This is a genomic window from Rubritalea spongiae (assembly GCF_042652385.1).
Classification (GTDB): Bacteria; Verrucomicrobiota; Verrucomicrobiia; order Verrucomicrobiales; family Akkermansiaceae; genus Rubritalea; species Rubritalea spongiae.
Genome location: NZ_JBHSJM010000001.1, coordinates 975,606 through 1,031,727, shown reverse-complemented (window position 1 = coordinate 1,031,727; position 56,122 = coordinate 975,606). Strand labels below are relative to the sequence as shown.

Genomic DNA, 56,122 nt, shown 5'->3' with positions numbered 1-56,122 from the left:
GAGAATAGACGGGCGGAAACGCTGTCAGTTTGCTGGTAGCCTTGGTCAGGATTGTAGCCAGGTTCTACGGCTTGGACGATGAGTGGTGAGTCATCAGGGACGAGCTTGTGAGGAATGACTGAGAGTTTGAGTTTTTTGCCATTTTTGAGTGATACTTCCATCGGGTATGCTTCACTGGCAGGAGCGGGGGTGTAACGCCAGCCACTCGGAGCTTTTTGTTTCGGTTTAGGAGCCCATGGAGACTTGAGGGTGACATTGCCGGATGCACTGGGTGCTAGCTCGATTGGGCGTGGGATTTCCGTTTTTATGAAGACTGGTGTTTTGGGAGTGAATTCTTCTTTGATGACTTTTTCTGGGATTTCAGGCAAGGGTTCGACGTCTTGAGAGATGGAGCTGTCATCCAATTCTTGAGTAAATTCACTTTCTGAGTCATCCGTATTCTCAGCCAGTTCTGCTTCTTCCTGCATGATTGCTGCAGCAGCCTCTTCGAAGCTGATATCATCTTCTTCGACAATGATTACTGCAGGTGACTCTTGAGCAGAGGCAAGTAAGGGGAAGGAAATGAGTGTTGCGATGAGTGTGCGCGTTTTCATTATTTAGAAACTTTGATGGTTTGAGCACTGTTTTCGTTGAGTAGCGCGGGGTTGTTGGCGCTCGTTTGCGGGAGCGATGGGCTATCAGCACGGAGAGCTTCGATGGGTTGGGCGGATAGCAGGAGGGAATTCCAAGCTGCTTGAATATTCTTTCCGTCTTGGTGGAGTTTCTCGATTTGTTGTTGGTAAATTTTCAGAGCGCGGAGCACGCGTTGCGCCTCGCTGGCTTGATCGGGGCCGAGTCGCAGTCCGCGAGTTTGGTAGATGACTGGGACTTCGATGAGGACTCGCTGGCTTTCAGAGCCGAATTCGGCAGTGACGACGTGTTGGACGCGATCGTTGGTTTCTTCCCAACCGAGTTTATCGGCGGTGCTGGGAGTTTCTGGTAGTGGGATGCCGTCTAGTGAGTCGGTAGAAGATGTCTGGGTAGCTGGAGCTGATTCTCCGGGTAAGGAGTTCGAGGCTAGCGCTTCGAAGCTGTTGACTAATTCAGTTGGGGCTTCTGTTACTTCATCAACTGATTCTTCATCGATAGCGGTGTCTCCTGAAACGATGATTGTTTCAGATGGTTTGGTGACGTAGAGATAGCAGAAAAAGACGGCACTGAGGGTGCTGAGGATGAGCAGAAATTTATAAGTGAGCGTGATTTCGCTCTGCGGAGTCTGAGACATGGAAAGGAATTACTGTGTTACGAGTTTGGTTTTATAGGAAGGGACGAGAAGTTACGAGTATTCAGTTCGCGCATTTTGAGCGGAGGAGGGTGAGTAGATCTCATCGGGCTCGTTTAGCATAGGTGATGACGACCGTGTCGGAGAGCGGCGGGAACTGAGTGATGGTGAGCTTTTGCTGAGTGACGGCGATTTGTTTGACGAGGTCTTCGGTGATAAGGCGAGCTTGGAGGCCTGGTTTGATGGCTATGTTGCCTTTATCGTCCTGCTCAGAAATGCCGTCGGCACGATAGATTTCATAGCTGTGGAAGACTGAACCTAGTCCCTCTTGGTAGAGTCTAAGTTCTTGGCCGTTGGAGTAGACTCGATAGATGGTGTTACGCAGGGGGATGGAGCGCGATTTGGCGGAACGCACGCGAATAATCGAGTGCACTTGGTAGGTGCCGTAGAGTTCAAAGCTCTGGGGTACTTTGTTAAAGTCTTCGACTACTAAGGCTGCTGGAGGGGCCGCTTGTAGAGGTAGAATTAGGACAAGAAGGAGAGCGCAGAGGTAGCGCATCGCAGACAGTATCATCTCGGAGGGTTATTTGCCTGCGTCCCAAACCCCATTATTGTTAGGCGGGGAAGGGTCGTAGCCATTTGCAAAGACAGGTGGGACTTCTGTGATGGTGATCACCAGTGGAGTTCCGTCTAAGTCGTTAATGACTGGCATCGCTCCATTGTAGCTATCTGGCAGGTAGGGGATGATCTTTGCAGTAGTAAGGTTACCTTTGGATTCAGTTGGATGGTCAGCGAGGTAGAGCCGCTGTGCTTGGTAAATCGCTTTGAGGTCTTCACCTGCCTCGAGCCCAACTTTCCAATTTTTATAGGCTGATACTGAGAAGGTGGTTGTGGAAACGAGGATGATGAGAATGCTCATCACCACTGAGAGCTCCACTAGGGTGACCCCTGATGGATGAAGCTTTTGTTTATTGGGGGATTGAGCTGAATATTTCATGATTTATTTTCCGAGAAGTTCTATGAGATCTTGTTTCGCTTTAAAGAAGAATTCGCTTTCGAGGAATATCGAAATTTGTATGTAGAGGATGTAGGCAATGACAAGAGCCACAGCCCACCAAAAAATGCGAAAGGTGAAGCTTTTTTTCTTATTATTTATGAGCGGATTATACCAATGACTACCTTCAGCAATTTTGGTAGAAAAGACGGAGCCAGCATGGGTGAGTTGGGCGATTAAGCGTTCTGCGACTTGTTTTTTCTTTGCTATGAGCAGGTATTGATAGTTTGGCGAAGTAATTTCAGAGACTTTGACACCCCGAGGAAGTTTTTCGGGGAGGCTGACCACTTTAATGTGGTGTTCGTAGACGAGGTTTTCCCTTAGCCAACGATCAAGTTTTGTCTGAAACATAATGCTCTTCAGTTTATGGTTACATAGCTTGTTGCATCATCTCTGGTCCCATCAAGAAGACGGGCATGAAGACGGATAAGAATACGAAGGCGACAAGACTGACGGCCCCGCCCATCACGAAGAAGTTGAGAATATTAGTGAAGTCCTCCATATGCTGGTCACAGTCATCTTCATACATTTGTGTAAGCATTGAGAGTTGGACGCCCATGGATGCAGATTTTTCACCGATGGCAAGCATATGGACGACTTGATCATCGACCGAAGTATATTTGGTAAAGGCTATGGCAAGTGGGACACCGGCTTTTTCATATTGGTCGGCAGCTTGCAGTAATTCATCGTGGAATGGAGTGCCTTTGACAGCGGTTGCAGAGGTGCGAATGGCTTTGGCCATATTAATACCATTAGAATGAAGGAGTTTGATCACACCAAGGAAGGTTGCTTGTCTGACACCTTGGATGAGTTTGCGTAAGATTCGGATCTTAGACATAGCTAGAACAGTGACTGTCTGGCGGAGTTTGTCGGAGAGAACGAAAGCTAATACGATTGCAATCAAGATACAGACGCCTAGTGGCCACCATTTTATGACAAAGTCACTCAAGGTGAAGAAAAAGCGTACCGGGCCTTGAGGTTCGTAGTCACCAGTGACCACCATGTCTTTAATTTGTGGGACAATTTTTGTCTGTGAGTAGATAAAGGCGATGATGAGACCGGGGAAGACGAATGAAGGAATGAGAACGATCTTGCGGATTTGTTTCTTAAACTTCAAGTCAGTTTCGGCGCGCTCGGCGAGATCTTTGAATGCTGAGTCGAGTTTACCGGAGTCCATGCCAGCTTTGATGAGACCGAGGGTCATATCGTCAAAACGTTTGCTGCGCCTAAAGGCGTCATAGACCGAGATACCTGAAGCAATATCATCTTTAATTTTTATAAGGGCGTCGGCCATAACCTTATCTGGGAGGCCGTCGGCATAGTACTTGAGAGCATCCGCTGTGTTGATTTGTGCACGGAGCATCGAGGCAACGCCTTTATAGAACTGAATCAGCGCCTTGGTTTTGAACGTTTTCGGCTTATTTGAGTCAAGGAAGGGGATCTTGATTTCTTTTTGGGCGAGACTTGTTTTTTTAGGTTTCGCCGTAGCATCTGCTGCTACTGATTGAGATTGTAGATTACTCATCGTATGTCATATCAATTACTTTACTGACGGCATTGAGGTCAGTTTTTCCGGCCTCAAGGAGTTTGAGACCACTACGGCGGAGGTTGGGGAGAACACCCTCTTCAGCGATTTTCACTTCGAGGTCATATGGGGAAATTTCTCCTTTTGAGAGTTGGTCTGAGGTTTTGGGAGTGATGGGGATGATTTCTAGAATAGCGGTACGTCCGGCATAGCCAGAGTTTCGGCACTCTTGGCAGCCGTCAGGGTTCGCCTCGTAGACTTTTTTATGAGCCCAGCTATCGTCTAATTTAAAGGTTCTGCGGTCAAGATCTGAAAGGCCATCAAGTTCGATTTTACAGTATGGGCATAATATTTTCAGGAGACGTTGGGCGCAAGCAGCTTTGAGAGTTTGGGCGATCTTCCAGCGTTCGATCCCGAGCTGCTCGAAACGTTCAATAATTTGTGAAGCGCGAGCGGTGTGGACAGTGGTAAGAACCTTGTGACCGGTGACAGCTGCTTCGATGGCGAGTTCTGCCGATTCCGTATCACGCACCTCACCCATAAGTATAATATCGGGATCAGAACGCATGAATGAAGAGATCATCGGCTTAAATTCATCTGCCGATTTCAAGTCACAGTGAGTGATTCCAGGGACTTCATCCTCCACAGGGTTTTCAAGTGTGAGAATATTGACTTCAGGCCGGTTGAGCTCGCGCAACATCGCGTTTAGAGTTGTCGATTTACCCGAACCTGTCGGTCCACTCATGACAATAATTCCAGCGGGAACTTTCATTACCTGACGAACAGCGAAGAGGGTCTCGTCATCGAAAGCGAGAGAGCCTTTTCCGAGCGTCACATTTAAGTGACCCTTATCTAACAGACGCATTGTTACATGGTAACCGCGGTAGGTGCGATGGCGTTCGTAACGGATATCGATGGGGCGATGGAAGTAGGAAATAGTGAAACGACCAGAAATACCACAGGCTGTGGCACGGATTTCTGTAGGTAGATTCATTAGGTTGAGCAGGAAGGCGTCGATCCTGTCTTTCAACTTCATAGGGAGTTCTCGCTTGGCCGAGAGGTCACCGTCGACGCGGAAAGAATAATAGAAGGTCTCTTTTTCGACCTTAAAGTGAACGTCAGAGGCGCGTTGTTTGACGGCATCCGCCATAATGTTGGCGGTGAGTGCTGCCATTGGTTCTTCCCACTCGGTGGAGGTGACATCGAAGTCTTTTTTGTGCTCTTCGAAGTCTTCGACGTCAATTTGCTCGAGTTCCGACTGACTTGGACCGCCTCCAGAGGAGGAGGCTTCGATGGTACGTGAGATCTCAGACTTGAGAGTGACGATCTTAGCGATTTCGAACTCAGGGAAGCGCTGCATGATGTACTCATCGGCAGAGGTGTTCCAAGGGTTAACAATCGCAATCAGGAGAATGTTGTTGTGGAGGCAGAGTGGGGTGAAATCGCCACGGGTGAGAGTGGATGGGTCACATTTTTCGAGCAAGGAGCTATCGCAAAACTCAGCGACCTTGGGGAAGAAAGCTAGGCCGTTGAGCTGGGCCACAGCCGCCATGAAGGTGGTTTTAGTGACGCGGTTTTGAACTTGATCGTGAGTGATTTCCGCAAATTCTGGATCGTGCGCGCCGAGACTTTGCATGAGCTGCTTAGAGATCAGCTCGTTGAATTGAAGACCATCAAATTCGATCATCGGAGAAAGTGTTTTGCATTGAGAGCTTCCCAGGATTCGTAGTTGAGACGAACGCAGGTGATGTAGGGGAGGAGTCCGAGAGTATCACTGACGTAGGCGTGGACGGCTTGGGCAAATATGGTACAGGTCACAGGGTTGATAGAACCCACGCCGATGACGTCGGCATCTTCATTGTAAAGGATAGGGCACTGGAGTGAACGTGCGAGTTCGAAGAGTGGTTCATGTTTTTCGTAGAACGCAGATGGAGTCATCATTTTTGACGCGAAAGGCGCCGGAGGCATGACGGGGGTGACGAGTGAGGCAAGCACGGCGCTCCAGCGCTCGATACTTGCCTCGTATTGGGAGTGGTCGTCATCCTCTAGAGCCGCGAGCCTGAAGAGAGGCTCGGCGGCGAGGCCTTGTTTCCATGCGCGCATGCATTGGTCTGAGATAGCGAAGACTTCTTCTTTTGAGGCGATTTGAGACTTCATGAAGATATCAGAGCTCTGCTGAAGGGCATAGCTATGCCATTCAGTGACCGCGTTACTTTCTGCAGAGTTCATGCTAATTGCGTAGAAACGGATCTTAGGAATTAACGTCTGTGGCTACGGCGTTTGTTGGTAGTTGGCGCAGAGCTATTTTGGTTGTTGTAGAGACCACTTTCTTTTTTGATATTATTCCAAGTACGATTGAGATTTGGTTTTTCGAGGTCGTAGTTGGCTGGATCATCCCAAGTTGTTTCTTTGTCGCGCACTTGAAGTGTCGACTCGAGACGATTGTGGGTGCGGTGGTGGGACGCGTGATTCTCTGGTGAGTAGCTGCTTGGAGTGACTACGAAGAGCAGGCTGGATTGAACCTTAGAGGTTTCCTTGCTCTTGAAGAAGAAGTTGATCACTGGGATGTCACCGAGAAGAGGGACTTTGTTTTCTTCTTCGGTCTCAGATTCTTGGAAGAAGCCACCTACGATGAGTGAGTGGCCGTCTGGAATACGAGCAATGGTAGTGAGAGTGGACTCACGCACTTCTGGGTAGAGGTTACCAGTTTGAAGGCTTTCGACCTGGCGAGTGACGCTAGCAGCGCGTGGGCGCATACTGAGGCGGATAGTGCCGTCTGGAAGAAGTGTTGGAGTGACGAAAATGGTGGTACCAATTTCGCGTGTGTTTTCAGGATCGGTAGAGTCCTCTTCATCGATCTTGTAACGTACTTCTTCAGTCACGGTTGGGTTGCCACCAGAGGTGTTCTGAGTGGACTCTGTGGTAATGATAGGAATACGATCAATCACAGTGATAGATGCAGCTTCGTTATCCTCGGTAATAATCACTGGATTATTCTGCAATTTAATAATTCCGCCTTCATTGAGTGCTGTGAGTGTGGCGCTGATCGCATCTGGAGAGAGTACGAGGTCTCCAGCTGAGAGCGGAGCGACACCACTGGATGGGAGACCTAATAAGTCATTAATTCCCAAGGAAATATTTAGTGGTACTGTTGAGTCAGGTCCGAGGGTGTTGGACCAGTTGACGCCGAGAGACTGGCCTGCTGAGGTGTTGACTCGGTAGATTTTGACTTCTACGACGATTTGACCTTTAGCGCGATCGATACGTTCTAGCAGGCTTTTGACGCGTTCGACTTTGTAAGGGGTGTCAATGACGATAAGAGTGTTGGTTTTCTCTTCGTAGTTGACGATGCCTGTGTTGGGGCTGAGGAGTGGTGAGACGAGTTCGCGGATATGCTCCTTCATATTGGATGAACGGAGGTAGCGAAGGTTGTAGTGCCACTCTGTAGCAGGAAGCTGGCTTAGCTGGTCCTTGGTAAGCGCATAGATGGTGTTTCCACGGCGATGGAGTGAGAGGGCATTATTAAATGCGAGGTCTTCCATCTGGGTGATAGCGTCGCCGTCACGGAGGTAGCCATTGACTTTAAATTCTTCACCGGCAATGCGGTTGTTATGGAAATAGGAAAGTCCAGCATCGCGTGCGAGCACTTCGAATACGGTGTTGAGGTCTGCATTATTGAGGCGCATGCCGTCTTCGAATTCTTCCTGTTCTGGGGCAGCTTCAGCGTTATCTATGGCGACTTCTTCTTCACCTGGCAGAACTGGTGCTGCAGGAGCAGGTGGTGCTGTGGGTGTTTCTGCTACAGCATCAGTGGTATCGGTAGTTTCTGTGGTCGCATGTTCTTCAATGGTGGCGACGGGTGATTTTTCCGCGATATCAGCTGGCGTGGCGCGATCTGAATCTACCGCAGGAGGTGCCGCTGGTGGAGTTGGAGTAGTTTCCTCTTGGGCGTATGCTGTCGCGGAGTACAGCGCGAAGGCAGCAAGAGTACTGGGTAGTAACTTGGATGTGTAGCTTCTCATGGTTTTGTGTATTATTAATATGTATAGGAGATTAGTTTGTATTAGATAGAATAGCTTGTTAGGCGGCAAGTTTATTCTATGAAGTACATTCGACTCAACTGAAAGCGAGTGCTATACTTGTATGTTATGTTGTCGCGGTTCAGGTGTGGAGTAGTTTTTTGTTTCTTGGAGGGAGATTGAAATAAGGTGAGTATATTTATTGATTGAGGTCGTGAGTTTTTGTGTTACCTTCTAGGTCGATTTCTTGATCGGAACCGAGAGGTAGGTCAGGGAGGTTATCCATATCGAGAGAGATGAGATTCTTATCATCGGCATCGTAGAATGTAACGCGAGAACGAGTGATCGATGTGACCTTGAGGGGGAAGGTTTTTCCTTTGACGCTGACTTTGATGGTGTCGCCACGGAAGTAGGGTTGGCCTTCGATGATCATGCTGCGGCCGACGATGTTTGCTTTTTTAGCGAGTCGTGCGATTTCGTTTTCGATAAGGATGCGCTGAGTTTTTGGTTGGATGGTGATCGTACGCTCTGGTGTTTTCTCTTCCACCTTTTTGTTGGGATCGAGTGGGGTGCCGAAGGGGTCGAATGTGCGCTCGTTGAGTAATAGTGAAGCTTTGCGAGCCTCGATGAAATCATCGATATTGGCTAATTCGAAGCGTGCGCTCTGATCTTCAGCAAGTAAGCTGACAGGTAAAGCGAGGATCGAAGTGAGGGTGATTACTTGGCGAGTTCCCATGAGATGAAATTGAGGTTGAAGTCGTAGAGATTATTGCTTCTGGAGGGTTTGATGGAAAGTTTGGTGAGCATGGTCTGAGGGAGGTGCGACTCTAGGTGTAGGAGGCATTGTTGAACCTCGCCGTAGGTGCCGCGCAGGCCGTAACTATAGGCTGAGTACTGTGATTTGACCCCGAGGTTGGGACGGCTGTCGCGTTTTTGGCTGGTGAGGGTGAGAGTGTCGGATTGGTTGGCCGATTTGATGGATGAGTCGAGTTGTTTATTGAGTTTAGCGAAGCTGTCACCGAGCATGAGGTCTCGCCATTGCTCTTGGTGCGCTGCATAGCCTTTTTGTTTCCTAAGCACCGTGAGTTGCTGGTCGAGCATTTGGTCTTCTTGGTAGGATCGCTTATTTTTCTCGAAGTTGTTGAGAGCTGTGGATTTGACAATGCTTATGATAATCCCGAGGACGAGCACTATGGCTAGGGGGATAACTAGCGAGAAAATGCTGATCGACTGTATGTAAAGTTTCTTCATTGGGACAAGTTAGGCAAGTAGGGGGTTATTTTGCGGGAAGGGTGAGGGGGTCCTGGTTGTTGAAACTCTGTCTGAGTGTCATGTTGAATTTATAGGGAGAGGAATTTCCGTCGCGGCCTGATGCGGAGTAAGTGATTCCGATGTTGGCGATGGGCGTGCGGTTGAATAATTCCGGATTAAAGGAGCTGTCGCCGGTGTTTTGCTTGATTTGTTTAAATACCTCTTCGATACCTTGTCGGGTATTGAGTTTGTCTAAGAGGTCTTTTCCTTTATTGTTCGCGGTGCCAGTGATTTTCCAAAGGCGAGAGACGGGGATCTTTTTGTTCGAGGCATCAGCGGGTGTAATTTTTGCATCGTATTCGAAATTGCTGACAGTGACGCCGGAATTTTCAGGAAAGAGAGCGGGGAGAACCTCCATGGCAGTCCAGCCACGGGATCGGTCGCTCAGTAGGGTATTGAGATGAGAAGAATCACCGGCTTTTTTCTTGAGCATCATGATCTCGTATTGCGGGTTGTACGAGACGTATCCCCAAGCAGGGTCTTTAGTCGCGGAAAGAATGTCCCAGCCGGATTTGAAAGCGACGAGGGCTAGAGCTGCTACGGCAGCGATTTTGAGGAATTTGCTCCATTTGAGGAGCTTCATTTCTACCTGGGCTGGGTAGAGGGTGGTTTCTTGTTCAGAGGGAGGGAGGAAGTCTTGGATTGGCCACATTTCTTCGACGAGGGTTTTGAATGTGTGGTTTTCTGCGAGGACGGAATTACTGGCGGAAGGAGGGTTGGTGGTGGAAACGACCTCGAGCCGGACTTGAGAAAGCATGGCGACGGCGGCCATGTCTTGGATTTTCCAGGGGCGAGTGACTCCGGGGATGGCAGTATCGCTGTCAGCATCTTCTGCGGGAGTTGGTTCGCTCTCGAGTGCAGTTTGCGCAGTGAGGTCGGACCATTTCCAAGGACGGGTCATGCCGAGGCTCTCATTTTTTCCTTTTGCGGCGGAGGGGGCGGTATGGATGTGGAGCGCTGAGCTGGTGGGGCTTAGGGTGATGACTTCAGAGTTCGGCAGCATGCTGGCAAGGGAGTCAGTCATGCCCATTGGGGCGGCGCCAGCCATGGGGATAACGAAAACGTGTGGGTTCTCAAGTTCTAAGGAAGTAGCGCTGGTCATAATGGCGCTGGCCGTTTGGGGGGAGAAGGGGACATTGCCGTGATGCTGGAGGGTGCGGATGAGGACGAGGTCTCCGTGAATGTTAAAGTAGCTGAGGACGGAGAAGCGCGGGTAGTGGTGGATGGCGACGAAGCCATTTTCGGGCTTTTGTTCAAGGAGCCAGGGGAGGGCTGCAATCGCGCAGAGTGGGGCACTGATCGCACGAGTTTTTATCGGGATGTTGTTGCGGTTGCCGTAGCCGCGGAATTCTTGGAGCAGAGCTTCGTGGCGGCGGGTGAAGGAGATGGCGGTGGCGAAGGCTTGGCCGCTGGCGGCGCCGGGGTAGGGGAAGAGGCGCCAAGAATGGGTGGTGTTTGATACTGAAGCGTCTTCGAGGACTGCACGGGGATCTTGCTGGATCTTGAGGCGGAGTGTATCGATTTCCGCAGGGTTTTGGTGTTCTGGTCCGGGTTCGGCAGTGGCGAATTCGTCTGCGACATAGAGGATGACGCCTAAGGCGGGGTGTTTGGTGTCAGAAAGGTGTTCTTTTACAATGCCATCGAGGACAGGCTGGAGGAGAGTGGGGTCTTCTTCCATCTCTACGGAGATGTTGGGCCCCTTCGCCCACTCGCCTGTGGAAGTGGTGCGGATGTAGGAGATGGCGCCTGAATCTGAACCGACAAAGATGTGCAGCTGGAGGTCGATGGAAAACGCATCTGCGTACCAATTCGGGTTGTCGACGCGGCTGGTTTCTTTGGCTAGTTTTTTGGCTTGTTTAAAGCGTCTTCCTAGGGAAAGGGATTCAGGTTGGCTGATGGTCATGCTTTTATTACAGAAGTGTGAATAAAATAGGGTGGAGGGCAATAAAAATCCCCACCTCTGGAAGGGGGTGGGGATGATGTGAGTCTGTGTCAGACGTTTTAGTTATTTAACGTGAGTAGCATCACCATCACATGACACTGTTGCATCACCTGAAGTGCCCCATGCAATAGTATATGCACCACCTGTGCTTGGACATGTCGGAAGTCCTTGTCCAGCCATTGGTCCAGAAGTGTCTAGATCCGCATATAGTAGGTTTGCCTGTGAGATGTTGGCGTATGATTCAACAGCTTTCTCAATGTTAGACTGAGAGACGATACAGGCTGCTCTACTTGCAGAAGTGCGGTAATATGAGGCTCCGACGAATAGCACAGAGATAAGAACGAGGATGACCGCGATAACGACGGAAAGCTCGATGAGAGTCACACCCTTAGGTGCCTTGTGGATATTAGTATTCATTTTCATGGTATGTATTTCTTTTATGGTTTTGTTTATATATTGGGGGGATTTGAGGATGTTTAGTCGTCGCCAGATTTGGCGAGTTTGGCATTCTCAAAAGCTTCGCGGGAGATGAGTCCCTGCTGGAAGAGTCTATAAAGGTTGTTGTCCCACTGGACGTTACCGGAGCGGCGGATAGCATCTTCGAGGGCGGAGGCTCCTCGGTCGTAGGCGGCGATGGCGGCGCCGACGGAGTCGTCATTGTTATTGAGGAACTCGTAAGTGAGGACGCGGCCGTGGACACCGGTGAGGAGTCCTTGGGAGTGGATGAAGATCATGATTTCACCGAGCCGGTTGAGGATAGAGGCGTGCTTATCCTTCGGGTACATCTCGAGGATACGGCCCATGGTTTTTACAGCGCCGGTGGTGTGGAGGGTAGAGAGGACGAGGTGACCAGTCTGGGCTGCTTCTAGGCAGGTGTCCATGGCTTCGCGGTCACGAATCTCCCCGAGGAGGATGATGTGCGGGGCTTTACGGAGGACATCTTTGAGGCCCTGGCGGTATGAGGTGACATCGCGGCCGACTTCTTGCTGGGTGACGATGGATGGTGCAAGGGTTTTCATGCCAGGCACATCTGGGTCATCCATGTCGTGTGGGTACTGGTACTCGACGGGGTCCTCGATGGTGACGATATGTTTGGAGTGGTGGCGTCGAACCCAATCGATAAGGGAGGCGAGGGTGGTAGATTTGCCTGAGCCAGTGGGGCCGGTGACGAGACAGAGGCCAGCGCGCTTGAGGACAGAGCGGCGGAGGGACTGAATGGTGTCTGGAAGGATGCCGAGAGATTCGAGTTCGGGGATGTTGTCGTTGAGGATACGGCAGGTGATGCCGAGGCCAGGAGCTGAAAGGTGGGTCTGAATACGGAGTCGGCCAGAGATTTCGCCGTTGTCGCCGTATTCGATGCCATTGCAGGAAAAGTCGTCGACGAGGCGTTCTTGGAAATTTTCTACAGCCTCTTTGATGTAATCGCGCTCGTGATCTGGGTCGCCGAAGCCGTGGGAGTCGTCTTCTTTGTTATCGAGAAGGGTTTGGTAGACGCTGAGCATGGCGTCTGGGGTGAGGATGCCGAGGTGTGGGAGGGCTTCCATGCCGTGATGGGTCTCGATGTAGGGGGGACGGTTTGCGCGTAGCTGGATGTCTGAAACGCCTCTTTGCTGGCAGGTCTTGAAGATGATGCGGAGAATTTCTTCACCAGTCATGTTCTCCTTGAACGATTGTGTCCCTTTTTCGGTTGGGAGAGGTGGAGGGCTGGGTATGTTTACTGCTGCTTCCATGGACTGAGGAAATGCTCTGAGGCTGTGTTTCACATAAAGCACGAGAATGGCTGTTTTGTGAAGGTAAAAGTGTGTTTGGTGTGTTTCTGAAGCCAAGGAGTGCTCCAAGTGATAATGAATCTACTATAGGGTTGTTTATGGCTTGGCAATCTAAAATTGAACATTCTTGCTATTTTTGATGGCGGATAGCGGATGGTTTTAGGTTGTGGTGTTTTTTTGGGTGAGCGGGGTGTCAAATGTTTGCAGGTCAAATGTTATGGAGTGCATCGCGTGGTCGCGATGGGGGGTGTTTTTGCTTGCTAGATGGAGAGGTGGGGTATTTATGGTGCGTTTAATGAATTCTTTGAATCGCGAGTGTGAAGTCTCCTCTGATCATGATTTTAACGAGGGTGCTGGGTGTTTGAGCTGGGGGAGATGGGTTGTTGGGGTGATTTGTGTAGGGATCGTGATGTTGAGTTTTTCAGCTGGTGGGCATTTACAGATGTTGATTAGTCCTATGGTGGCTTGGGTTTTGATGGGGGTTTTGCTTTTATTTGTGCTTGGGAGGGTATTGCGTGAAAGGGAGATGATGGGGTCTTCACTGAGCTTAGTGTTCTTGCCGTGGTTGATTTATGTGGTGGTGAACTATTGTTGCTTGTCGTTGACGCCGTGGTATGGACGTGTGGAGTTGTTGGGGTTTGGTTGTGCTGGGGTGGTATTTGGTTGTGTGATTTTGATGAGAGGTCGGGATGTCGAATGGTTAGGGAAAGGGGTTATGGGGTTTGGGGTGTTGGTGATTTTCGTGACGATGTTTCAGGAAGTGATGGGGGCGTCATGGCATCCAGTAGGGGGAGTAAATTCGATTCGGGCGCAGTATGGGGAGAGATTGTCGAGTGTTTTTTCGATGCCGAATTCTTTGGGGTGTTGTATGTTGTTGGTGCTGCCTTATTTTTTGTTATATGCGTTTTGCAAGAGGAAGTGGCAACTGAGTTATGGTCTGGGGGCGGTAGCTTGTATGTGGGCGCTACATGCTAGTGTGAGTCGGGCATCGGTTTTGATTGCAGTGCCTGTAATTTTGTTGTGTTGTTATGTATCTGGGGTTTCGTGGAAGTGGCGAGTGTTGCGGGCGGTGTTGGTGTTGCTGGTGCATGGTGGAATGTATCTGGTGGTGGCTAGTGGAGGAGAGGGGCAGGAGCGGTTTGAGAGGTTGGCAAAATCGGGTGGGGAGGTGACGCGAGAGGTTTATTTTGCAGCTGCACATGCTTTGTTTGAGAGTGCGCCGATATTTGGAGTGGGTTTGGGGAATTTTCAGGTACTATGGGATCAGCAATTTCCGGTGAACCGAAATCATGGTGAGTATTTCACTCATTCGGATTATTTGCAGACCTTATGTGAGACGGGGCTTGTGGGGGCGGGGCTCTTGTTTGGTGCGGTGGCTTTGGTAGTTTTGAGGGGCGCGCGCAAGATGTGGGGGGAGCGTAAATGTTTTTCAACAGATAAGGATTTATTGGTGAGGGTGGCTTTGTGTGGCTTACTTGGGTTTGGGCTGTATCAACTGGTTAATTTTGAGAGCAAGGTGTGGGCGAATTTTTTTGTGTCTGTGATCTATTTTGCGGTATTAGTGCGTTATGGTTCTCGTTGTGTACAGTGGCGGTGTGGCAGAGGTGCAAAGTTAGGAGCGCTAGGTGTGTGGATCGTATTGAGTGTGTTTTGGGGCGGAGCTTATAGGGACACTCAAAGTAGTTATTCATTTTCTAAGGGGAGTTTGGCATTGAGTCGGGTGCAGGGGGTTCATGGGATGGGGCTTCGGGGCCCAAAGAAAAATTAGCTGAGGCTGAGGAGGGGTTTCGTAAAGCAATAGAGTGGAGAGAGGATTTCATGCCAGCGCATTGGTTTTGGGGGAGAGCAAGGATGTCGCATCGGTTCTATGGTGAAGAGTGTATTGAGGCTGTGGTGGAGTCTTCAGTGAAGCATTATGATAAAGCGATAGAGTTGTGTCCGCTGCAGTGGAGGTTGTGGGCTGAACGTGGGATGAGTCTGGCGCAAGATCCGACGCGGGTAGAGGAGGCGCGTGAGAGTTTCTTGAGGGCTATTGATATCGTTCCTGCGCATACGAATGCTCTGATCTATTATGCGCGTTTTCTGGAAGCGCAGGGAGAGGAAGAAGCATTAAGAAATGTGTTGGAAAAAGTGTTAGTGATTGATGTTAGTATGCAGATGAATGGTATTGTGGCGCAGGAAATGTTGGATAATCTAAATGCAACAAGTGTGCGAAAATAGAAATATGAGCTTGTGGTGGTGGTAGATCTGGATAGTTTTCGAAGTCGATGGCTAGAACAAGTAGGATTACCATCCCCCCAGAGTTTGAAATAGGCTATAAGAAATCAGCTATTGCGGTGAGCAATGAGGCGATTTCTTTAGAGACGGGCACGCATTATTTACTGGCTCGTAATGGTAGAGGGAAGACGACTTTGTTAAGGACATTGGCGGGAAGTTTGCAGGCAGTTTCGGGTAATGCTGAGGTGGAGGGGTTTGTGCAGTACATTCCTGAAGATATTGAATATGATGCTCACTTATCTGCGGAGGTGATTTTAAAGACATTGGTACCTAAGGGGCGGCGGGAGGCTTGTTTGGCCTTTGCGGACAAGGTGGAGCTGGATGTGAAGAAGAATTATCGGGATTTATCGACGGGGAACAAGCGGAAGATAAGCTGGTTGATGGCGGAGTTTTGCTGTGATGTAGCTCGCGGCAATGTGCTTTTGCTGGATGAACCGTTTACGGGCTTAGATTCGTATGTTCGCGAGGCATTTATGGAATACTGGGAGGAAAATGAGGAGGGGGTTTGTCGATTAGTGAGCTGCCATCCGGATTTTGATAGTATGGCGATTAATAGTGCGGTGATTATCTCGGAAGGAAAGATTGTGGCATCGACGAGTGCAGATGGGCAGAGCTGGGGTGAACTGAAGGAGGGACTGAAATAATGAAGACGCTTTTTCAATTATCGCTGGTGACGGCAGTGAGGCAGAAGTCGGTATTTATCGTGTTGCTGCTGTTGATCGTGGGGCCATTTGTGTTTCAGCAGATGACGAACTATGTGGCGGATCCGAGTGTGCTGGCGCCAGCGCGAGTGCAGGCGACGTGGCAGTTGGCATGGCTGGCAGGAAGTTTGTGGCTGGCGTATCAGGCGGCTAATCTGGGTGGTGAGCATGTGCGCAATAAGTTGGGTGAGTATTTTCTGAGTCGCGGGGAGGGGAGGTCGAGCCAGATGCTAGCGCTGACGCTGAGTGTGGGTGTGTTTGGTGTATTGATCGCTCTGATCTCTGTACTGATGAGTGCGTTTGTGGTCACAGCGGGTGTTGGTGAGGGTGAGGCGTATAGTCACTGGGTGGTGCTGAGCGTGCAGCATGCAGTCTTGATGTTATTGGTAGTGCTGCCGGTGGCGCAATTGGCGATCGCTTTAGCGAGTCGATTTGGTGCATTGGTGGGGTATACTGGGAGTGTGTTTTTGTATATTCTAGGGTTTTATATGGTGCTGGCGGTGGAGAAGCTGGTGATCGCGAAGGATACGTTTTATTTTGATTTGCTGTATGTGGTATTGCCGCATTTTTATTTGGCGGATCTGACGCATCGTTTCATCCACCAGCAGGGAGCAATGACCAATGGCGAGTTTTTTGCGGTGTTTGAGTATCTGGCGGGTTGGGGCATTTTAATCAGTGCGGTGAGTTACTTTATTTTTACGCCTAAGAAGAAATGAACTCTGTTATAGTTATTGTTATAGCGGTGCTGGGTGTGTTCTTGATTTCCGATGGTCGACGGCGGGTGGAGCATTTGATGGCCGAACGCGAGCTGAATCCACTGGAATTGAAGGAGAGTCCGTACGGGGAAATTATCGGTGCGGCGCTGCAAGAACCGGTGCATTTGCTGGCGCATGGCGGAACGGGGCATGACCACCATCATGGAGAAGGGCATGAGGGCTGTGCTGGTTGTTCTGGCTGTGCGGTGACTTCTCATGAGCACGATCATGCAGAGATGGTCGAAGTGGAGGGGGGAAGTCCATGGCTGGCGCAGCGTAAGTCTGCTTTAGCGAGTTTAGGGAGTATGATTCGCCGGAATCACAACCCGAGTGGACGGAGTAGGGGGGTGCGGGAGTACGAGCAAAAGCGTATTCAAGAACTCGTAGAGTTGGCGTATGAAATGGATCCGACGAACCATGGGAATTATGCGATGTATGTGACTTTTGAAGGGAATCGTGGTGGCTTTGAGAAGATTTTAGAAGTTTCTCAGAAGAGTTTAGCGATGACTGAGGGGAGGCTCAATGACCCAAATGATGCTTTAACTTCGGCAGGGGCGGCGGAAATGATTTTGATTTATCGGAATATCAAAGCTACACGTGATGAAGTGGAGAATTCTGAGTTAGAGACAGATTATGTCTTTTTTGTGGAGAAGACGAAGGAATATGCTGAGGCTTTTGATAAGGCGCTGGCGGAGGGGAGGCTACAGCAATTTTCTCAGGAGAAGGTGGATGAGATGATTGAGATTTATAGTCGGTTTTCTTATACGATCCGAGTGTATGGTGAGCGTGTTGAGGAAGTGAGAAGGAAGTGAGAGGGAAGTGAGAGGGAAGTGAGAGGGAAGTGAGAGGGAAGAAGGAAGATTTTAGATTTTTTTGTGGGGAGTGGAGTGTCTAAGGTTTGAGGGGTGAAGGTGAGAATTTGCACCGCTTGGTTGCGATAGAAAATAAAAAACGCGCGGTCGTTTAGGACTCGCGCGTTTGGGTGAGTGAAAATTATTTTTGCTTAGAAATTGAAGATTTCGCCTTCGTTGAAGAAGCGTTTGAGTTCTGCTTCTGCGGTTTCTTGGCTATCTGAGGCGTGACAGACGTTGACCATCATGTCTTCACCGAGGTCGCCGCGGAGTGTGCCGGCTGGAGCTTCAGCGGAGTTCGTTGGTCCGAGGAGGTCGCGGACACGGCTGATGGCATTATCGCCTTCGAGAGCGAGAGCGATAACTGGAGTCTTCTGCATGAATGCGACGATTTCTGGGAAGAATGGTTTGTCTGCGACGTGCGCGTAGTGTTCTGCGAGGAGTTCGTCGCTGAGAGTCATCATTTTGATGCCACGGATCACAAGGCCTTCCGCGAGGAAGCGCTCGAGGACTTTGCCGGAAAGGTTCTTTTCAACGGTGTCAGGTTTGAAAAGGATCAGGGTAGTTTCTGTTGCCATGTGGATTGACTAATTGAGGCTTGTCCTTCTGACAAGCTCAATTCGATGGCAGAAGTGAGAAGGATTTTAGATTTTAGATTGTACCGGCTACAGGAAATGAAAGTTCTTGCTATTTCATGGTTTGCGCGTTACTTACCGCCGTCCCGAGTAGGGAGGTCTGGTTCATGAAGGACTGGTCCTGAACACATTAATTCAAAATGAGCGATATTACTATCAACCCGAAAGACTTCCAACTTCACGAAGGTGACACAGGAAGTGCCGATTATCAGATTGCTATTCTTACAGTTCGTATTCTTCAGCTCACCGAGCACATGAATGCAAACAAGAAGGATGTATCAAGCCGTCGCGGACTTCTCCGCCTCGTGTCACGTCGTCGTAAGCTTCTCGATTATCTCAAGGCGAACTCAGAAGAGCGTTACCAGAAGGCCCTCAAAGGTCTTGGTCTCCGCCGCTAAGTTACTTTTTGAAAGGTCACGGCTCACCCCGTGGCCTTTCTCATTTAAAGAGGGATTACAAATCAGGAATGAGGAAGTAGCTAGCTAAGTATTCCTAATTACAGATTTCTAATTCCTAACTCAATTCAAAGGGAGAGGCGATGGCACGTCATCTGAGTTTCTTCCTGAGTGTAGCGGAAGGTCCGTTGTTACTCGAAGTAAATGAATACTCTTAGCCAAAGAAGTGCTGGGGGTGAGACGATAAGAAGAATAATGAATATACATAAAGTAACGAGCCAGGTCGGCTCAAACCCTATCAGTTTTGAAACTGGTAAAATGGCAAAGCTCGCAGACGGTGCTGTTGTCGTAACTTCAGGTGAAACTACAGTTCTTGTGACTGCATGTTCCCTTACTAAAATTAAGCCAGGACAGTCCTGGTTCCCGCTCTCCGTTGAGTACAAAGAGAGAGCATTTGCCGCTGGTGTTTTCCCAGGTGGCTATTTCAAGCGTGAAGGTCGTCCGACTGAGAAGGAGATCCTCACTTGCCGTATGACTGACCGTCCACTGCGTCCGCTTTTCCCTAAAGGTTACCTTTACGAGACTCAGATCGTAGCTCTTATGCTTTCTGCTGATGGCATTAACGATGCTGACATCCTTTCTATGAATGGTGCTTCTGCAGCACTGGTTGTTTCCGACATTCCATTCGCTCGCCCGGTAGGTGCGGTGCGTGTTGGTCGTATCGATGGTGAGTTCGTTGTGAACCCAACATTCGAACAGCGTGAAGAGTCTGACCTCGATCTCGTGTACGTGGGTGACAAAGAAAACGTGATTATGATCGAAGGTGGTGCTGATCAGATTCCTGAAGAGGAATTCATTAAGGCGCTTCGTTTTGCTCAAGAAAACGTCCAGAAGCTCGTTGTAGCTCAGGAAGAGCTCAAGGCTCTCGCTGGTAAGCCAACGCGTGAATACGAAGTTTCCGTGGCTGAGCAAGACCTCCTCGACATCGCTTACGAAGTTGCGGGTGACCGTATTGAAAGCGCAATTTACGCTGACTCAAAGGTTGAGCGTGCGAAGAAGGTTGGTGCGCTTCGTGATGAAGTTGAAGCAACTATCCTCGAGCGTTTCCCTGAAACTACTGACTTCCAGATCGAGCAAGCATTTGAATTCCTGCAGAAGAAGGCATTCCGTATCTCTATCCTTGAGAATGGTAAGCGTGCTGATGGTCGTACACCAGCTGATCTCCGTCCACTTTTCGCTGAAGAAGGTCTGCTTCCACGCGTTCATGGTTCTGCTCTTTTCGCTCGTGGTGAAACACAAGCTCTTGCAGTTTCGACACTCGCTCCAGCTGACGAGCGTCAGTACTTCGACAACTATGCAGGTGGCGAAGACAGCAAGCGTTTCATCCTTCACTACAGCTTCCCTCCATTTTCCGTGGGTGAAGCAGGTCGCTTCGGTGGCTTGAACCGTCGTGAAATTGGTCACGGTAACCTCGCTGAGCGTTCTATCGCACCAGTGATTCCTGACGAGGACGTGTTCCCATACGCAGTACGTACTGTTTCTGAAGTTCTTGAGTCTAACGGCTCTTCTTCAATGGCGACTGTTTGTGCGGGTACTATGTCCCTACTCGGTGCTGGTGTTCCTCTTAAAGCTCCAGTTTCTGGTATCTCAGTAGGTCTTGTGACTGAATTTGATGATGACGGCAACATGGTAAAGTATGAGCGTCTTCTTGATATCATCGGTTCTGAAGATTTCTACGGTGATATGGATTTCAAACTTTGTGGTACTCCAGAGGGTGTGACTTCTTACCAACTTGACCTTAAGCTTCCTGGTATCCCACTCAGCATTCTTGAAGAAGCAATCTACCAAGCGAAGGATGGCCGCGCGCTGGTTCTCGACAAGATGCTTTCTGTGATCGCTGAAACTAAGTCAATTTCTGAGCATGCTCCACGTATTGAGTCTGTGAAGATTGATCCGGATAAGATTGGTATGCTCATCGGCCCTGGTGGTAAGAACATCAAAGCAATCCAGGCTGAGTCCGGTGCTGAGCTAAACATCGAAGACGATGGCACAGTACACATTTACGCATCTAAGGGTGAAGCTCTTAACCGCGCGAAGGAAATGGTTGAAATGATGTTTGCTGAAGTTGAGCAAGGTAAGACTTACGTTGGTAAGATCGTTTCTTGCACTAAATTCGGCGCATTCATGGAAGTGCTTCCTGGTAAGGATGGACTTATTCATATATCCGAGCTTGCAGAAGGCCGCGTAGAGAAGACTGAAGATGTAGTGAGCGTAGGTGACGAAGTCACAGCGAAGTGCATCGGTATCGACGACAAAGGTCGCGTGAAAATGTCTCTCCGTGCAGCGCTTCGTGATGCGAAGAAGGGCGAAGAGTCCGCTGAAGAGACTGCAGAAGCGTAATTCAGCTAGTTGATTTAACTTATTTTATTGGCCACTGGGGAAACCTAGTGGCCAATTTTTTTTGGTGGGGCGGGGTGTCGAAGGTCTGGAAGGTCATATAATGCATCGCGTGGTCGCGATGGGGGGTATTATTCTAGGGAGGTTTCTTCTGCTGGTGTAGATTCTTTTACTTTGGTGTCGGCGCTGATGAAGAAAATCGTGCCGAGAGTGATGGCTAGAGCTGCTAGTACAGACATGCCGATGAGTACAAAGAGACAGGATTTCATGAAGCTGAGGCTAATCTGTGAATTGAGGATGAGTCGAGGATCTTTGCTGGGTAAATTTTTAATATGTCGAAGTAATTGTTGTTTCTGAACTTGGGTTAAAAGTGTGAAAAAAGATGTTAAAAAATGCTTGCGCTGATTTGGGGATCGTGTAGAAATCCGCCCGCCGCAGGCAACAAAGCGGGTGTAGCTCAGTGGTAGAGCGCGACCTTGCCAAGGTCGATGTCGAGAGTTCGAATCTCTTCACCCGCTCCATTTTCTCTCCGGAGGAAATAAGCATGCAGCAAAGAAAATAACCGATAAAGCGGGTGTAGCTCAGTGGTAGAGCGCGACCTTGCCAAGGTCGATGTCGAGAGTTCGAATCTCTTCACCCGCTCCATCGGATATCAGAAAAAAGCGAACCAAGTAGGTTCGCTTTTTGTGTGTTTAGGTGAGTGGGGTTTTAGGAAATTGTGTCAGCGAGGGTGTCAGCTGGATCGGTAAACGTTATTAAATGGCGCTGAGCGGTTTTTTGCCATTGCAGTTGAGGGGGAGAACGCTCAAATATGTTTCTAAATTTAAATTACTTATTTTGAGAACACGCACCTCTTTGATGCCTCCGGTGGAGGAAACAGTTCGATCGATCGGTCAGGAGTTTATTATCGATGGAGAATTTATCGGAGGGAGTGAAATAGAAGCGGGGCACATTAACGTGACTTATGTGGCGCGCTATCTTCAGATGGATGGTTCGGAGCGACGTTATATTTTGCAGTGTATTAATGGTTATGTGTTTAAAGATCCGGTTGCTGTTGTGCGTAATGTGGAGCGAGTGACGCAACATATTGCGGCGAAGCTTGAGGGTTCTGGTGAGCAATATTTAAAGATGTATCCAGCGCGTCGTGGCGGGCATTTTTATGAAGATGCTAAGGGCAGAGTGTGGCGTTGTTATAATTTTATTGAAGGTTGCCGGAGCTATGATGTGGTCGAGAGTACTGAGCAAGCTTATGAAGCGGCATCGGCATTTGGGCGATTTCAAGATTTAGTCAGTGATCTGGATGTAGCGAGCTTGGTGGAGACTATTCCTAGTTTTCACCACACACCGATGCGTTTTGCTCGACTGATGGATAGAGCTGCTGACGATCCGATAGAGCGATTGGCTGGAGTTGTCGAGGAAGTGCAATTCCTCAAAGACCGGAAAGAGCTTGGGGCTGAGTTAGTGTCGATGATGAAGGGGGGGCTGTTACCAGTGAGGGTGACTCATAATGATACGAAGCTCAATAATGTGATGATGGATGAGAGGAGCGGGCAGGCAGTATGTGTGATCGATCTTGATACTGTGATGCCTGGGCTGGCGGCGTATGACTTCGGTGATTTAGTACGAACTGCGACGAGTGCGGCGGCTGAGGATGAGCAGGACCTTTCAAAGGTCGAGATGCGCATGCCGATGTTTGAGGCGCTCGCGCGAGGGTATATCAAAGCCTGTCCCAGTTTGACTGCTGCTGAGATTCATTCTTTAGTGACTGGGTGCAAGGTGATCACTCTCGAGGTGGCAATACGTTTTTTGACCGATTATCTGGAGGGTGATCTTTATTTTAAGACTGAGCGAGAAGGGCAAAATTTAGATCGAGTTCGAGTGCAGATTACGCTTCTCAAGCAAATGGAGGAGCGTGAGGCTGAGATGGAGGAGATCGTACGGAGGTTTGCCGATTCTGAAAGCTGCGAACTGACGTCAAATTAATTGCTCAAACGGCTTAGTAGCCATTAGTGTCTTGAGGGAAGTGATTTTGTGGAGCTGCTCCGTAGCTGTCACATCGAGCGAAGGGAATGCCAGGGTTAGGGATACTATCGAGCACTGTGTAGCTTCCGCCGAGAGGGCATTGGGGTAATGGACCGATGGCTTTATCGGTGCCGATGACCTCAGTTTCTACGATGCGGGATCCGTAATCGAGAGCTTCAAGGTTTTGATAACTTCTGATGCTCTTTTGAATTTGAGTTATTTGGGCAATGCAGACGGCCTGGCTAGATGAGTTTCTGTAGTAGGAGGCTCCAAGGAAAAGTCCGGATAGTAAGGTGAGTATCATTGATATAACAACAGTAAGCTCGATTAGAGTCACTCCTTTAGGGTGGGTAGGGGATTTCATAGGTGGGGGGATTGGGGTTCTGTAGACAATAGAGGAATTGAAGAGATGAGGCAATAAGGGAGTGTCTGGAATTAGGGGCTCACTACGATTCTGTCGAATTTTACGAATAGGCAGATGCCTGCGGCGCTTGATAGAATTGAGGACGATACTTGGCGGTGGTTCTGCTATTAGGCTTGGACTTTAGTTAAGTATGGTCTGTGGGAGGGTGATTCCTAGGCTGACGATAGGTGTCGCGTTGGTGAACATTGGAGTGCGTAGACTTGCCTACGCTTTGGGGGAGCCTGGCTTCCTGAGGCAGTTGGCGATTGACCGTTGAAGGATCGTTCTGCATAAGTGTTCGTGATGGATAGCTCAAACGGCGCACAGCAAACGATAGATGATTTCCGTGATTTCGGTCAGGGGGCACATATTGATGTCGTTCGCGCGGCTTTAGATGATAATCGAGAATGGTTGCTTAAAGCTCCTGTGTGTAAGACCTTGTCTCATCATAATATTCTTCATGTTGCGGTGATGAAGGCTGGTGAAGGGCTTTCTGTGTCTCGGGCTGAGCAGTCAGGAACCTTTATGTTTGCCTGTACCAAAGGGCAGGGGATGGTGTTGGCGGATGGTCGTTGGAAGCGTGTGAAGGCAGGTGAAGCGTGCTTGTTGCCTCCGTTCGTTGGGAATGCTTTTAAGGCGATTGAAGGGAAGGAATGGGAGTTTTGTTGGGTGCGTTATATCGAATCGAAGGAAACGAAGCCGATTGTTTCCGAGATTTCGCCAGTTCGAGGAGAGTTTGATGGATGGGCGCTCAAGCATGCGATCTTGGGATTACATGCGGAATGCGAGGGGCCTAATTCTGCGGCAATGAGCCATTTATGGACTGAGTTGATTCACCAATATGTGTTAAGTTTTGCGCAACCACATGAGTCTGATGATAGGATGTGGAAGGTGTGGAACGTGGTGGAGCAACATTTGGACAAGGACTGGACTCTGGCAGATCTAGCTCAACTCGCATGTGTGAGTGAGGAGCATCTCAGAAGGCTGTGTAATAAGCAGCTGGGGCGTAGTCCGATTCAGCATTTAACGTTCTTGAGAATGCAGAGAGCGAGTAATCAGCTTTCGACCACCAATGCAAAGATTGAAAATATTGCGAAGTCAGTGGGCTATAGTTCAGCATTTCATTTTTCGAATGTTTTCAGAAAATGGGTAGGATGTCGCCCGTCTGAACACCGCCGCTAGGGGCTGTGACGCTGATGGATGTTGGTGTTTTAATACACTTGCTTTAGCTTTCTTGCAAAAGAGCTTGCGCGTTCTGAGATCCGAGTGTTTACTTCGCGCAGGTAAACATAATAATACTAAGCAACTTTGTAAGGTATTAACCAATTGATCACGATCATGATTCCATCTCACGCACCATTCGACCAGAATCAGCGGGCCGCACTCGAGGCGCTGGTTAAGACGTTTTCGCTTGAGCAGCGCGCGTGGCTCAGCGGTTTTTTGGCAGCACCCGCCGGTGGTGCGCCAGCTGCAGCACCCGCAGCTTCTAAGCCCTTGACTATTTTGTACGGCACTGAGTCAGGTAATTCTGAAGGCCTTGCAGATAAAACTGTCAAAGAGGCGAAGAAAAAAGGTTTCAAAGCTGTCATGAAGAACCTCGCTGATATTTCAGTGAAGGATATTGCTAAGTTTGAGCATATTGGTCTGATTGTTTCGACATGGGGTGATGGCGAACCGCCAGAAGCTGTTGAGGCATTTCATAAGGAATTTATGAGCGCCAGTGTGGATCTTAAAGGGGTGAAGTTTTCTGTTTGTGCGCTAGGTGACACTTCTTACGATAAGTTCTGCCAGACTGGTAAAGATTTTGATGTCCAGCTTGAAAAGCTTGGAGCTGAGCGTGTGGCAGATCGTGTCGACTGTGATGTCGACTTTGATGATGCCTATGCGACATGGAAAGATGCACTTTTTGGAGCACTCGGGACAGCAGAAGCTGCTGCTGCGCCAGCGATCGATTTGGCCGCATTTGGGGCCGCTCCTGCTGTGGAATACGGTCGTAAAAATCCATTCCCAGCCGAGGTGATTGACAATCTCATTCTTAATGGTGAGGGATCCGCTAAGGAAACAATTCATCTTGAGCTCGACCTAGAAGGTTCGGGGCTCGACTACGAAGCGGGTGACGCTCTCGCAGTAGTTCCTGTGAATGCGGATGATGTGGTAGAAGCATTCCTCGCAGCATCAGGTTTGACTGGCTCTGAACAGGTTGAGCTGAAAGGTGAAGACAAGTGCGACTTGAAAGATGCTCTAAAGTACAAGCTCGATATCACTGGGCTTTCCCGTGCGGTGGCGAAGAAGTATTTTGAGCTCTGTAAGAGCGATGAGCTGGGAGTAATCGTGAGCGATGAGAAGAAAGCTGAATTTAAGGATTGGGCATGGGGACGCGAGATTGTTGATCTTCTGGAACTCTATCCAGTGCTGAGACTCAATGCACAGGCACTTGTGAATATTCTTCGCAAGCTTCCTCCTCGTCTTTACTCAATAGCTTCTAGCCCGAAGGCACATCCTGGCGAAGTACACCTTACAGTGGCAGCAGTGCGCTATGAAGGTCACGGCAAAGCTCGTAAGGGCGTGGCGTCTACCTACATTGCTGATGAAGCGAAAAATGGTGAAAAAGTGCAAGTTTACGTGCACAAGAACAAGAATTTCCGCCTTCCTGAGGACACGAATAAACCAGTCATCATGGTTGGCCCTGGAACCGGTATAGCACCATTCCGTGCATTTATCGAAGAGCGTGGAGAAACTGGAGCAAAGGGTGAAACTTGGTTGTTCTTCGGAGACCAACGCTACACCTATGATTTCCTTTATCAGTTAGAGCTACAGGATCATCTGAAGTCTGGAGCTCTTTCTAGGCTCGATGTGGCATTCTCACGCGACCAGCCAGAAAAGGTTTACGTGCAGGACAAGATGCTCGAGCAAGGTGAGGAAATTTACAAATGGCTCGAAGCTGGCGCGTATTTCTACGTTTGTGGTGATGCTGAACGCATGGCTAAGGACGTGAATCAGGCGCTTATTGACATCGTGGCTAAGTACGGTGGTAAGTCGGCTGATGACGCAACGGCATACATCGAAAGCCTCAAGAAGGAGAAACGTTACCAGCGTGACGTCTACTAATCCGCTTCGAGAGAAGCTAGAATACTGAATTTAGAATATAGAATTTTCTTATGAGCGAAGAACAAAAATTATCAGCAAACGAATACCTCAAGGTGGAGTCTAACTACCTTCGTGGGACGCTCGCTGAAGAACTCGCTGACACTTCAACAGGCGGAATCTCAGAAGGTTCCGCGCAAATGGTGAAATTCCATGGTTGCTACGTGCAGGACGATCGCGACCTGCGTGCCAACCGCCGCAAGCACAAGCTCGAGAAGGCGTATAGTTTTCTTATGCGTGTTCGCCTGCCAGGTGGCGTAGTGTCTCCAAAGCAGTGGCTCCAGATGGACTGGATCTCTGAGAATTTTGCTAACAACACACTCAAGCTTACCACGCGTCAGGCATTCCAACTTCATGGCGTGATTAAGTCTCAGCTCAAGCGTACTGTTCAGGAAATGGACAAAGTGGCGCTCGACTGTATTGCTGCATGTGGTGACGTGAATCGTAACGTCATGTGTAATCCGAACCCGCATCTCAGTAAATCACACGCTGAGATGGTGAAGCAGGCACAGGACATTTCTGAGCACCTTCTTCCACAAGGGGGGGCGTACCATGAGATTTTCCTCGATCAGGAAAAGGTGATTTCTTCTGAAGAAGTGGTCGAGCCGATCTATGGCAAGACTTACCTTCCGCGTAAGTTTAAGATCGCGATCGTGATCCCGCCGTCTAACGACTGTGACATCCACGCGAATGATCTTTCTTTTATTGCGATTCAAGAAGGAGAGGAAATCGTCGGTTACAACATCGCTGTCGGCGGTGGTATGGGGATGACTCATGGTGTGGAAACAACATACCCTCGTCTCGCGGACATTATCGGTTTCTGTACTCCAGAGCAGGTGGTAGATGTGGCTGAAAAAGTGATTTTGGTGCAGCGTGACTTCGGGAATCGTTGTGACCGTAAGCAATCACGTCTCAAGTACACGATCGATAGTCGTAGTGCTGAGTGGTTTACTGAAAAGCTCAATGAGTACCTTGGTTACGAGATCGCTCCCGTGCGCCCTTACGAATTTACAACCAATGGCGATAACTTCGGCTGGCACGAAGACGAAACTGGAAACTGGCACCTCAACCTCTTTATCCAAGGTGGTCGCGTGGTGGATTCTCCTGCATTTCCAGTGAAGACTGGACTTCGTGAAATTGCTAAAGTGCTCAAAGGTGAGTTCCGTCTCACAGCGAACCAGAATTTAGCAATTTCTAACATCCCAGCAGAGCAGAAGCCTGAGATTGAAGCGATCCTCGACAAGTATAACATTCTGAAGAGCCACGAGCGTTCTGCGCTCCGCCTTTATTCGATCGCTTGTGTGTCTCTCCCAACATGTGGATTGGCGCTGGCAGAAGCTGAGCGTTACCTCCCAGAGGTGATCACCGAGCTCGAAGAAGTGGTGGAAGAATGCGGTTTGCGACACGACGCGATCACTATCCGTATGACTGGTTGCCCGAATGGCTGTGGTCGTCCGTTCCTTTCAGAAATTGCTTTTGTAGGCCGCGGTCCTGGTCGTTACAATCTCTATCTCGGTGGAGGTCACGCAGGTCAGCGTCTCAATAAGCTCTACCGTCAGGATATGCTTGGTAAAGATGCGAAAGAAATTCTTAAACCAATCATCGAAGACTATGCGAAGAACCGTCAAGACGGTGAGCGTTTTGGTGACTTTGTGATCCGAGCTGGCTACGTCGAAGCGACAGTCAATGGCTTGGATTTCCATAAAAATATTAAATCGGAAGCAATTCCTAGTTAAGACGCCTAGCGGCGTGGTTTTTAAGTGTTAGGTTTTAAGCCTAGCACGATGAAGCCTAGCTAACATTATGAGTGCAGCAGAAGAGAAACTAACAGATGCAGAAATTATTGCGGCTGAGATCGGCGCGAAGAAAGCGGGCGAGCGTATTCAGTGGCTTTATGAAACCTATGGGGATCGCGTGATGGCGAGTACCAGCTTTGGTTTGCAGGCTGCAGTGATGTTGCATTTGATCAGTGAAAACGCTCCCAAAATGCCGGTGGCATTTGTCGACACAGGCTATCTTTTCCCTGAGACATACAAGTACATGGAAACGCTGATGGAGCGATTCAATGTTGATCTCCGAGTGTACAATCCGAAGTTGACTGCTGCGCGCCAAGAAGCGCTTTACGGCAAGCTTTGGGAGCAAGGTGAAGAAGGCAATACCAAGTATGGCGTGATCAATAAGGTCGAGCCGATGGACCGTGCGATCAAAGAGATTGGTGCGGATATTTGGCTATCAGGACTTCGCCGCACACAATCGAGCACGCGCCAAGACCGCCCTTTTGCCGAGCAGCAAAGTGCGACAATTAAAGCGTACCCGATTCTTGATTGGGCCGATGCACAAGTAAATGTGTATTTCCATATGCATGACCTTCCTCGCCACCCTTTAGAAGAAAAAGGCTATGTGACGATGGGAGATTGGCATTCGACTGTCCCTGCTACAGATGGAATGAGCGCTGAAGAGACTCGCTATGGCGGCCAAAAATTTGAATGTGGTCTCCATTTAGATAATGGAAGCAGTGACTTCCAGATTTAAGCGCTTAGGAAAACCTATTTTACTGTGCCAGTTTGATTGAGAGTTGATCTGCCTGTTTGTTAATAACCTGTCACAAATTTTCGAATTTACCACTGGCCAAAGGGTGGTTCGGATGGGAAAGTTTGGGCGTTAAATTTCTAACATTATAAACACTATGGCACTTCTAGCACAAAACATGGTAGATACAGTAGGCAACACGCCACTGATCAAACTCAACAAACTTACGGAAGGTCTCGATGCAGAGATTTACGTAAAAGGCGAATTTTTCAACCCACTCTTCAGTGTCAAAGATCGTATCGGTAAAGCGATGATCGAGACTGCAGAAAAGGATGGTTCACTCAAGCCAGGTGGTACAATTATTGAACCAACATCTGGTAACACAGGTATCGCGCTTGCATTCGTAGCGCGCGCAAAAGGTTATAAGTGTATCCTCACTATGCCTGAGACAATGTCTCTCGAGCGCCGCGTTCTTCTTCGTTTGCTCGGCGCCGAAATCGTTCTTACACCTGGGCCAAAAGGCATGGGTGGAGCGATTGCGAAAGCGAAGCAACTTCTCGCAGAAGATCCAACAGCATTTGGTCCTTCTCAGTTTGATAACCCAGCAAACCCACAGGTTCACCGCGAAACAACAGCGGAAGAAATTTGGGAAGCTCTCGATGGTGACGTTGACTTCCTCGTCGCAGGTGTTGGTACTGGCGGCACGATCACTGGTGTTTCTGAAGTGATTAAATCACGCAAAGAAGGCTTTAAGACTTATGCTGTAGAGCCAGAAAACTCCCCAGTTATTGGTGGTGGTTCTCCTGGTCCTCACAAAATTCAGGGTATTGGCGCAGGTTTCATTCCTGGAAACCTCAACGTTGATACTGTGGACGGTACGATCACTGTGACCAACGAAGATGCATTTGAAACAGCACAGAAACTTGCTCAGGAAGAAGGCCTTCCAGCTGGTATTTCCACAGGTGCAAACGTTTGGGCAGCGATCGAACTAGCGAAGCGTCCAGAAGCAAAGGGCAAGAAGATTGTAACCATTGGGTGTTCTAGCACGGAGCGTTACCTCTCTACTCCACTTGCTGAGAAAGTGCGTGAGGAAGTCGCAAATCTTCCTGTATCTGAAATCGAGTAATTCGATAGTATTACAACTCAAATTTTAAAAGCTCACAGCGAAATGCCGTGGGCTTTTTCTTTTCCTTTTTGCAAGTGCTGTTAGCTTTGCTGCGACATGGATGGGCTAATCAAATCTGTAGAAGCTGGAGAAGAACTGAACCGAGAGCAGATCACTGCTGCTGCTGACTTTTTGTTGAGTGAAGACGCTGTGGTTGAGAAGAAGGTACGTTTTCTAAAAGGGCTTTCGGCGAAAGGGGAAACTCCTTTTGAGATTGCTGGCTTCGTGGAGAGTTTCCTTGAACGCGCGATAGATCCTGGGACGCTGGAAATGGAGTTTGATGGTCCGACGATCGATGTCTGTGGAACTGGTGGCGATAAGTTGAATTTGTTCAATGTCTCGACAACGAGCATGTTTGTGATCGCGGCGGCTGGAGCGACAGTCGTGAAGCACGGTAATCGTGGCATAACTTCTAAAAGTGGCGGAGCTGATGTGTTAGAAGCGTTAGGAATTCGTTTGGACATTTCTCCAGAGACTTTCCAGCAATGTTTGAAAGAGGCAGGCGTCGGTTTCCTATTTGCGCAGATGTATCATCCGGCGTTTAAAGTCGTAGCCCCTGTGCGAGCTGAACTGGCCAAGGATGGGGTTCGAACCATTTTTAATTTGATTGGGCCTTTATTGAATCCAGCGCGCCCACAGTGCCAATTGATCGGCGTGTGCGATGATAGTTTGGTTCCTGCGTTCGCAGAAATCCTTCAACGGCTCGGTCGTGAATCGGCATGGATTGTCAATGGTCGTACGGCTGATGGTCGCCCTGTGGATGAAATGAGTTTGATGGGTGATAGCAGAATCAACAAGTCTGGTAGCTTTCAGAACCTCGTGGAGGAGACCGTGCAACCTGAAGATTTTGGTCTTAAGCCTTGTTCAGAAGAAGACCTCAAAGGAGGTGATGCGGAAGTGAATGCGCAGATTCTTGTAGATATCCTCTCAGGAAAAGATAGTGGAGCGAAGCGTGACATGGTCTTGCTGAATGCTGGTGCTGGACTCGCCTGTGCGGGGTTGGTTGACGATATTGCAGAAGGCGTTGATATGGCACGCAAGTTGATTGATTCAGGCCAAGCGCTTGAACGTTTACGGAAGTTGCAGACTATAGCTATTTGATCAGGTAGGGCGTTGGTTTTTTATCATGTGTGTGCATTTTCCGGTTAGAGATTAGGAACCTTTATGAAGTCTTGTATTCTCTGGTTTCGAAAAGATTTACGTTTGAGTGATCACCCAGCGCTGGATTATGCCATCGAGGAAGGTTATTCGATTCTACCTCTATACATTTTTGAGGACGCAGAGGCGTGGCCGATGGGGGAGGCGAGTCGTTGGTGGCTGCATCATGCGTTGATGGATTTGGGTGAGCAGTTAGATGGATTTGGGGCGAAATTACACATTGTTGATGGCTCAAAAGAGGCTCATCAGACGCTGTCTGCACTAGTAAAAAAAATCGATGCGGATGCTGTCTTTTGGTCGCGTCGTTATGAGGCGGAAAGCATTCTGCAAGATTCTGAAATAAAGAAAGAATTGATGGCCAGTGGGGTGCTGGTGAAGAGTTTTTCAGCGAGTTTGATTAATGAGCCATTTAATGTGTCGAATCAATCTGGCAAGCCGTATAAGGTTTTCACTCCGTATTGGAAAAAATGTCGTGAAATTCCATTGCGAGAGCTCACTCAGCCTGATCTTTCGAAGGCATCGTGGCAGAAGCTGGAAGATGGATTGACGGTGGAAGAGCTTGAGTTGTTACCGAGTCTTTCGTGGGATGATGGGTTTTATGAAATGTGGGATCCTCATAGATCTGGAGCTGCAAGTCTTTTGAACCAGTTAGGAGATGGACGAGCTGCAGCATATAGCGAAAATCGGGATATGCTGGCTGAAAGTGGAACTTCACGCTTGAGCCCATACTTGGCTTTTGGACAAATCAGTCCGATTGAGATTATTCATGCTCTCAGTGAGGTGAAGGCTGAGGATTACCTTCGTCAGCTTTATTGGAGAGATTTTTCTTATCATCTTCTCTATCATTTTCCAAAGACGGATAAAGAACCTTTGAGGGAGGAATGGAGGCTTTTCCCTTGGGGTGTGGATGAGAAAATCGTTGGTAAGTGGCAGCGAGGTGAAACTGGTTACCCTGTGGTTGACGCAGCTATGCGTGAGTTATGGCATACTGGCTGGATGCACAATCGAGCGCGGATGATAGTAGCGTCCGTATTGGTGAAGCATTTTCAGCAAGACTGGATGGTGGGGGCTCAGTGGTTTTGGGACACGCTAGTCGATGCGGATTTAGCAAACAATACGATGGGATGGCAATGGAGTGCGGGCTGTGGAGCTGATGCTGCACCGTATTTTCGGGTGTTTAATCCTGTGACTCAGGGACAAAAATTTGACCCTGATGGGATTTATATTCGGAAATATGTTCCTGAGCTGAGTGCTCTCCCTAACAAGTATATTTATTGTCCGTGGGAAGCTCCGAGTGCGTTATTAGAAGACTGTGGGATCGTACTCGGGCAGAGTTATCCTCAACCAATATTGCTGCCATCGGAAGGTAGAAAGATGGCCTTAGACGCTTATCAAGCATTTAAAAATAGCCTAGAAGCCAGGCAAGGGTAGCTACGGAGTGAGGAGTTCTTGGGCTGATTGGTATTCTAATTGATGGCTACGAGCGACGGCCTCGCAGGTGAGTCTGTTATCGAAGCAGTTGATGCCTTTCAACAGCTCTGGCCGTTTTTCAGTGGCAGCTTTTAGACCGAGATCAGCTATTAGAGTTATCCAGCTGTGAGTTACATTGTTGAGTGCTTGGGTGGCAGTGCGTGCATAGGCTGCAGGCATGTTAGCTACGCAATAGTGCACGACACCTTCTTCGATGAAGGTGGGTAATTCGTGGGTGGTAGCTCTTGTAGTTTCTGAGCAACCGCCTTGATCCACCGCGATATCGACAAAGACTGACCCTGGCTGCATGAGCTTGAGCATATCGCGAGTGATGAGTTTTGGAGCTGCAGCACCCGGCAATAGAATGGCTCCGATAACGAGATCGGCGCGCACTAGGAGTTCGCTGAGATTTGCTTCGGTGGAATACAGTGTCTGAATGCCTTCCATAGTGATATCGAGGAAACGCATGCGTTTGAAATCGACTTCGAGGATGGTGACGTCAGCGCCAATTCCTTTTGCGACACGCGCGGCATTCACACCAGCAGTGCCGCCACCGATTACTACTACGCGTCCGCGGGCCACTCCTGGAACCCCTCCGAGTAGAATGCCGCGGCCGTTATTGTGCTTTGCCAAGTGGTAGCTACCGACGATAGCTGACATGCGACCCGCGATCTCTGACATCGGTTCTAACAATGGGAGATGACCGTGGACTTCGATCGTTTCGTATGCGATCGCTGTGCAGCCAGAGGCGAGGATTGACTCGGTGAGTGTTTTGTTCGCAGCGAGATGGAGGTAGGTGAATAGAATGTGCTGCTCATTGAGTAAATCGATTTCAGCGGGTTGAGGCTCTTTGACTTTCACAATCAGTTGAGCGTGCTCGAAAACTTCTTTAGCTGTTTCTAATATTTGAGCACCAGCGGCTATGTATTGCTCATCGCTGTAGCTTGAACTCATACCAGCGCCTTGCTGGACGAAGATGTGGTGGCCCTTTTTTGTGAGTTCGCTGACTGTAGCCGGAATCATAGAGACGCGGTGCTCTTGACTCTTGATTTCAGTTGGAATGCCGATGTTCATAGAATTCTCTTAGTGGAAGAGTTTAAACCATATCGGCATGGATTGTTAGCATAGAAGTATTTAATCCTTTGACGCTTTGGGGTCGAGGGCGTCGCGCAATCCGTCGCCGAGGAAGTTGAGAGCGAAGAGAGTGAGGGAGAAGACGATACTCGGAATGATGAGTAAGCGTGGATAAGTCTCCATGTAGTTAGAGCCTTCTTTTAGGAGTATTCCCCATGAGCTGTTAGGTGCTTCAATTCCTAGGCCGAGATAAGAAAGGGTTGCCTCGGTGAGGATGAATCCAGGAACTGTGAGTGTCGCATAGACAATGATGGGACCGAGCATATTAGGAAGGATGTGGCGAGTTAGGATACTGGTGTGACTTAGGCCTAATGAGATCGCGGCTTCGACAAATTCTTGATTTTTTACTGAGATAGCTTGAGCGCGTGCGATGCGCGCCATGGTGAGCCAGCCGAGGGCGCTGATGGCGATGAAGAGAGGGATGAGGTCGGCGAACTTTTCTACGAACTTTTCGTTCCACTGCCACTCATTGATTAAAAAGGTCGAGAGCACCTCGATGTGCTCTGAGATGAGGAGAGAAAAGAGGATGACTACGATGAGGAAAGGCAGTCCGTAGAGAATGTCGACGATACGCATCATGAGGCTGTCGGTTCTGCCACCAATGTAGCCAGCGATCGCTCCGTAGCAGACGCCGACGATGACCGAGAGTGTGGTGGCGACGAGTCCAACGAGAATTGAAACCTGTCCACCTAAGAGGAGGCGGGCGAGGAGGTCGCGGCCAACTTGGTCGGTGCCGAGCCAATGCTCCGCATTGGGGGATTGGAAGGTGTTTGTTAGGTTTTGGGTGTTGGGGTCTTTGATGAATCCGAACAAGGGGACGATGAAGCAGAAGACTCCAATGATCAGGAGTACGATGAGACTCGCGGCGGCCATGTGGTTCTTACGCAGTCTGTACCATGCGTCTGACCAGAGGGAGTTGCCCGATGTGGGATTGATGGATGGTGAGCTCATGGAAGTCTAGGCGTTTGCGTTACGTAGGCGTGGGTTGAGGAAAACCAGAGCAATGTCTGCGGCGAGGTTGGCGAGAACGATGAGTGAGCCAAAGAGGATGACTACGCCTTGGAGCAGGAAGTAGTCGCGCTCGAGGGTGGCATTGACAAAATGAAGGCCCATCCCTGGGACTTGGAAGATGGTTTCGATGATGAAGGATCCTGTGATGAGGGCTGCGAATGCGGGGCCGATGAAGGCGATGGCAGGGATAATGCCGCCGCGGATAGCGTGCTTAATGATGATTGAAGTCTGGCTGACCCCTTTGGCGTGGGCTGTACGGATGTAGTCTTGATTGAGCACTTCTAACATCCCTCCGCGGGTAATGCGGGCGAGGTAGGCGCCGGTTCCTAAACCTAATGTTAAAGCAGGGAGAAACCAATCAAATGGGTCTCCCCAGCCTGCGACTTTAAGAAAGGGGATGCGGGTGGCGAGCTGACCGGCTAAGATGGGGCCGATCACGAAGGAGGGAATACTGATACCAATCATGGCGACAACCATGGTGCCGTAGTCGATAATGGAATTCTTTTTCAAAGCGGAAATGATGCCTGCAGGAATGCCGATACAAATGGCGATGAGCATTCCGCAGATTCCGAGGATAAAGGATGCAGGGAAGGAATGTTTGATGATTTTTGAGACAGGTTGTTCTTTCGTGGCTGAGAAGCCCATTTCGCCTTTGCTCAGAGCTGCGAGATAGATGACAAATTGTTGAGGGATCGGTTTATCAAGTTGGAAGCGCTCTTTGTTCTTTTGGACAATGTGTTCGGCGTGGGATTTCTCGCCTGAGAAGGGATCTCCTGGCATGAGGCGCACCGCTGTGAAGGTGATGGCGAGTAGGCAGAATACCACAATGATTCCCTGGCCTAGGCGGCTGATGATCGTGCGTAGCATGAGAGATTATTGTTTTTTCTGTTGTGGGACTAATTCCACGAACTTGTAGGGATGGTTGTTGAGAAGCAATGGCTCCCAGCCTTTTACCGAAGGGTGAAGGAGATAATTGGTGGTGAACCAGTAGACTGGAATGATAGGCATTTCGCTGAGGAAAATGGCTTCAGCTTGCTCGAGCTTGCGAATGCGCTCAGTGGGGTTTTGAATTTTTTCGGCTTCGTGAAGAGTTGCTTCATAGTTGGCATTCGACCAGCCTGTGCGGTTGTTGCCGTCTCCTTTTTTCCACATGTCGAGGAAGGTCGTAGGGTCTGGGTAGTCGCCGATCCAGCCGCCAGTTGAGATATCGTAGTCGAGGTTACTCATGCGATCGAGATAGGTTTTCCATTCGCGTTGTTGGATTTCGATGTCGATTCCTAGATTCTTTTTCCACATGTCTTGAAAGGCTTCAGCCATGATCTTAGAGGTTTCTCTATCAGTTGTTAGCAAAACAAGTTTGAGCTTACTCGGGTCAGCAATATTTGCTTTATTGAGGAACTCTTTGGCCTTTTCTGGATTGTAGGATGTCGCTTTTGGCGGTTGGTATTCGCCCATCGGCGGAGTGAGACCGTAGGCCGCTGTTTGTCCTCCTTTGAGGATGTTATCAATGATGGATTGAGAATCGATAGAGTAAGCAAGCGCTTTGCGCAGGTTGATGTCTTTGAGCTTCTCGCTGGTGACATTGAGGCGGAGGAAGCTGGAGCCGAGGTAGGTTTCTTGGCGGAGGCTTTCGGGGCTTTCAGTCTTTGAGTATTCGATCATTTCAGGTGCGAGCCCGTAGGTCACGTGAAGCTGATCGTTAAAGAACATCCGAGCTTCGGTGTATTGGTTCATGACGGGGAGGAAGCGAATGCCTTTGAGTTTGACGGTTTCACTGTCCCAATAGTAGGGGTTTTTCTCTACGAAGATTTGGTCATTAAATTTCCAAGTTTTGAGCTGGAACGCGCCATTGCCGACGATGTTTCCTTCATCGGTCCAGACATTGTTAGGTGTGGTCATTTCGCCGTATTTCAGAACGATGTGCTTGGGGACGGGGTACCACGTGTAGTGCTTGGTGAGGTCGGGAAGGAAAGGGATGGAGGCACGGAGTGATATTTTAAGGGTGTGTGAATCTAGGGCTTCGACTCCGACGGTGGAGAAGTCTGTTGTTTCCCCTTTATTGAAATCCTCTGCTCCTACGATGTAATAGAGCATGGAGGCATATTTCGCGGCAAAGTCTGGAGAGAGGATGCGCTGATAGGCGAAGAGGAAATCTTCTGTAGTCACAGCGTGGCCATCTGACCATTTCCCATTTGGTTGGAGATGAAAGGTCCATTCGGTAAAGTCCTCATTAGAACTCCATTTTTCTGCAGCACCAGGGAGGTGCACGCCTTCTTTCGAGGGGTGCTCGACGCAGAGTCCTTCAAAGATTGAACGGATGATATTGCTTTCAATGACGCCCGTGACGACTTGTGGATCGAGCGATTGCGGCTCACTGCTATTGCCAATGACGAGCACACGCTGAGCTGTGTATTTCTCGATAGGCGTTTCATCTTGGCAGCTAGTGAAGCAGAGGAGAGCTGCGAAGAGGATGAGTAGATTTGTGAGTCTGCGCATTACTGATGAGTAAGGTGAATAAAGTTTGGTCATCTTGCAGCCTTTTTCTTTGGTGATTTCTAGATTTAATTTCCAAAGGTGTCCTTGATTTTGCATCTGGCCTCACCTAGATAGTTGTTAGCTTGCTCATATTCGCAGATTAAGCTGACACAAGATTTTCATGAAAGCCTACTTCATACGCCGACTTTTACTCGTGCTGCCGACATTGATTGGGGTGACTTTGATTGTCTTTACGGTGACTCGATTTGTGCCGGGAGGACCATTGGAAAAGGCGCTTCAAGCTGCAGCCGCTGCAGATGATCAAGGGCAATCTAACAGCGATGGCAAGAGCTCGGTGCTATCGGATGAAGATATCGAGGAAATGGAGGAGTTGTACGGTCTAGATAAACCGATACTCACTGCATACGGGCAGTGGTTGGGTGTTCTGCCGAAGGAGGATTTAATCATTAAAAAAGAGTACGAAGGGCAGTCGATCGATCCAGAAGTGGATGCTCTAACTGAAGCTCGTTTGGTACTGCGAGGAGATGATCGGACGGTTTCCGTGGTACGTGAGAGTGGTGAAGTGAAGAGCTTTACTTATGTAAATGGTGAGGAAATTGGCAAAGACCCTCGCGAGGACGGTTGGTCGGTGCGGATCGAGTCACCGGCAGATCGTGTGGAGCGCAAAGCGCGACGCGAGGGCAAAGATGCTGAGGATATTCAGGAGCGGTACAGTTACCGGGCGGTGGTGTTTCAAAAGCGCTTCGCTGGTTTGCTACAAGGTAATCTTGGTAGGTCTTCGGTTTACGGGGATTCAGTTTGGTCGATGATTTTGGAAAGGGTACCAATCGCGCTCTATTTTGGTGTGCTGTCGACAGTGATTATTTATGGCGTTTGTATACCCTTGGGAGTGGCGAAGGCTATTTACCACCGGACGGTGTTTGATAACTTGAGCTCGATTTTAATTTTTATCGGGTATGCGGTTCCCGGCTTTGCCTTAGGAGCAGTGTGCGTGGTGTATCTAGGTGCGCGGATGAATTGGTTCCCAATCTTCGGGCTCACGAGCGAGGGCTTCAGCGACATGAGTGTGTGGGAGCAATTTAAAGATTTGGCGCACCATACGGTCTTGCCTCTGATCTGTTATGTGGTGAGTGGCTTTGCCTACCTCACGATGATGATGAAAAATAACCTGATGGATAATCTTTCGGCTGATTACATTCGTACTGCAATGGCGAAGGGTGTGAGCTTTAAGAAGGCGGTGGTGGGGCACGCGTTCCGCAATTCCTTCATTCCGATCGCGACTGGCTTGGGCGGTTTGATTACTTTGTTTGTGGGAGGAAGCATGTTGGTTGAGAAGGTTTTTGATATTCAAGGATTTGGAATGCTCCAGCTGCAGGCGGTACAGAACAATGATTACCCAGTGGTGTTAGGGACGCTGACGGTGAGTGCCTTTTTGATGTTGATAGGAAATATATTGTCGGACTTCATCGTGTCATTGGTCGATCCACGCATTAAATTTAATTAACAAAAGTATGCGTATATTTGCTTGGATTCTACTCGTGTTCACCGTCTTGGCCTTAGTGGCTGAGTTTGCGGGCTTGCATTTGCCATCGGTGAGCTGGGCATTTAATAGTTCTTACGATATTGCATCGCTTCATTTCAGGAATGAAGATGGGGATGTGGTGGCTTGGTTTGGTTATTTGGTGTCAGCACTGAGTTTAGTTATCAGTGGAGTTATTTTAAAATGGGTACCAGCTGGTAGACGGATGACGCCAACGAACAAGCGACGCTTAGAGCGGTTTTTTAGCATCCCACGTGGTTCTATTTCGCTGGGAATTATTGGAGTGTTAGTGTTGCTTGCTGGTTTGGATCAAGCGCTAGTCGGAAAGAAGGCGTTGTATTTGAATTATGGTGACGAGGTGTATTTCCCGGCATTTGAGCGAAAGATTGTGACGGGGGAAGATCTTGGATTGAAAGGAGATGCGGCGAAAGCTGAGGTGAATTATAGGGAGCTTGCGGAGTTGATTGATGAAGAAGGTGGCGGAAGCATTCTGATGCCATTGATTCCTTACGATCCTACTTTGGATACGGTGGCCCCGCTTTTTAAAGCTCTGGAGGAAAAGCAGGCTGTGTTATTAGACGAGCATGGTGATCCGATGCAGGGGCAAGTTTCTACTCTGTACGACGAGGACACATCGAAGCGTCACATGATTTATGAATACCGTGCGGGAGTGAAGAATGGTCGGGCTGTCGGTCGCATGCCTAGTGGTGAGCCAGTGTATGAAGCGCAGTACCGCGAAGGGAAGTTAGTCGATGGTTCAGAAAGCTATACTGGTGAGGGCAGTATGGAGGAATTTTTAGCAGCTGGTGATGGGGTGTTAGGACGGGTGTTTTTCCACGCGGCTCCGCCGAATTGGCAGGCTGGCCATTACTTTGGTACGACTCCGCAGGGCAATGACTTGGTAGCGTACCTCTATGGCGGGCTACAGTTGAATATCCGAGCGGTATTGATTTTTATACCGATTATTTACTGTATTGGAATTTCAGTGGGATTGGTCATGGGTTATTTCGGTGGCGTGTTTGATATCGTGGTCCAGCGATTCATTGAGATATTTTCGACGATTCCCTTTTTGTTTGTGGTGATCATTTTCGGAAGTGTGATTCCGGCTGAGAACCGAGGGCTGGGCATGATATTGTTGATCCTCATATTATTTGGCTGGATGGGGATGACCTATCTGATGCGCACTGCGGCTTTGAAAGAGAAAGCGAGAGACTACATTGCTGCAGCGAGGGTTTCAGGGGCATCGACTTCACGGATTATTTTCACCCACATCTTGCCTAACACGGTGGCGATCTTAGTTACCTTGGTGCCTTTTAGTGTCTCCTCGGTAATCTTATCGCTCAGCTCGTTAGACTATTTAGGCTTTGGTTTACCACCACAATTTGCGACTTGGGGGAATTTGTTGAATGCGGGATTGAGTAATTTATCCAAGCCATGGTTGGCGTCTTCTGCATTCTTGGCATTGGTGAGCACCTTAATTTTGGTCACTTTTGTGGGTGAGGCAGTGCGGGAAGCGTTCGATCCTAAGAAATTTACAACCTACAAATAATGAAATTTGCTAAGTACATTCTGCTAGGAATTGTGATCGCACTTGTGACTGCAGGTTGTGGTGAGCGCGAGAGTGCGGCAGATCACGAACTGGGTTTTGACGCATTTGTTCCGCAGTACAACGCGAGTGTGAATCAGTGGTTGAGCGACCAGATCAGAGCTATCGACCAACAGTTAGAACAAGTCCGTTCAGAGTTAGAGAAATCCCAGGACGCCGCCGCTCGTCAGATGTTCGAAGATAAACTGGCGGATCTTGAAAACGAGCTCAACAAGCACCAACGCCGACTAGACCACGGAGAGTATTTTTCATTTAAATCCTTAGAGGACCTTCCCGCTGGTTTGGTTTGGGAGGACGGAATGGACAATCCTGAGATTGGTGACCCGCGTGCTCAAAAGGGAGGAGTCTTTAGAAATTACATTCCGAACTTTCCTGAGACCTTGCGTCCTTTTGGTAAAAACTCGAATCACGCATTTCGTGGATCGTTGTACGACGAGATAGGTATGGGGCTGGTGGGTCTTCATCCAATAACCAATAAATTCATTCCAGCTTTAGCGAAGGAGTGGGCGCTCGGCGCGGATGGTCGAACTGTGTTCTACCGACTGGACCCGGACGCTCGTTACTCCAATGGAGAGAAAGTGCGGGCGAAGGATTTTATGGTAGCATGCTATATTCGTCTTTCTGACAATGTGAGTGCGCCTTTTCAAAAGCAATACTATCGGGCGCAGATTGCGAATGTGACTGTTTACAGTGAAGATACCTTGTCGATTAGTTTGCCGGAGAAGAAGCCGCTGTTGCCATTGTATGCGAATCTTTCGCCAGCGCCTCCTGGGTTCTATAAAGAATATGGGCCTGATTACGCTGAACGTTACCAATGGAAAGTGGAACCTACGACAGGAGCTTACACAGCGCTTCCTGAGGATGTTAAAAAGGGAAAAAGTATTAGCCTCACACGGGTGAAGGACTGGTGGGCTAAGGATAAGAAATTTTACAAGTATTCTAACAATGTTGACCGTATCCACTACCAAGTGGTGCGCGAACCCTCGAAGGCATTTGAGCTATTTCGGGTGGGTGAGTTGGACACTTTTTCACTCGGTGAACCATCGTACTGGTACGATAAAATGGAGATCCCAGAGTATTTCAATGGATATATCGTTAAGGCGCAGTTTTACAATGTGTACCCGCGGGTGCCGCGTGGATTTTATTTGAATGCTTACGACTCAAAGTTGGCTGATATCAATGTACGACGAGGAATCGCACATGCGATGAATTTTCAAAAGGTGAATACGATCTTATTTCGAGGAGATGCGGAGCGGGCGCAGCAATTTAGTGAAGGCTTCGATGAATTTACCAATCCGAATATTAAGGCGCGCGAGTATTCGATTGAAAAAGCGAGGGAGTATTTCGCTGAGGCGGGATACACTCGGAGTGATAATGAAGGCTACTTGATCAATAATCAGGGACAGCGACTGGAGGTGGAGTTTTCTTGGGCAACTTCTATTCCTTTGTGGAATCAAATGATGGCCTTACTGAGTGAGGATGCAAAAAAGGCGGGATTGAAGATGTTGTTAGATGGGCAACAGCCGAGTGTAAATTTTAAAAAATTGTTAGAGAAGCGTCATCAAGTCGGCTTCCTCGGATGGGGCGTGTCACCGCCATTTCCTCGTTATTTCCAGTTTTTCCATTCGTCGACTGCTTTTGATGAGAAGGGGAATCCGAAGCAACAGACGAACAATATGACTTTGTATACCAGTGAGAAGTTGGATGAGCTGACGAAGACAGAACGGAATGCGACTGATCTCGATATTCTGAAAAAGGCCTCGTGGGAGATTCAGCAGATTGTGCACGATCAAGTGTTATACATTCCAGGGTTGATGACGACTTACAGCAGGATGGCATATTGGGATTGGATCAAATGGCCACAGACAAAGCTGTATGAATTTAGCTCACCGAAGGTGTATTATCCGGTAGAGAATTATTTGTATTGGATCGACCCGAAGGCGAAGGAGCGAGTGTTAGAGGCGCGCCGTAAGCGAGCGGTGTTAGAAGAGAAGAACTATGTGTTTGATTTATACAGGGATGGAGTTCCGCCATTGGAAGAGCTGGAGAAACGGAAATCGAGGGCTGTAAAGTAATGAAGCAGGAGGAAAATATACTCGAGGTGAAGAAGCTGGTGACGGGATTCAGTATGGACCGTGGATGGTTGCGCGCAGTGGATGGAGTCAGTTTTAATGTGCCGAAGGGCAAGACAGTTGGGATCGTAGGTGAGTCTGGTTGTGGGAAATCCGTGACCGCTATGTCGGTTGTGGATTTGTTACCAAAACCGATGGGGCAGGTGGAAAGTGGTGAGATTCTGTTTAAAGGTCGCGATCTGAGAAAAGTTGAGCACGATGAGTATTATAAGATCCGTGGTGGTGAGATCGGAGTGATTTTCCAGGAGCCGATGACGGCATTGAATCCTGTGCATAAGATAGGTAGGCAGATTTCTGAGGTATTGCTTCTGCACACGGATATGAGCAAAAAGCAAGCGTGGCAGGAATCGATCAAAGTTCTGAAGAGTGTGGGGATCCCAGCACCCGAGCGACGGGTGAATGAGTATCCACATCAGCTCTCTGGTGGGATGCGGCAACGGGTGGTGATCGCGATCGCCTTAGCATGTAAACCGGATTTGTTGATCGCTGATGAGCCGACGACGGCGTTGGATGTGACGGTGCAGTCTGAAATTTTAGCATTGATCAATCGGCTCCAAGAGAAAATGGGAATGTCTGTGATCATGATTACACATGACATGGGGGTGATTGCCGAGACCTGTGATGAAGTGGTGGTAATGTATGCTGGGCGTGTGGTCGAGCGTGGGCCAGTGAGAGAAATTTTCAAAAAACCGCAATATGCGTATACTCAGGCTTTGTTAGCGTCGATCCCTAAGCTGGAGACTGAAGGCAAATCTGAGCTGGTGACGATTCCTGGGACTGTGGCGTCGATCACGGATTTTGTTGAAGGCTGTCGTTTCTGCCAACGCATGGGTGTGGGCGTAGAAAAACTAACAGAACGTCCAGAATTAGTAGAGCTTTCTGAGAATCATTGGGTAGAAGATTGTCCATCCTGTAATTTAGCCCGTAGCGCAAATGTCTAAGTTGTTAGAAGTTAAAGATTTAAAAATGCACTTTCCTGTTCGCGGGGGAGTGACTTTGAAAAAAATGGGCGCAGTGAAAGCTGTCGACGGGGTTTCTTTTTTTGTAAGACCGGGGAAACCCTTGGTCTTGTGGGTGAGTCTGGATGTGGGAAATCTACGCTGGGCAAATGCTTAGTACGTCTCTACGAACCAACTTCGGGGAATATAGTGCTCGAATCGGCGGATATTAGTGAGCTTTCTCAGAAGAATTTACGTCCATTGCGACGGGATATTCAGATGATGTTTCAAGATCCAGCTGAGAGTCTTAATTCGCGTTTTTCAGTTAGGCAAATTGTGCGAGAACCCTTGGATATACAAAAAATTGGTACGAAGGCGGAGCGCAATGCGAAGGTCGATGAGTTGCTTAAGAAAGTCGGCTTACCTGCGAGTGCGGCGGATAAATTCCCAGATGAATTTTCTGGGGGGCAACGTCAGCGGATCGGGGTGGCTCGTTCGATTGCATTGAACCCTAAAATGTTAGTGCTAGATGAACCTGTGTCAGCGCTCGATGTTTCGGTGCAGAGCCAGGTTCTTAATCTGTTAGTGGATCTGCAGAAAGAGATGAACATAGCCTATCTGTTCATTGCGCACGACTTGGCAGTGGTGAAGCATATTTCTGACCGGGTGGCGGTGATGTACCTAGGGAAGATTGTTGAGCTGGCTGATTCTGAGACGATTTATAAGAATCCACGCCATGCCTATACTAAGGCTTTGCTGTCGGCGATTCCGCACGCGGATCCAGATTACGTGAGTAAAAGAATTCGGTTGGGGGGCGAGGTTCCTTCACCGATTGATCCGCCAAAGGGCTCGGCCTTTGGTCACCGGATTAATCACCCGTGCTACGAAGAAACCATTGGTATGGAAATGCCGCTGGTAGAAATCACGCCTGAGCATTGGGTAGCGGCAGATCCGTGCAGCCTTAGTGAAGAGGATTGGGAAAAAGCAAAAGATATTGTGAAATAAGGGGAGAATCGCTATTCAGGACATTTGATTCCGAACTCTTTTTCTAGCATGAGATCGAGATCGGCTTTTCCTGGGCCGAGGCATTCGGCTTTGCCTAGTCTGACAATTTGGACGAGTTTTTCGCTTTTGCCGATGGCTAAGAAGACGTCTTTTCCGATAGGAAGATCGGAGTATCTTGTGGCTGACACTTTTCCAAAAAATCTTCCATCGCCTTGAGGGCTGGTCATGACTTCGGCTGTTTCAGTTGTGAAGTTTTCAAAACTTGAGCGAATGGCTGTGTCGATGTATTCTTGGATTTCTTGGGTGTCCATGTCAGAGCTTGTGCTTATCGGGAGAATGAGGAAAGCTGTTATTTGTTAGATCGCGAGAGCTCGTTCGATGATGTCGAGTGAGAGCTGATATTTGTCAGCTTTAGGAAGGGGTTCGGTGTGTTCAGCAAAGATGAGTGCAACTTCGTTTTCGCTAGAATCGAAGCCGATGTCTTTTCGGGAAACATCGTTAGCAACGACAAAGTCACAGCCCTTTTTTTGTAGCTTAACTCGTGCGTTTTTTTCGACATTTTCAGTTTCAGCCGCGAAGCCGATTAGGGTGCCTTGATAGCCGAATACTTCTCTCGCTGAACCGAGAATGTCGGGGTTTTTGATGAATTCGATGGTGAGTGTGTCGCCTGTTTTTTTGATTTTCTGATCAGGGACATGGGCTGGTCGGTAGTCCGCGACAGCAGCGGCGAAGATGGCGATGTCGCTTTTGCCAATGTAGCGCTTGACGGCCTCGTACATTTCAGCCGCAGTTTCTACTGGAATGAAATCGACTCCGGTTGGGACGTCGAGTTCGCAGGGGCCGGAGATAAGAGTGACGCGGTGCCCTTCGTGAGCGGCGGCTCCGGCAAGGGCGTAGCCCATTTTTCCTGAGGATCTGTTAGTGAGATAGCGAACGGGGTCGAGCGGTTCGTGGGTGGGGCCAGCGGTGATGAGAAAATGCTTTTTCACGAAAATGAGATGACTTAGGAAAGCTGATTGCGGATTTCTTCTAAAATGGTGTCGACGGGCATGAGTCGGCCTTTTCCTTCGTAACCACAAGCGAGCATGCCGTCGGAGTCGGGCCCGAAGAATTGGCAGCCATCTTGTTGGAGTTGTTTGACGTTGCGCTGGGTGGCGAGGTGATCCCACATTTTACCATTCATTGCGGGGCAGATGAGGACTTTTGCTTTAGTTGCGAGGTAGATGCTCGAGAGCGGGTCTGGCGCGAGGCCGTTGGCAAAATTTCCGAGCGCATTGGCGCTGGCTGGGACGATGCAGAGAAGGTCAGCGCGGTCAGCGAGATCGATGTGGCCGGGTTTCCACGATTGTTTCTCGTCTTGAAGCGTCACTAGGACGGGATTTCGTGAGAGGATCTGTAGGGTGAAGGGCGTGATGAACTCGGTGGCTGACTGGGTCATCACACAATGGACTTCATGTCCTTCTTTAACGAGAGCTGACGCGATGTCTGCGGCTTTATAAGCTGCGATAGAACCGGTGATACCGAGTACGATGGTGGCCATGGACGAAGTGTGGAGTGAGGGGGCTGGAGTGTGAAGTGCAAAAGCTGCGAGAAGTTTGCCAAAGTGCGAATGCTAGTTTGACGAGTGAGCTGTTAGTTTTTAGATTGAGCGCATGCAATGGGATGACGCTTCAGAGAAAATTTTGGTGACGATGCTCGGTCACTTGGGCTTTTCGGTTGAGGTCGAGAGAGTTCAGAGTGATGATGGTCTGTGTCTGCAGATTAAAGTGGATGAGAGTAAGGCGATTATTGGTCGGAATGGCGATCGCCTTGAGGACTTGCAGTATTTGGTGAATCGAATCCTCAATAAGCATTTCCCTGATGCTCCACGGGTGAAAGTAGATTGTGATAATTACCGCCACGAGCAAGAAGGGAAGCTTGTAGAGAAGGCTAAAGCCTTAGCAGAAAAGGTGGTGGAGTCTGGGAAGTCTGTACGGACTCGGCCATTGAATGCTTACTATCGACGAATTGTTCACAATTCGCTTGCGGAGGTTGACGGCATTAGCACGGCGAGCCCTAGTGGTAATGCGCGCTACAAGCGGATTGAAATTAAGCCAGCTTAGTTATGGAAACTCACCGACTCGTACTTACTGAAGATCTGAACCAGTATGGATTTCTCTTCGGTGGGCGCTTGTTGAGTTGGGTTGATGAGGCTGGATTTATTGCGGCTTCGAATGATTTCCCAAACGCACGTTTCGTGACGATTGGGATGAGCAAGGTGGAGTTCCGTAAGTCGGTGAAGAACGGTTCGGTGGTCCGCATTGTGGTGGAACGCTCGAAAATGGGGAGGACTTCTGTATGTTATCGGGTCGACATTTATTCGACGAAGGAGCCTGAGCGCGGGGTGATTTTCGCGACTGAGATCACTTATGTGAATGTTGATGAAACAGGGGAGAAGCTTCCTTTGTAGATTCTAGTTTTTTTTCTACCGCAAAATGGACGAGGGGTTTTCTGCCACGAATTTTTCGAATTCCACAATTTGAGGGGCATGAGAGAGCTTGAGAGTATTTTTTGTTTAAAATCGAAAAACGTGGTTCGCATCATGGAACCAAAAAAGCGCGTGAGTTGTGACTCACGCGCTTTTTATTGGGAAGATATTCTTCCAGCATTACAAGGTCAGATTATGACTTGTAACGAAGACGCTTCTTGTGACGATTTGCCTTCGAGCGCTTGGAGCGCTTGTGCTTGTTAATTTTGGCCTTACGGCGCTTTTTTAGGCTACCCATAATTGTTAGTTGGTTACGGTTTGATTAGATTGTTTCGAGCTTAGCGAACGAGTTTGTTGAGCGGGTATTCGATGATACCTTCAGCGCCAAGTTCCTTGAGAGTTGGGATGATTTTGCGAGAGACTGTCTCTTCGATCACTGTTTCCACTGCGACCCAGCCATCTTCAGCGAGTTGTGAGACGGTCGGGCGGCGGAGAGAAGGTAGTGTATCGAGCACTTCTTGCAAGGACTTTTCTGGAAGGTTCATTTTGAGACCTACCTTGTCACGTGCATCAAGAGCGCCCTTGAGCATGAGAACGAGACGTTCCATTTTTCCGCGTTTCCACTCGTCTTCGTAAGCTCCTTTTGAGGAATAGAAGTGTGGGAACGAAGTGAGAAGAGTGTCGACGATGCGGAGATTGTTCGCACGGATCGAGTTGCCTGTTTCTGTGACGTCAACGATGGCGTCGACAAGATCAGGAACTTTCACTTCGGTGGCACCCCAAGAGAATTCGATATCAGCTTTGACACCTTTTTCTTCAAGGTAGCGCTCTGTAATGCCCATGCCTTCGGTCGCGATGCGTTTACCTTCGAGGTCGTGGACAGTTTTGATTGGAGAATTTTCAGGAACTACGAGCACCCATTTGGTTGGACGTGTGGTAGCACGGGAGTAGGGAAGTTCAGCCATGTCTACGAGGTCGGCACGGTTTTCGTAGGCCCAATCGAGGCCTGTGATGCCACAGTCGAGGAAGCCTGAGTCAATGTAGCCGCCGATTTCTTGGGCGCGGATCATGTAGATATCAAGATCTGCGTCATCGGATGACGGGCGCAAGCCACGGTCGGAAGTGTAGACATTGTAGCCTGCCTTTTCCAGAAGCTTGAGAGTAGGTTCCTGTAGGGAGCCTTTTGGAAGTGCTATTTTTAGTTTGTTTGCCATGGCTAAAGAAGCTTTGGGAAGCGGCTTATGGGGGGCATTGGTCGAAGAATCAAGGCATTTTTCGTCAATTTGGCACAATCGTGCTTGGAGTTGGTTCGGGGGGGTTAGCTGTTTATTTTTTTAGATGTTAGATAAATTCTCAAATTATCTGTTTTGGACAGCTGTTTTCAGTGGGGCGCTGGTTGTAAGTGCAAAGCTGTGAGCTCAGATTTTTAGTTGGAGTTTTGCAAGATGACTGAAGCTCCGCTTATTTCTAGGAGTGCGGACGAGTATGAATCTGGTACGATCTTAGTCAGTGAGATGCCTGCAATTCCTATATTATCGTGTGTGCTGCCTCCCAGATCGGTGGTTTGCACATAGTCAATGATGAGTGTTTGGTTTGCCTTCGTCGTTGTGAAATCTACGGTGTAGAGGTTGAACTTAGAGATTCGGCTGCTGTCGGTATGGGAGACAGGGGGGGCAGAACCGAGTGAGGCGCTGAATTTGTAGGCTGATTGGAATACAGATGTATAGACGCGCAACTGATAGGTGCCATTGAGTCCAGTGACTTTGAAAGAAAGTTCTGGGGAAGTATGGTCGTCTTCGATTGGGCTCTTGGCTTCTAATGAGCCTTTGATATTCGATCCTGTGGTATTTGGGGCAGCCCCATCGCTCCAGGACATATTAAATGTTTTGAGGCTTGAATCAGTCACATTACGAGAGCCTGCGGTGACTGCTTGGATATGGTTAGCTCCCTTCTTTTTCGCACGATATGAGGCATCGGTGTCGCGTCCGAGTTTGACCCAGTCGATTGTGTCTGTAGCGCTTAGCTCTACATCTTCTGAGATTGGTACGACAGCAATAGCTAAATCTGCAGAGGTAACCATGGATGGGAACAGAAGGATGGAAGCTGTAGTGATGAGTGTATTCCTTTTCATGGGATTAATGTGCTTACTTAGGTTGTGGAATATGCAAGCTATTGGGGGATAGTGATTAGTATTTCTCTAAGGCTGAGGTTGTAGAAGCAAAAACCGGCCGCTATATGGGCGACCGGTTTGAGAGATTTTCTCTAGCGCAAGGCTAATGATTATTTTTAATGAGCTTATTTACGACGACGCAAGATGAGTGCGAGTCCGCCAAGGCCGAGGAGAGCGGTGGAGGATGGCTCTGGGACTGCGGCCAGAGTGATGGCCTGTATAGAGACATTGTCATGCTCATGACCAGTGGCATTATCCGATGTTTGGAAGTAGTCTACGGTAAGCGTCTGACCAGCTGTGACAGTAAAGTCGACTGTAAACTGGAGGCTACTGGATCCACCTGTCACAGAATCAGAAGCGCCACCGTTATCTAATGAGGCGGAGAAACTGTAGTCGGAACTATATGCTGCACCATAAACGACTAATTGGTAAGAACCTGCACTGAGCCCAGCAATATCAAAAGTAAGACCTACAAGGTCATCAGCGTTCGTGCTTTTTGCTTCTAGGTTTCCAGAAAAAGAGGTTTGGCTGGCTACATCTCCGTCCGTCCATGTTCGCTTCCAGGGAGCTCCATTAAAGTCACTGGAAACCCAGCCAGAGCCAGCTTGATTATTGTCACTTTTGAGGAAGCTGACACCTTGTACCGTTGTTATAAAGTTTACACTCGATTTTTGAGCCACGAAAGTTGTTGATGAACTTTCATCACCATCACCCAAAGCCATCCAGTCGGTGGAACCGAGAGCGGTAAGGTTCAAGTCTCCTGTCGTTGGATTGTTATCGACGGCAATAGTCACAGCAGATGCTGTCATGGGGAGTAGTGTGAGGAGTGATCCTGTTGCGAATAGGGTAGTTTTTTTCATAGTCAATGTTGTTATTTGGGGGTCATACCTGTCTATGTGATTGATAATTAGTGGTAGGACTATGACTGAATCTATGTTGCGTCAATTGACTGGGTCAATCGGGAATGAGGGGTTTTGCGTTATATGTCCATTGGTGTTGCGCTATTGATGTGTTTTGGTGGACGCAAAAACCGGCCGCTGTGGGGGGCGACCGGTTTGAGAGTTCTAGTTAGCTCGATGCTATAGAACAGTGCTTGTTAAGTGTGCTTACTTACGACGGCGTAAGATGAGTGAGAGTCCACCGAGACCGAGAAGCGCTGTGGAAGATGGCTCTGGTACTGCGGCGAGGGTGATGGCAGCGATGCCGACGTTGTCGGCAGAGCCACCACCATCTGCTGTTTGTGCGTAGAGAATACTCAACGTTTCATTCGCTGCTGTAGTGGTGAAATCGATGGTAAACACTGATTCCGAATTTTGTGCACCCACATCTGATAGATAGTCAGTTCCGTCTAAAGAGGCTGTGAGTTGATAATTTGACCGATATGATGTACCATAGATTATCAATTGATAATCACCGGCGGTGGCCACATTGACATCAAACATTAGGCCGACCTTGTCAGCATCAACACTTCCACTCTTTGCCTCCAATGAGCCAGCTAGTGCTGTTTGGTTAGCAGAGTCCCCGTCAGTCCAAGTAGACGCCCATGGGCTTGAGGCGTAGTCATCTCCGACCCAGTCAGTACTAATTCCATCGAGATTAACGACAGTGACTGTTTGAATGAAGTTAGCTCCAGCTTTTTGAGCCACAAAGTCTTTAGTCGCAGTAGGCGTAGTAGCCCCTGCATCACCAAGAGACATCCAATCTAGGGTGCCCTGGGCTGTGAGGTCTATTGTACCTCCTCCGGTTGGTTGCTGATCAAGATCAATTGTGAGTGTTGCAGCGGAGGCTGTCATTGGTAGCAGTGTAAGGAGTGCTCCAGCTCCGAGTATTGTATGTATTTTCATAGTGTTGATTATGTGAAGCCTCATAAGAGGCGATCAAAACTGTATGGTAGTCAAATGATTGGGGTCAATGGGGATCGCTGGTTTTGCGCTATTCATCCTTGGTTTTGCGTGAAATAAAAAAGGCGTGATTCGAGGAATCACGCCTTTGTTTGTATGGTGAGAGGATGTCGTTAGATCTCGAATTTGGTCCAGGCGGCATTGGCTGCGCTGGAGGCGACGACGGCTTCGATGAATGCCATGCCGCGGATACCTTCGTCGATTTTTGGATAATCATTGGCGACCTCATTTGGCTCGACACCGGCTTCGAAGGCGCGGATGTGGTTGGCGAAGTTAAGGTAGAGATTCGCGAATGCTTCGAGGTAGCCTTCTGGGTGTGATGCAGGTGTGCGGGTGGCGGCTTTCGCGGCATCGCAGCAGTAGTCGTTACCGGTACGGTAGACTTGCGCAGGTGCGTCCTTTGGCTTGAAGAGGAGGGTGTTTGGCTCATTCTGGTGCCACTCGAGGCCGCCTTCGGTTCCCCAGACGCGGATTGCGAGGTTGTTTTCTTCACCTACGGCAATTTGGGAGGCCATGAGCAGGCCTTTGGCTCCACCTTCGAAACGTAGGAGGACGTTGCCGTCATCGTCAAGTCGACGACCTGGGACGAAGGCGGTGAGGTCTGCGGCGAGTTCTTCGACGTGGAGGCCGGTGATTTCTTCAGCGAGGTTTTCGGCGTGGGTGCCGATGTCGCCCATGCAGCCAGCAGCTCCCGACTTTTTAGGGTCGGTGCGCCAGGCGGCTTGCTTTTGGCCTTCGGTATCGATGGCATCGGCGAGCCAGCCTTGTGGGTATTCCACGGCGACTTTGCGGATTTCACCGAGGTCACCATTTTTCACCATGTGGCGGGCTTGTTTAACCATCGGGTAGCCGGTGTAGGTGTGAGTCAGACCAAAGAGCTTGCCGGATTTTTCAATCACCTGCTTAAGTTCTTTGGCTTCTGCGAGGTCGAGAGTGACTGGTTTATCGCAGAAGACGTGGAAGCCAGCTTCGAGGGCTGCTTTGGCAGCGGGGAAGTGGACGTGGTTTGGAGTGACGATGGCGACGAACTGCATGCGCTGCTCAGCGGGAAGCGCTGCTTCTTTTTCCATCATTTCCTCGAAGGTGCCGTAGCAACGGTCTGCTGGAAGGAAGAGGTCGGCGCCGGAGTCTTTCGAGCGTTGTGGGTCAGAGGAAAATGCGCCGCAGACGAGTTCGATTTGTTGGTCGATTGCAGCAGCGATGCGGTGGACGGCTCCGATGAAGGCGCCTTGTCCGCCGCCGATCATGCCCATTCTTACTTTAGCCATAGTGTATTAAAAATTGAAATTTTGAGTGAGTGTTTGAGGCAGCAGGGATTATCCTTGAGCGTCGTTGTCGAATGCGCCGTCGAATGCGAGGTTCGTGTTGCGCGGGAAGTCGAGCTTGCGGACGTATTCACAGGATTCTGCAGCACCGTGGAAGCGATCCATGCGGCCGTCTTCCCATTCTACGGAGAGTGGGCCAGTGTAGTTGATGTCATTGAGAGCGACGATGATTTCTTCGAAATTGACATCACCGCGTCCGACGGAACGGAAGTCCCAGTTGCGGCGAGGGTCGATGAAGTCTGTATGACCACCGAATACTCCGACTGTGCCGTCACCGTGACCGAACCAGACATCTTTCATGTGCACGTGGAAAATGCGTTCGGCAAAGGTGTAGATGAATTTGACGTAATCGACTGCTTGGTACGCGAAGTGGGATGGGTCGTAGTTGAATCCGAAGCGTGGGTGCTGATGGAGAGCTTCGAGTGCGCGTTCTGCGGAGGCGATGTCGAAAGCGATTTCAGTCGGGTGGACTTCGAGGCCGAAGTAGACGTCTTCTTGAGCAAAGGCGTCCATGATTGGGGTGAAGCGTGCGCCGAAGTCGTCGAATCCTTTTTGGATGAATTCTTGGGATGTTGGTGGGAAGGCGTAGAGTGCGTGCCAGATGGAGGAGCCTGTGAAGCCGTTGATGACGACGCGTTCAGGTGCTCCGCCCGGTTTGAGGTTGAAGAATTTGCGAGCTGCTTTCCCGGTATCGATCATTTCTTGAGCTGCACGTTGGCGGACGCCTTCAGGTTCTCCGTCGCCCCAGACGTGAGGTGGGAGGATGGACTTGTGGCGTTCGTCGATATTGTCGCAGATCGCTTGACCAACGAGGTGGGCAGAAATGGAGAAACAGGTGAGGCCGAATTTTTCTAATTGGGCCCATTTGGCTTCGCAGTAGCCGTCTTCATTGAGTGCTTTTTGCACATCAAAATGGTCGCCCCAACATGCGAGTTCTACGCCGTCGTAGCCCATTTCTTTAACTTTCGGAAGGAGCTCTTCGGACGGAAGATCTGCCCATTGACCTGTGAATAGTGTTACTTTTCTCATAAATTTGATGCGTTCTACAATATGTGTGAAGATTTCTATAAAAGTGAGAGGAAATTTCTAGGGAAATCCTTGCGGAAATGATCACTCCATGAGGTGTTTGTAGAGTTTATCGTTAAACTTGTTTCCGAGCACTTGATAGATTTTTTCCATCGCTGGATCGGGCTCTATAGTGGTGCCTTCGATAGGGTGGCAGAAGTGGTCGATGAGGCTATCGATGTTTTGAGCGTCTGCGTAGGCGGCGATAATGGCAGCGCCGAGTGAGGCTGAGGAGGAAGTTTGGAGTCTCTGGACGGGACGCTGGAAGACATTGGCCAATGCTTGGCAGATTCCAGTGCTCACCGAAATACCGCCAGTGACGACAATAGTTTCAGGTGTTTCCCCATGCCATTGGCAATGGAGCCGCATGTTGAGGAACTGACCGTCGACGTGTGAGGATGGAGTGGTGGTGGGCTGGTCTACCGATGATGCGAGTGGAGTGATCTCTGTCTCGTAAAATGGGAGGGTGACATCACTTTGTTCAGAGCGTGGGGTCAGTAGGTCTTTTTCAAATTCTGCCCAGCTGATATCGAGCTTGTTTTTGAGGGTGACACAGGAGAGTGCGCCATTTTTAAAGCAGGAGAGCGACATGTAGCCTCCTATGGGATTTCCAAAAATGTGTCCGTATCCTTGCGGGTCGGGAAATGGTGAATCCACTGCGGCGAAAAGGGTGTAGGAGGTGCCGAGCGAGATCACCCAGTTTCCAGCGTGTACGACGCCCATGCCGACAAGGCTCGCAGGGTTGTCGCCGGTCCAATGGGCGCATTTGGCAGCAGGGTTGATGCCGTACTTTTCGCTGAAGTAGGGAGATATGGTGCCACAGATATCAGTGGTGGGGGCGAGAGCTGGGAGGCGCTCGATGGTATGGTCGGCGGTAATGTCGGCCATTTTTTGATCCCAGCAACGATCTTTGATGTGCATGAGGTTCATGCCCGCGCCATCGCCGTAATCGATCGCTACGGACTTTCCAGCGAGGATGGAGGCCATGAAGGAGGAGACGAGGTGGACGGTTTCGGTCTCGGCCCAACGCTCGGGAAATTGTTGCGCGTGCTTGCGAATTTGTGCGGCTGAGAAGCGCGGGGTGACCGAAGAGCCAGTGCGGAAGGCTGCTTTGCGATGGCCGCCAATGGCGTGAGCAATTTCGCCGCAGGCTATGTGGGTGGAGGCGTCGAGCCAGATGGGTGCAACTGGACGGCTGAAGACGTCGGTGAATTGCTCAGTGAGAGGGATGTTGGGAGAGAGCTGCGCTAGGGCGCGTTTGAAATTGTGATTGAGGTAAACGGTGCCGTGTTGTTGGGCCGCGCCGGAAATAGCTTTGACTGAGCTGAGTGGTGCGCCTTCTTGCTGCATGCGCTCGAATAAGAGGTCGAGAGCTTCGATCCACATGAGTGGATTAGAAAAAAACTCGTCAGGTTCAGTCCCTCGGACGAAACCATGACGAGTTTGATATTGAGGCAAATCTGCCTCGAAATTGATCGATGTTTGGTATGCGATTGCTCCGGTCTCAGCGTTGATTATTACAGCTGTGAGACTTTGGGTGGAGCAATCGAGACCGAGATACATTGAATAGGGTTACACTATATTGGGATTATTCCCAAGTCGCTTCTAGTACACGTGGCTTGTATCCACCTTTTGACTTGTACCAGAATCCGATGATGCCGAAGCAAACCATCATGACACATGGGAAAGCGAGAGCTACAGTCATAAGTGACTGACGGCCTGCTTTTGTAGTAGCTGCGATGACTTCGTCAGATTTTCCGACGGATTCAGCTAATTCAGTAGCTTTCTTTGCGTCAGTAGCTTCGTAAGATGCTCCGAAGAATTCTTTTTCTACTTTAGAAGCTTCATACACTTCTGTGGAAACTTCCTTGATGTTGTTGGTCGTGTGGTTGTCATTGAAGATACCAATGATTGGGCCACCGATGATGCCTACAGAAAGAAGGCCGATTGCAGAAACTGTGTTGAGGGAGAGTGCGCCACCTTCTGGATACTGCTCAGATGCGAGACCTAGTACAGTTGGCCAGTAGAATGTTTGTCCAACAGCGTAGAGTACGAATGCTGCGAATACCATCCATCCGTCAACTTGAGATAGAGCAATGAGACCCATCATTGAGAAGAATGAGCTGATCACAAGGATAGTCGGTGGAGAGAAGCGTGAGGTGAGGATACCTGCTTGGAAGCGAAGAATCATCATGATGAATGCAGAGAGAACGATCGCCCATGCTGCATATTCACCCATCACAGGAGTCATGAGCTGTTTAATCCATGCATCTGTACCAAGCTCAGTGGTAGCGAGTGGGATCATGAGAAGACAGAGGATGAAGTAGAGTGGCTTCCCAAAGGATTTAGTAATGAAGCCAAATACCGCACCAATTGCGAGACCGACTCCGAGTGCAACAAACACATTTGGAGGAGTGCCGGTGAAGACGTTTGTAAGTTCGTAGAAGAGAAGAAATGCAGCAATCGATGAAGAGAGGAAGCCAACGTCTTTGAGCATTACTGAGTATGGAACTTTTGCAGCTACACGCTCATCGACCGGGAAGGTAGCT

General features: G+C 49.2%; 54 protein-coding genes, 2 tRNA genes and 1 pseudogene (2 of these 57 only partly in view). 24 read left to right on the top strand and 33 right to left on the bottom strand.

The window, feature by feature from the left end; translation table 11 throughout:
• From ACFPK9_RS04905 to ACFPK9_RS04840, 14 genes are all read right to left on the bottom strand, one after another.
• Positions 1-593, bottom strand: the 5' portion of a protein-coding gene (locus ACFPK9_RS04905) for a hypothetical protein (RefSeq protein ID WP_377093641.1). 91 nt of this gene lie to the left of the window's left edge; 593 of the gene's 684 nt are visible here — the first part of the coding sequence; it begins with the start codon at positions 591-593; its stop codon lies beyond the left edge, outside the window.
• Positions 593-1,264, bottom strand: a complete 672-nt coding sequence (locus ACFPK9_RS04900) for a hypothetical protein (protein ID WP_377093639.1) — start codon at positions 1,262-1,264, stop codon at positions 593-595. Before ACFPK9_RS04900 ends, ACFPK9_RS04905 begins: the two co-directional genes overlap by 1 nt.
• Before the next feature lie 100 nt (positions 1,265-1,364).
• Positions 1,365-1,835 (bottom strand): hypothetical protein, encoded by a 471-nt coding sequence (locus tag ACFPK9_RS04895; RefSeq protein ID WP_377093637.1) that lies wholly within the window; start codon positions 1,833-1,835, stop codon positions 1,365-1,367.
• 9 nt (positions 1,836-1,844) lie between these two features.
• Positions 1,845-2,258: a type II secretion system protein gene (locus ACFPK9_RS04890; protein ID WP_377093635.1), complete on the bottom strand. Its 414-nt coding sequence runs from the start codon at positions 2,256-2,258 to the stop codon at positions 1,845-1,847.
• A gap of 3 nt (positions 2,259-2,261) precedes the next feature.
• Positions 2,262-2,666: a hypothetical protein gene (locus tag ACFPK9_RS04885; RefSeq protein ID WP_377093633.1), complete on the bottom strand. Its 405-nt coding sequence runs from the start codon at positions 2,664-2,666 to the stop codon at positions 2,262-2,264.
• A 19-nt stretch (positions 2,667-2,685) separates the two neighbouring features.
• A complete protein-coding gene (locus tag ACFPK9_RS04880) occupies positions 2,686-3,840 on the bottom strand; it encodes a type II secretion system F family protein (RefSeq protein WP_377093631.1) in 1,155 nt (384 codons plus the stop codon).
• Positions 3,833-5,527 (bottom strand): GspE/PulE family protein, encoded by a 1,695-nt coding sequence (locus ACFPK9_RS04875; RefSeq protein ID WP_377093629.1) that lies wholly within the window; start codon positions 5,525-5,527, stop codon positions 3,833-3,835. The genes ACFPK9_RS04880 and ACFPK9_RS04875 overlap by 8 nt, the downstream gene beginning before the upstream one ends.
• Positions 5,524-6,069, bottom strand: a complete 546-nt coding sequence (locus tag ACFPK9_RS04870) for a hypothetical protein (protein WP_377093627.1) — start codon at positions 6,067-6,069, stop codon at positions 5,524-5,526. Before ACFPK9_RS04870 ends, ACFPK9_RS04875 begins: the two co-directional genes overlap by 4 nt.
• Positions 6,070-6,098: 29 nt before the next feature.
• The gene (locus tag ACFPK9_RS04865) at positions 6,099-7,862 is read right to left on the bottom strand and encodes a type II secretion system protein GspD (RefSeq protein WP_377093626.1); all 1,764 of its coding nucleotides are present in this window, start codon (positions 7,860-7,862) and stop codon (positions 6,099-6,101) included.
• Positions 7,863-8,058: 196 nt separating this feature from the next.
• Positions 8,059-8,595: a hypothetical protein gene (locus tag ACFPK9_RS04860; protein ID WP_377093624.1), complete on the bottom strand. Its 537-nt coding sequence runs from the start codon at positions 8,593-8,595 to the stop codon at positions 8,059-8,061.
• Complete coding sequence (locus tag ACFPK9_RS04855) at positions 8,577-9,110, bottom strand: hypothetical protein (RefSeq protein WP_377093623.1); 534 nt, start codon at positions 9,108-9,110, stop codon at positions 8,577-8,579. The genes ACFPK9_RS04860 and ACFPK9_RS04855 overlap by 19 nt, the downstream gene beginning before the upstream one ends.
• Before the next feature lie 25 nt (positions 9,111-9,135).
• Entirely contained in the window at positions 9,136-11,073 is a 1,938-nt protein-coding gene (locus ACFPK9_RS04850; RefSeq protein WP_377093621.1) for a hypothetical protein, read from the bottom strand.
• A 102-nt stretch (positions 11,074-11,175) separates the two neighbouring features.
• Positions 11,176-11,535 carry a type II secretion system protein gene (locus ACFPK9_RS04845; protein ID WP_377093620.1) on the bottom strand — a complete coding sequence of 120 codons (360 nt, stop codon included), beginning with the start codon at positions 11,533-11,535 and terminating at the stop codon, positions 11,176-11,178.
• A 53-nt stretch (positions 11,536-11,588) separates the two neighbouring features.
• Positions 11,589-12,842 carry a type IV pilus twitching motility protein PilT gene (locus ACFPK9_RS04840; RefSeq protein WP_377093618.1) on the bottom strand — a complete coding sequence of 418 codons (1,254 nt, stop codon included), beginning with the start codon at positions 12,840-12,842 and terminating at the stop codon, positions 11,589-11,591.
• A gap of 334 nt (positions 12,843-13,176) precedes the next feature.
• On the opposite strand from ACFPK9_RS04840, the gene ACFPK9_RS04835 reads away from it, so the two are divergent.
• The 5 genes from ACFPK9_RS04835 to ACFPK9_RS04815 are packed head-to-tail and all read left to right on the top strand — an operon-like array spanning position 13,177 to position 17,426.
• On the top strand, positions 13,177-14,649 hold the full coding sequence (locus ACFPK9_RS04835; protein ID WP_377093617.1) for an O-antigen ligase family protein: 1,473 nt from the start codon (positions 13,177-13,179) through the stop codon (positions 14,647-14,649).
• 50 nt (positions 14,650-14,699) lie between these two features.
• Positions 14,700-15,101, top strand: a complete 402-nt coding sequence (locus tag ACFPK9_RS04830) for a hypothetical protein (RefSeq protein WP_377093616.1) — start codon at positions 14,700-14,702, stop codon at positions 15,099-15,101.
• 47 nt (positions 15,102-15,148) lie between these two features.
• Positions 15,149-15,802 carry an ATP-binding cassette domain-containing protein gene (locus tag ACFPK9_RS04825; protein ID WP_377093614.1) on the top strand — a complete coding sequence of 218 codons (654 nt, stop codon included), beginning with the start codon at positions 15,149-15,151 and terminating at the stop codon, positions 15,800-15,802.
• A complete protein-coding gene (locus ACFPK9_RS04820) occupies positions 15,802-16,575 on the top strand; it encodes a hypothetical protein (RefSeq protein WP_377093612.1) in 774 nt (257 codons plus the stop codon). The genes ACFPK9_RS04825 and ACFPK9_RS04820 overlap by 1 nt, the downstream gene beginning before the upstream one ends.
• Entirely contained in the window at positions 16,572-17,426 is an 855-nt protein-coding gene (locus ACFPK9_RS04815; RefSeq protein WP_377093611.1) for a hypothetical protein, read from the top strand. The genes ACFPK9_RS04820 and ACFPK9_RS04815 overlap by 4 nt, the downstream gene beginning before the upstream one ends.
• A gap of 191 nt (positions 17,427-17,617) precedes the next feature.
• Here the strand turns inward: ACFPK9_RS04815 and ndk are convergent, their stop codons facing one another.
• Positions 17,618-18,043 carry a nucleoside-diphosphate kinase gene (gene ndk / locus ACFPK9_RS04810; RefSeq protein WP_377093609.1) on the bottom strand — a complete coding sequence of 142 codons (426 nt, stop codon included), beginning with the start codon at positions 18,041-18,043 and terminating at the stop codon, positions 17,618-17,620.
• Positions 18,044-18,240: 197 nt separating this feature from the next.
• Between ndk and rpsO the strand changes: the two genes are divergently transcribed.
• Entirely contained in the window at positions 18,241-18,498 is a 258-nt protein-coding gene (gene rpsO, locus ACFPK9_RS04805) for a 30S ribosomal protein S15 (protein WP_377093607.1), read from the top strand.
• Between the two features lie 252 nt (positions 18,499-18,750).
• Positions 18,751-20,895, top strand: a complete 2,145-nt coding sequence (locus ACFPK9_RS04800) for a polyribonucleotide nucleotidyltransferase (protein ID WP_377093606.1) — start codon at positions 18,751-18,753, stop codon at positions 20,893-20,895.
• A 128-nt stretch (positions 20,896-21,023) separates the two neighbouring features.
• On the opposite strand, the gene ACFPK9_RS04795 is transcribed toward ACFPK9_RS04800, so the two are convergent.
• On the bottom strand, positions 21,024-21,161 hold the full coding sequence (locus ACFPK9_RS04795) for a hypothetical protein (RefSeq protein WP_377093605.1): 138 nt from the start codon (positions 21,159-21,161) through the stop codon (positions 21,024-21,026).
• A 177-nt stretch (positions 21,162-21,338) separates the two neighbouring features.
• Here ACFPK9_RS04795 and ACFPK9_RS04790 point away from each other — a divergent pair.
• The 3 genes from ACFPK9_RS04790 (at position 21,339) to ACFPK9_RS04780 (ending at position 22,875) form a co-directional block, all read left to right on the top strand.
• Positions 21,339-21,413, top strand: a tRNA-Gly gene (locus ACFPK9_RS04790).
• A 49-nt stretch (positions 21,414-21,462) separates the two neighbouring features.
• Positions 21,463-21,537 (top strand) — tRNA-Gly (locus tag ACFPK9_RS04785).
• Between the two features lie 192 nt (positions 21,538-21,729).
• Positions 21,730-22,875, top strand: coding sequence for a phosphotransferase enzyme family protein (locus ACFPK9_RS04780; protein WP_377093604.1), 1,146 nt, complete (start codon positions 21,730-21,732; stop codon positions 22,873-22,875).
• Positions 22,876-22,888: 13 nt separating this feature from the next.
• On the opposite strand, the gene ACFPK9_RS04775 is transcribed toward ACFPK9_RS04780, so the two are convergent.
• Positions 22,889-23,278, bottom strand: coding sequence for a type II secretion system protein (locus ACFPK9_RS04775; RefSeq protein WP_377093603.1), 390 nt, complete (start codon positions 23,276-23,278; stop codon positions 22,889-22,891).
• A gap of 342 nt (positions 23,279-23,620) precedes the next feature.
• Between ACFPK9_RS04775 and ACFPK9_RS04770 the strand changes: the two genes are divergently transcribed.
• The 7 genes from ACFPK9_RS04770 to ACFPK9_RS04740 all read left to right on the top strand — a co-directional run bounded on the left by ACFPK9_RS04770 (position 23,621) and on the right by ACFPK9_RS04740 (position 32,744).
• Complete coding sequence (locus tag ACFPK9_RS04770) at positions 23,621-24,499, top strand: AraC family transcriptional regulator (RefSeq protein ID WP_377093601.1); 879 nt, start codon at positions 23,621-23,623, stop codon at positions 24,497-24,499.
• A 156-nt stretch (positions 24,500-24,655) separates the two neighbouring features.
• Positions 24,656-26,425: an assimilatory sulfite reductase (NADPH) flavoprotein subunit gene (locus tag ACFPK9_RS04765; RefSeq protein WP_377093600.1), complete on the top strand. Its 1,770-nt coding sequence runs from the start codon at positions 24,656-24,658 to the stop codon at positions 26,423-26,425.
• 50 nt (positions 26,426-26,475) lie between these two features.
• Positions 26,476-28,197 (top strand): NADPH-dependent assimilatory sulfite reductase hemoprotein subunit, encoded by a 1,722-nt coding sequence (locus tag ACFPK9_RS04760; RefSeq protein ID WP_377093599.1) that lies wholly within the window; start codon positions 26,476-26,478, stop codon positions 28,195-28,197.
• Between the two features lie 67 nt (positions 28,198-28,264).
• The gene (locus tag ACFPK9_RS04755) at positions 28,265-28,993 is read left to right on the top strand and encodes a phosphoadenylyl-sulfate reductase (RefSeq protein WP_377093598.1); all 729 of its coding nucleotides are present in this window, start codon (positions 28,265-28,267) and stop codon (positions 28,991-28,993) included.
• A 154-nt stretch (positions 28,994-29,147) separates the two neighbouring features.
• Positions 29,148-30,116, top strand: coding sequence for a cysteine synthase A (gene cysK, locus ACFPK9_RS04750; protein WP_377093597.1), 969 nt, complete (start codon positions 29,148-29,150; stop codon positions 30,114-30,116).
• Between the two features lie 96 nt (positions 30,117-30,212).
• Positions 30,213-31,256 (top strand): anthranilate phosphoribosyltransferase, encoded by a 1,044-nt coding sequence (gene trpD, locus ACFPK9_RS04745; RefSeq protein WP_377093595.1) that lies wholly within the window; start codon positions 30,213-30,215, stop codon positions 31,254-31,256.
• Between the two features lie 63 nt (positions 31,257-31,319).
• Positions 31,320-32,744 (top strand): cryptochrome/photolyase family protein, encoded by a 1,425-nt coding sequence (locus ACFPK9_RS04740; RefSeq protein ID WP_377093594.1) that lies wholly within the window; start codon positions 31,320-31,322, stop codon positions 32,742-32,744.
• Here the strand turns inward: ACFPK9_RS04740 and ald are convergent, their stop codons facing one another.
• From ald to ACFPK9_RS04720, 4 genes are read right to left on the bottom strand one after another with little or no spacing between them, the layout of a single operon-like run.
• Entirely contained in the window at positions 32,745-33,857 is a 1,113-nt protein-coding gene (gene ald / locus ACFPK9_RS04735) for an alanine dehydrogenase (protein WP_377093592.1), read from the bottom strand.
• Between the two features lie 60 nt (positions 33,858-33,917).
• Positions 33,918-34,868 carry an ABC transporter permease gene (locus ACFPK9_RS04730; protein ID WP_377093591.1) on the bottom strand — a complete coding sequence of 317 codons (951 nt, stop codon included), beginning with the start codon at positions 34,866-34,868 and terminating at the stop codon, positions 33,918-33,920.
• Between the two features lie 6 nt (positions 34,869-34,874).
• The gene (locus ACFPK9_RS04725) at positions 34,875-35,795 is read right to left on the bottom strand and encodes an ABC transporter permease (RefSeq protein ID WP_377093589.1); all 921 of its coding nucleotides are present in this window, start codon (positions 35,793-35,795) and stop codon (positions 34,875-34,877) included.
• A gap of 6 nt (positions 35,796-35,801) precedes the next feature.
• A complete protein-coding gene (locus ACFPK9_RS04720) occupies positions 35,802-37,520 on the bottom strand; it encodes a peptide ABC transporter substrate-binding protein (RefSeq protein ID WP_377093587.1) in 1,719 nt (572 codons plus the stop codon).
• A gap of 64 nt (positions 37,521-37,584) precedes the next feature.
• Here ACFPK9_RS04720 and ACFPK9_RS04715 point away from each other — a divergent pair, with 64 nt between their 5' ends.
• The 5 genes and pseudogenes from ACFPK9_RS04715 (at position 37,585) to ACFPK9_RS04695 (ending at position 44,645) form a co-directional block, all read left to right on the top strand.
• Positions 37,585-38,928 carry an ABC transporter permease gene (locus tag ACFPK9_RS04715; protein WP_377093586.1) on the top strand — a complete coding sequence of 448 codons (1,344 nt, stop codon included), beginning with the start codon at positions 37,585-37,587 and terminating at the stop codon, positions 38,926-38,928.
• A 7-nt stretch (positions 38,929-38,935) separates the two neighbouring features.
• The gene (locus ACFPK9_RS04710; RefSeq protein WP_377093584.1) at positions 38,936-40,513 is read left to right on the top strand and encodes an ABC transporter permease subunit; all 1,578 of its coding nucleotides are present in this window, start codon (positions 38,936-38,938) and stop codon (positions 40,511-40,513) included.
• Positions 40,513-42,645 carry an extracellular solute-binding protein gene (locus ACFPK9_RS04705; RefSeq protein WP_377093583.1) on the top strand — a complete coding sequence of 711 codons (2,133 nt, stop codon included), beginning with the start codon at positions 40,513-40,515 and terminating at the stop codon, positions 42,643-42,645. Before ACFPK9_RS04710 ends, ACFPK9_RS04705 begins: the two co-directional genes overlap by 1 nt.
• A complete protein-coding gene (locus ACFPK9_RS04700) occupies positions 42,645-43,643 on the top strand; it encodes an ABC transporter ATP-binding protein (protein ID WP_377093581.1) in 999 nt (332 codons plus the stop codon). Before ACFPK9_RS04705 ends, ACFPK9_RS04700 begins: the two co-directional genes overlap by 1 nt.
• Positions 43,636-44,645: pseudogene (locus ACFPK9_RS04695) on the top strand (ABC transporter ATP-binding protein). Before ACFPK9_RS04700 ends, ACFPK9_RS04695 begins: the two are co-directional and overlap by 8 nt.
• Before the next feature lie 11 nt (positions 44,646-44,656).
• Here the strand turns inward: ACFPK9_RS04695 and ACFPK9_RS04690 are convergent.
• Genes ACFPK9_RS04690 through ACFPK9_RS04680 form a run of 3 tightly spaced genes read right to left on the bottom strand, consistent with a single transcriptional unit; the run spans position 44,657 to position 46,185 of the window.
• Positions 44,657-44,956 (bottom strand): hypothetical protein, encoded by a 300-nt coding sequence (locus tag ACFPK9_RS04690; RefSeq protein ID WP_377093579.1) that lies wholly within the window; start codon positions 44,954-44,956, stop codon positions 44,657-44,659.
• A 45-nt stretch (positions 44,957-45,001) separates the two neighbouring features.
• The gene (locus tag ACFPK9_RS04685) at positions 45,002-45,634 is read right to left on the bottom strand and encodes a phosphopantothenoylcysteine decarboxylase domain-containing protein (RefSeq protein WP_377093577.1); all 633 of its coding nucleotides are present in this window, start codon (positions 45,632-45,634) and stop codon (positions 45,002-45,004) included.
• 14 nt (positions 45,635-45,648) lie between these two features.
• A complete protein-coding gene (locus ACFPK9_RS04680) occupies positions 45,649-46,185 on the bottom strand; it encodes a flavoprotein (protein WP_377093576.1) in 537 nt (178 codons plus the stop codon).
• A gap of 112 nt (positions 46,186-46,297) precedes the next feature.
• On the opposite strand from ACFPK9_RS04680, the gene ACFPK9_RS04675 reads away from it, so the two are divergent.
• Together ACFPK9_RS04675 and ACFPK9_RS04670 are read left to right on the top strand one after the other, a co-directional pair.
• Positions 46,298-46,747 (top strand): Jag family protein, encoded by a 450-nt coding sequence (locus ACFPK9_RS04675; protein WP_377093574.1) that lies wholly within the window; start codon positions 46,298-46,300, stop codon positions 46,745-46,747.
• 2 nt (positions 46,748-46,749) lie between these two features.
• On the top strand, positions 46,750-47,094 hold the full coding sequence (locus ACFPK9_RS04670) for an acyl-CoA thioesterase (protein ID WP_377093572.1): 345 nt from the start codon (positions 46,750-46,752) through the stop codon (positions 47,092-47,094).
• Positions 47,095-47,305: 211 nt separating this feature from the next.
• Here ACFPK9_RS04670 and ACFPK9_RS04665 read toward each other — a convergent pair whose 3' ends face one another.
• The 9 genes from ACFPK9_RS04665 to ACFPK9_RS04625 form a co-directional block, all read right to left on the bottom strand.
• Positions 47,306-47,410 (bottom strand): AURKAIP1/COX24 domain-containing protein, encoded by a 105-nt coding sequence (locus ACFPK9_RS04665; protein WP_018969326.1) that lies wholly within the window; start codon positions 47,408-47,410, stop codon positions 47,306-47,308.
• A gap of 40 nt (positions 47,411-47,450) precedes the next feature.
• Positions 47,451-48,326, bottom strand: a complete 876-nt coding sequence (gene hisG / locus ACFPK9_RS04660) for an ATP phosphoribosyltransferase (protein ID WP_377093571.1) — start codon at positions 48,324-48,326, stop codon at positions 47,451-47,453.
• Between the two features lie 212 nt (positions 48,327-48,538).
• Positions 48,539-49,243 carry a hypothetical protein gene (locus ACFPK9_RS04655; protein ID WP_377093569.1) on the bottom strand — a complete coding sequence of 235 codons (705 nt, stop codon included), beginning with the start codon at positions 49,241-49,243 and terminating at the stop codon, positions 48,539-48,541.
• A 164-nt stretch (positions 49,244-49,407) separates the two neighbouring features.
• On the bottom strand, positions 49,408-50,142 hold the full coding sequence (locus tag ACFPK9_RS04650) for a PEP-CTERM sorting domain-containing protein (RefSeq protein WP_377093568.1): 735 nt from the start codon (positions 50,140-50,142) through the stop codon (positions 49,408-49,410).
• A gap of 246 nt (positions 50,143-50,388) precedes the next feature.
• On the bottom strand, positions 50,389-51,126 hold the full coding sequence (locus tag ACFPK9_RS04645) for a PEP-CTERM sorting domain-containing protein (protein ID WP_377093567.1): 738 nt from the start codon (positions 51,124-51,126) through the stop codon (positions 50,389-50,391).
• A gap of 170 nt (positions 51,127-51,296) precedes the next feature.
• Positions 51,297-52,451 (bottom strand): Gfo/Idh/MocA family protein, encoded by a 1,155-nt coding sequence (locus ACFPK9_RS04640; RefSeq protein ID WP_377093566.1) that lies wholly within the window; start codon positions 52,449-52,451, stop codon positions 51,297-51,299.
• 48 nt (positions 52,452-52,499) lie between these two features.
• Positions 52,500-53,537, bottom strand: coding sequence for a sugar phosphate isomerase/epimerase family protein (locus ACFPK9_RS04635; RefSeq protein WP_377093565.1), 1,038 nt, complete (start codon positions 53,535-53,537; stop codon positions 52,500-52,502).
• Between the two features lie 81 nt (positions 53,538-53,618).
• Entirely contained in the window at positions 53,619-55,136 is a 1,518-nt protein-coding gene (locus tag ACFPK9_RS04630) for a xylulokinase (protein WP_377093563.1), read from the bottom strand.
• Positions 55,137-55,161: 25 nt separating this feature from the next.
• A protein-coding gene (locus ACFPK9_RS04625; RefSeq protein WP_377093561.1) for an MFS transporter crosses the window boundary here: on the bottom strand, positions 55,162-56,122 show its 3' portion. Its footprint extends 548 nt past the window's final position; 961 of the gene's 1,509 nt are visible here — the last part of the coding sequence; its start codon lies off the right edge, out of view; its stop codon occupies positions 55,162-55,164.

Excerpts from the sequence above, each read along its gene's own strand:
- ACFPK9_RS04900 (WP_377093639.1), bottom strand. The coding sequence starts at position 1,264 with ATGTCTCAGACTCCGCAGAGCGAAATCACGCTCACTTATAAATTTCTG.
- ACFPK9_RS04895 (WP_377093637.1), bottom strand. The coding sequence starts at position 1,835 with ATGATACTGTCTGCGATGCGCTACCTCTGCGCTCTCCTTCTTGTCCTA.
- ACFPK9_RS04890 (WP_377093635.1), bottom strand. The coding sequence starts at position 2,258 with ATGAAATATTCAGCTCAATCCCCCAATAAACAAAAGCTTCATCCATCA.
- ACFPK9_RS04885 (WP_377093633.1), bottom strand. The coding sequence starts at position 2,666 with ATGTTTCAGACAAAACTTGATCGTTGGCTAAGGGAAAACCTCGTCTAC.
- ACFPK9_RS04880 (WP_377093631.1), bottom strand. The coding sequence starts at position 3,840 with ATGAGTAATCTACAATCTCAATCAGTAGCAGCAGATGCTACGGCGAAA.
- ACFPK9_RS04875 (WP_377093629.1), bottom strand. The coding sequence starts at position 5,527 with ATGATCGAATTTGATGGTCTTCAATTCAACGAGCTGATCTCTAAGCAG.
- ACFPK9_RS04870 (WP_377093627.1), bottom strand. The coding sequence starts at position 6,069 with ATGAACTCTGCAGAAAGTAACGCGGTCACTGAATGGCATAGCTATGCC.
- ACFPK9_RS04865 (WP_377093626.1), bottom strand. The coding sequence starts at position 7,862 with ATGAGAAGCTACACATCCAAGTTACTACCCAGTACTCTTGCTGCCTTC.
- ACFPK9_RS04860 (WP_377093624.1), bottom strand. The coding sequence starts at position 8,595 with ATGGGAACTCGCCAAGTAATCACCCTCACTTCGATCCTCGCTTTACCT.
- ACFPK9_RS04855 (WP_377093623.1), bottom strand. The coding sequence starts at position 9,110 with ATGAAGAAACTTTACATACAGTCGATCAGCATTTTCTCGCTAGTTATC.
- ACFPK9_RS04850 (WP_377093621.1), bottom strand. The coding sequence starts at position 11,073 with ATGACCATCAGCCAACCTGAATCCCTTTCCCTAGGAAGACGCTTTAAA.
- ACFPK9_RS04845 (WP_377093620.1), bottom strand. The coding sequence starts at position 11,535 with ATGAAAATGAATACTAATATCCACAAGGCACCTAAGGGTGTGACTCTC.
- ACFPK9_RS04840 (WP_377093618.1), bottom strand. The coding sequence starts at position 12,842 with ATGGAAGCAGCAGTAAACATACCCAGCCCTCCACCTCTCCCAACCGAA.
- ACFPK9_RS04835 (WP_377093617.1), top strand. The coding sequence starts at position 13,177 with ATGAATTCTTTGAATCGCGAGTGTGAAGTCTCCTCTGATCATGATTTT.
- ACFPK9_RS04830 (WP_377093616.1), top strand. The coding sequence starts at position 14,700 with ATGCCAGCGCATTGGTTTTGGGGGAGAGCAAGGATGTCGCATCGGTTC.
- ACFPK9_RS04825 (WP_377093614.1), top strand. The coding sequence starts at position 15,149 with ATGGCTAGAACAAGTAGGATTACCATCCCCCCAGAGTTTGAAATAGGC.
- ACFPK9_RS04820 (WP_377093612.1), top strand. The coding sequence starts at position 15,802 with ATGAAGACGCTTTTTCAATTATCGCTGGTGACGGCAGTGAGGCAGAAG.
- ACFPK9_RS04815 (WP_377093611.1), top strand. The coding sequence starts at position 16,572 with ATGAACTCTGTTATAGTTATTGTTATAGCGGTGCTGGGTGTGTTCTTG.
- ndk (WP_377093609.1), bottom strand. The coding sequence starts at position 18,043 with ATGGCAACAGAAACTACCCTGATCCTTTTCAAACCTGACACCGTTGAA.
- rpsO (WP_377093607.1), top strand. The coding sequence starts at position 18,241 with ATGAGCGATATTACTATCAACCCGAAAGACTTCCAACTTCACGAAGGT.
- ACFPK9_RS04800 (WP_377093606.1), top strand. The coding sequence starts at position 18,751 with ATGAATATACATAAAGTAACGAGCCAGGTCGGCTCAAACCCTATCAGT.
- ACFPK9_RS04795 (WP_377093605.1), bottom strand. The coding sequence starts at position 21,161 with ATGAAATCCTGTCTCTTTGTACTCATCGGCATGTCTGTACTAGCAGCT.
- ACFPK9_RS04775 (WP_377093603.1), bottom strand. The coding sequence starts at position 23,278 with ATGAAATCCCCTACCCACCCTAAAGGAGTGACTCTAATCGAGCTTACT.
- ACFPK9_RS04770 (WP_377093601.1), top strand. The coding sequence starts at position 23,621 with ATGGATAGCTCAAACGGCGCACAGCAAACGATAGATGATTTCCGTGAT.
- ACFPK9_RS04765 (WP_377093600.1), top strand. The coding sequence starts at position 24,656 with ATGATTCCATCTCACGCACCATTCGACCAGAATCAGCGGGCCGCACTC.
- ACFPK9_RS04760 (WP_377093599.1), top strand. The coding sequence starts at position 26,476 with ATGAGCGAAGAACAAAAATTATCAGCAAACGAATACCTCAAGGTGGAG.
- ACFPK9_RS04755 (WP_377093598.1), top strand. The coding sequence starts at position 28,265 with ATGAGTGCAGCAGAAGAGAAACTAACAGATGCAGAAATTATTGCGGCT.
- cysK (WP_377093597.1), top strand. The coding sequence starts at position 29,148 with ATGGCACTTCTAGCACAAAACATGGTAGATACAGTAGGCAACACGCCA.
- trpD (WP_377093595.1), top strand. The coding sequence starts at position 30,213 with ATGGATGGGCTAATCAAATCTGTAGAAGCTGGAGAAGAACTGAACCGA.
- ACFPK9_RS04740 (WP_377093594.1), top strand. The coding sequence starts at position 31,320 with ATGAAGTCTTGTATTCTCTGGTTTCGAAAAGATTTACGTTTGAGTGAT.
- ald (WP_377093592.1), bottom strand. The coding sequence starts at position 33,857 with ATGAACATCGGCATTCCAACTGAAATCAAGAGTCAAGAGCACCGCGTC.
- ACFPK9_RS04730 (WP_377093591.1), bottom strand. The coding sequence starts at position 34,868 with ATGAGCTCACCATCCATCAATCCCACATCGGGCAACTCCCTCTGGTCA.
- ACFPK9_RS04725 (WP_377093589.1), bottom strand. The coding sequence starts at position 35,795 with ATGCTACGCACGATCATCAGCCGCCTAGGCCAGGGAATCATTGTGGTA.
- ACFPK9_RS04720 (WP_377093587.1), bottom strand. The coding sequence starts at position 37,520 with ATGCAAAATCAAGGACACCTTTGGAAATTAAATCTAGAAATCACCAAA.
- ACFPK9_RS04715 (WP_377093586.1), top strand. The coding sequence starts at position 37,585 with ATGAAAGCCTACTTCATACGCCGACTTTTACTCGTGCTGCCGACATTG.
- ACFPK9_RS04710 (WP_377093584.1), top strand. The coding sequence starts at position 38,936 with ATGCGTATATTTGCTTGGATTCTACTCGTGTTCACCGTCTTGGCCTTA.
- ACFPK9_RS04705 (WP_377093583.1), top strand. The coding sequence starts at position 40,513 with ATGAAATTTGCTAAGTACATTCTGCTAGGAATTGTGATCGCACTTGTG.
- ACFPK9_RS04700 (WP_377093581.1), top strand. The coding sequence starts at position 42,645 with ATGAAGCAGGAGGAAAATATACTCGAGGTGAAGAAGCTGGTGACGGGA.
- ACFPK9_RS04690 (WP_377093579.1), bottom strand. The coding sequence starts at position 44,956 with ATGGACACCCAAGAAATCCAAGAATACATCGACACAGCCATTCGCTCA.
- ACFPK9_RS04680 (WP_377093576.1), bottom strand. The coding sequence starts at position 46,185 with ATGGCCACCATCGTACTCGGTATCACCGGTTCTATCGCAGCTTATAAA.
- ACFPK9_RS04675 (WP_377093574.1), top strand. The coding sequence starts at position 46,298 with ATGCAATGGGATGACGCTTCAGAGAAAATTTTGGTGACGATGCTCGGT.
- ACFPK9_RS04670 (WP_377093572.1), top strand. The coding sequence starts at position 46,750 with ATGGAAACTCACCGACTCGTACTTACTGAAGATCTGAACCAGTATGGA.
- ACFPK9_RS04665 (WP_018969326.1), bottom strand. The coding sequence starts at position 47,410 with ATGGGTAGCCTAAAAAAGCGCCGTAAGGCCAAAATTAACAAGCACAAG.
- hisG (WP_377093571.1), bottom strand. The coding sequence starts at position 48,326 with ATGGCAAACAAACTAAAAATAGCACTTCCAAAAGGCTCCCTACAGGAA.
- ACFPK9_RS04655 (WP_377093569.1), bottom strand. The coding sequence starts at position 49,243 with ATGAAAAGGAATACACTCATCACTACAGCTTCCATCCTTCTGTTCCCA.
- ACFPK9_RS04650 (WP_377093568.1), bottom strand. The coding sequence starts at position 50,142 with ATGAAAAAAACTACCCTATTCGCAACAGGATCACTCCTCACACTACTC.
- ACFPK9_RS04645 (WP_377093567.1), bottom strand. The coding sequence starts at position 51,126 with ATGAAAATACATACAATACTCGGAGCTGGAGCACTCCTTACACTGCTA.
- ACFPK9_RS04640 (WP_377093566.1), bottom strand. The coding sequence starts at position 52,451 with ATGGCTAAAGTAAGAATGGGCATGATCGGCGGCGGACAAGGCGCCTTC.
- ACFPK9_RS04635 (WP_377093565.1), bottom strand. The coding sequence starts at position 53,537 with ATGAGAAAAGTAACACTATTCACAGGTCAATGGGCAGATCTTCCGTCC.
- ACFPK9_RS04630 (WP_377093563.1), bottom strand. The coding sequence starts at position 55,136 with ATGTATCTCGGTCTCGATTGCTCCACCCAAAGTCTCACAGCTGTAATA.